The sequence below is a fragment of the Cryobacterium zongtaii genome, assembly GCF_002909375.1.
Lineage (GTDB): Bacteria > Actinomycetota > Actinomycetes > Actinomycetales > Microbacteriaceae > Cryobacterium > Cryobacterium zongtaii.
Genome location: NZ_PPXD01000005.1, coordinates 339,538 through 397,208, shown reverse-complemented (window position 1 = coordinate 397,208; position 57,671 = coordinate 339,538). Strand labels below are relative to the sequence as shown.

The 57,671-nt window shown below is 68.8% G+C and carries 49 protein-coding genes (2 of these 49 only partly in view); 29 read left to right on the top strand and 20 right to left on the bottom strand.

Going from position 1 to position 57,671, the window contains the following annotated elements:
- From C3B61_RS04100 to C3B61_RS04065, 8 genes are all read left to right on the top strand, one after another.
- On the top strand, positions 1 to 200 hold the end of the coding sequence (locus tag C3B61_RS04100; protein ID WP_088455449.1) for a F0F1 ATP synthase subunit B. The gene continues 358 nt to the left of window position 1, outside the view; only the last 200 of its 558 coding nucleotides appear in the window; its start codon lies off the left edge, out of view; its stop codon occupies positions 198 to 200.
- Positions 201 to 205: 5 nt separating this feature from the next.
- Positions 206 to 1,003, top strand: coding sequence for a F0F1 ATP synthase subunit delta (locus C3B61_RS04095; protein ID WP_088455450.1), 798 nt, complete (start codon positions 206 to 208; stop codon positions 1,001 to 1,003).
- Between the two features lie 87 nt (positions 1,004 to 1,090).
- A complete protein-coding gene (atpA, locus tag C3B61_RS04090) occupies positions 1,091 to 2,728 on the top strand; it encodes a F0F1 ATP synthase subunit alpha (protein ID WP_103459663.1) in 1,638 nt (545 codons plus the stop codon).
- Between the two features lie 88 nt (positions 2,729 to 2,816).
- Positions 2,817 to 3,716, top strand: coding sequence for a F0F1 ATP synthase subunit gamma (locus C3B61_RS04085; RefSeq protein WP_088455451.1), 900 nt, complete (start codon positions 2,817 to 2,819; stop codon positions 3,714 to 3,716).
- A gap of 18 nt (positions 3,717 to 3,734) precedes the next feature.
- Positions 3,735 to 5,198: a F0F1 ATP synthase subunit beta gene (gene atpD / locus C3B61_RS04080; RefSeq protein WP_088455452.1), complete on the top strand. Its 1,464-nt coding sequence runs from the start codon at positions 3,735 to 3,737 to the stop codon at positions 5,196 to 5,198.
- A 2-nt stretch (positions 5,199 to 5,200) separates the two neighbouring features.
- Complete coding sequence (locus C3B61_RS04075) at positions 5,201 to 5,467, top strand: F0F1 ATP synthase subunit epsilon (RefSeq protein ID WP_088455453.1); 267 nt, start codon at positions 5,201 to 5,203, stop codon at positions 5,465 to 5,467.
- A gap of 23 nt (positions 5,468 to 5,490) precedes the next feature.
- Positions 5,491 to 6,261 carry a YaaA family protein gene (locus tag C3B61_RS04070; RefSeq protein WP_103459632.1) on the top strand — a complete coding sequence of 257 codons (771 nt, stop codon included), beginning with the start codon at positions 5,491 to 5,493 and terminating at the stop codon, positions 6,259 to 6,261.
- A gap of 9 nt (positions 6,262 to 6,270) precedes the next feature.
- Entirely contained in the window at positions 6,271 to 7,272 is a 1,002-nt protein-coding gene (locus tag C3B61_RS04065; RefSeq protein WP_088455455.1) for a malate dehydrogenase, read from the top strand.
- On the opposite strand, the gene C3B61_RS04060 is transcribed toward C3B61_RS04065, so the two are convergent.
- Entirely contained in the window at positions 7,269 to 7,874 is a 606-nt protein-coding gene (locus C3B61_RS04060; protein ID WP_088455456.1) for a DNA-3-methyladenine glycosylase I, read from the bottom strand. The two genes, C3B61_RS04065 and C3B61_RS04060, sit on opposite strands and share 4 nt — an antisense overlap.
- Positions 7,871 to 8,380, bottom strand: coding sequence for a methylated-DNA--[protein]-cysteine S-methyltransferase (locus C3B61_RS04055; RefSeq protein WP_088455457.1), 510 nt, complete (start codon positions 8,378 to 8,380; stop codon positions 7,871 to 7,873). The genes C3B61_RS04060 and C3B61_RS04055 overlap by 4 nt, the downstream gene beginning before the upstream one ends.
- Before the next feature lie 132 nt (positions 8,381 to 8,512).
- Between C3B61_RS04055 and C3B61_RS04050 the strand changes: the two genes are divergently transcribed.
- From C3B61_RS04050 to C3B61_RS04040, 3 genes are read left to right on the top strand one after another with little or no spacing between them, the layout of a single operon-like run.
- Complete coding sequence (locus tag C3B61_RS04050; protein ID WP_088455458.1) at positions 8,513 to 9,475, top strand: aldo/keto reductase; 963 nt, start codon at positions 8,513 to 8,515, stop codon at positions 9,473 to 9,475.
- Complete coding sequence (locus tag C3B61_RS04045; RefSeq protein WP_103459631.1) at positions 9,475 to 11,208, top strand: ABC transporter ATP-binding protein; 1,734 nt, start codon at positions 9,475 to 9,477, stop codon at positions 11,206 to 11,208. Before C3B61_RS04050 ends, C3B61_RS04045 begins: the two co-directional genes overlap by 1 nt.
- Entirely contained in the window at positions 11,205 to 13,163 is a 1,959-nt protein-coding gene (locus C3B61_RS04040) for an ABC transporter ATP-binding protein (protein ID WP_103459630.1), read from the top strand. The genes C3B61_RS04045 and C3B61_RS04040 overlap by 4 nt, the downstream gene beginning before the upstream one ends.
- 86 nt (positions 13,164 to 13,249) lie before the next feature.
- On the opposite strand, the gene C3B61_RS04035 is transcribed toward C3B61_RS04040, so the two are convergent.
- On the bottom strand, positions 13,250 to 13,894 hold the full coding sequence (locus C3B61_RS04035) for an acetate uptake transporter (protein ID WP_103459629.1): 645 nt from the start codon (positions 13,892 to 13,894) through the stop codon (positions 13,250 to 13,252).
- A 133-nt stretch (positions 13,895 to 14,027) separates the two neighbouring features.
- Between C3B61_RS04035 and C3B61_RS04030 the strand changes: the two genes are divergently transcribed.
- A complete protein-coding gene (locus C3B61_RS04030; protein ID WP_103459628.1) occupies positions 14,028 to 15,257 on the top strand; it encodes a DUF4192 family protein in 1,230 nt (409 codons plus the stop codon).
- Here C3B61_RS04030 and C3B61_RS19400 read toward each other — a convergent pair.
- The 5 genes from C3B61_RS19400 to C3B61_RS04005 form a co-directional block, all read right to left on the bottom strand.
- Positions 15,252 to 16,127, bottom strand: a complete 876-nt coding sequence (locus C3B61_RS19400) for a hypothetical protein (protein WP_133160229.1) — start codon at positions 16,125 to 16,127, stop codon at positions 15,252 to 15,254. The two genes, C3B61_RS04030 and C3B61_RS19400, sit on opposite strands and share 6 nt — an antisense overlap.
- A 73-nt stretch (positions 16,128 to 16,200) precedes the next feature.
- Complete coding sequence (locus C3B61_RS04020) at positions 16,201 to 16,617, bottom strand: VOC family protein (RefSeq protein ID WP_103459626.1); 417 nt, start codon at positions 16,615 to 16,617, stop codon at positions 16,201 to 16,203.
- Between the two features lie 9 nt (positions 16,618 to 16,626).
- Positions 16,627 to 17,085, bottom strand: coding sequence for a helix-turn-helix transcriptional regulator (locus C3B61_RS04015; protein ID WP_103459662.1), 459 nt, complete (start codon positions 17,083 to 17,085; stop codon positions 16,627 to 16,629).
- A gap of 32 nt (positions 17,086 to 17,117) precedes the next feature.
- On the bottom strand, positions 17,118 to 18,542 hold the full coding sequence (locus C3B61_RS04010) for an aspartate aminotransferase family protein (protein WP_103459625.1): 1,425 nt from the start codon (positions 18,540 to 18,542) through the stop codon (positions 17,118 to 17,120).
- Positions 18,543 to 18,547: 5 nt separating this feature from the next.
- Positions 18,548 to 19,030 (bottom strand): Lrp/AsnC family transcriptional regulator, encoded by a 483-nt coding sequence (locus tag C3B61_RS04005; protein ID WP_088455464.1) that lies wholly within the window; start codon positions 19,028 to 19,030, stop codon positions 18,548 to 18,550.
- A gap of 94 nt (positions 19,031 to 19,124) precedes the next feature.
- Here C3B61_RS04005 and C3B61_RS04000 point away from each other — a divergent pair, with 94 nt between their 5' ends.
- From C3B61_RS04000 to C3B61_RS03955, 10 genes are all read left to right on the top strand, one after another.
- Entirely contained in the window at positions 19,125 to 20,552 is a 1,428-nt protein-coding gene (locus tag C3B61_RS04000) for a gamma-aminobutyraldehyde dehydrogenase (protein WP_103459624.1), read from the top strand.
- Positions 20,553 to 20,598: 46 nt separating this feature from the next.
- Positions 20,599 to 21,636, top strand: a complete 1,038-nt coding sequence (locus C3B61_RS03995; protein WP_103459623.1) for an FHA domain-containing protein — start codon at positions 20,599 to 20,601, stop codon at positions 21,634 to 21,636.
- A gap of 48 nt (positions 21,637 to 21,684) precedes the next feature.
- A complete protein-coding gene (locus C3B61_RS03990; protein ID WP_103459622.1) occupies positions 21,685 to 22,560 on the top strand; it encodes a PP2C family protein-serine/threonine phosphatase in 876 nt (291 codons plus the stop codon).
- 130 nt (positions 22,561 to 22,690) lie between these two features.
- Positions 22,691 to 24,136: a serine/threonine-protein kinase gene (locus tag C3B61_RS03985; RefSeq protein ID WP_103459621.1), complete on the top strand. Its 1,446-nt coding sequence runs from the start codon at positions 22,691 to 22,693 to the stop codon at positions 24,134 to 24,136.
- Positions 24,133 to 30,048 (top strand): Ig-like domain-containing protein, encoded by a 5,916-nt coding sequence (locus C3B61_RS03980; protein ID WP_103459620.1) that lies wholly within the window; start codon positions 24,133 to 24,135, stop codon positions 30,046 to 30,048. The genes C3B61_RS03985 and C3B61_RS03980 overlap by 4 nt, the downstream gene beginning before the upstream one ends.
- A 59-nt stretch (positions 30,049 to 30,107) precedes the next feature.
- A complete protein-coding gene (locus C3B61_RS03975; RefSeq protein WP_103459661.1) occupies positions 30,108 to 31,088 on the top strand; it encodes an AAA family ATPase in 981 nt (326 codons plus the stop codon).
- Entirely contained in the window at positions 31,078 to 32,250 is a 1,173-nt protein-coding gene (locus tag C3B61_RS03970) for a DUF58 domain-containing protein (protein ID WP_103459619.1), read from the top strand. Before C3B61_RS03975 ends, C3B61_RS03970 begins: the two co-directional genes overlap by 11 nt.
- Positions 32,247 to 34,577 (top strand): transglutaminase domain-containing protein, encoded by a 2,331-nt coding sequence (locus C3B61_RS03965; RefSeq protein ID WP_103459618.1) that lies wholly within the window; start codon positions 32,247 to 32,249, stop codon positions 34,575 to 34,577. The genes C3B61_RS03970 and C3B61_RS03965 overlap by 4 nt, the downstream gene beginning before the upstream one ends.
- Positions 34,574 to 35,179: an FHA domain-containing protein gene (locus C3B61_RS03960; protein ID WP_103459617.1), complete on the top strand. Its 606-nt coding sequence runs from the start codon at positions 34,574 to 34,576 to the stop codon at positions 35,177 to 35,179. Before C3B61_RS03965 ends, C3B61_RS03960 begins: the two co-directional genes overlap by 4 nt.
- 97 nt (positions 35,180 to 35,276) lie before the next feature.
- Positions 35,277 to 38,237, top strand: a complete 2,961-nt coding sequence (locus C3B61_RS03955) for an FtsK/SpoIIIE domain-containing protein (protein ID WP_103459616.1) — start codon at positions 35,277 to 35,279, stop codon at positions 38,235 to 38,237.
- 18 nt (positions 38,238 to 38,255) lie between these two features.
- Here C3B61_RS03955 and ald read toward each other — a convergent pair whose 3' ends face one another.
- Positions 38,256 to 39,371 carry an alanine dehydrogenase gene (gene ald / locus C3B61_RS03950; RefSeq protein ID WP_103459615.1) on the bottom strand — a complete coding sequence of 372 codons (1,116 nt, stop codon included), beginning with the start codon at positions 39,369 to 39,371 and terminating at the stop codon, positions 38,256 to 38,258.
- Between the two features lie 257 nt (positions 39,372 to 39,628).
- Here ald and C3B61_RS03945 point away from each other — a divergent pair, with 257 nt between their 5' ends.
- Genes C3B61_RS03945 through C3B61_RS03930 form a run of 4 tightly spaced genes read left to right on the top strand, consistent with a single transcriptional unit; the run spans position 39,629 to position 43,773 of the window.
- Entirely contained in the window at positions 39,629 to 40,843 is a 1,215-nt protein-coding gene (locus C3B61_RS03945; RefSeq protein ID WP_103459614.1) for a polyamine ABC transporter substrate-binding protein, read from the top strand.
- A gap of 3 nt (positions 40,844 to 40,846) precedes the next feature.
- Positions 40,847 to 42,049: an ABC transporter ATP-binding protein gene (locus C3B61_RS03940; RefSeq protein WP_088455476.1), complete on the top strand. Its 1,203-nt coding sequence runs from the start codon at positions 40,847 to 40,849 to the stop codon at positions 42,047 to 42,049.
- Positions 42,050 to 42,967 carry an ABC transporter permease gene (locus C3B61_RS03935; RefSeq protein ID WP_103459613.1) on the top strand — a complete coding sequence of 306 codons (918 nt, stop codon included), beginning with the start codon at positions 42,050 to 42,052 and terminating at the stop codon, positions 42,965 to 42,967.
- A complete protein-coding gene (locus C3B61_RS03930) occupies positions 42,964 to 43,773 on the top strand; it encodes an ABC transporter permease (protein WP_240632393.1) in 810 nt (269 codons plus the stop codon). Before C3B61_RS03935 ends, C3B61_RS03930 begins: the two co-directional genes overlap by 4 nt.
- Here C3B61_RS03930 and C3B61_RS03925 read toward each other — a convergent pair.
- On the bottom strand, positions 43,770 to 45,473 hold the full coding sequence (locus tag C3B61_RS03925; protein WP_103459612.1) for a BCCT family transporter: 1,704 nt from the start codon (positions 45,471 to 45,473) through the stop codon (positions 43,770 to 43,772). The two genes, C3B61_RS03930 and C3B61_RS03925, sit on opposite strands and share 4 nt — an antisense overlap.
- A 129-nt stretch (positions 45,474 to 45,602) precedes the next feature.
- On the opposite strand from C3B61_RS03925, the gene C3B61_RS03920 reads away from it, so the two are divergent.
- Positions 45,603 to 46,232 carry a cob(I)yrinic acid a,c-diamide adenosyltransferase gene (locus C3B61_RS03920; RefSeq protein ID WP_103459611.1) on the top strand — a complete coding sequence of 210 codons (630 nt, stop codon included), beginning with the start codon at positions 45,603 to 45,605 and terminating at the stop codon, positions 46,230 to 46,232.
- Here the strand turns inward: C3B61_RS03920 and C3B61_RS03915 are convergent.
- Together C3B61_RS03915 and gabT are read right to left on the bottom strand one after the other, a co-directional pair.
- Positions 46,229 to 47,269 (bottom strand): asparaginase, encoded by a 1,041-nt coding sequence (locus C3B61_RS03915; protein WP_103459610.1) that lies wholly within the window; start codon positions 47,267 to 47,269, stop codon positions 46,229 to 46,231. The genes C3B61_RS03920 and C3B61_RS03915 overlap by 4 nt on opposite strands.
- Before the next feature lie 2 nt (positions 47,270 to 47,271).
- The gene (gene gabT / locus C3B61_RS03910; RefSeq protein ID WP_088455481.1) at positions 47,272 to 48,654 is read right to left on the bottom strand and encodes a 4-aminobutyrate--2-oxoglutarate transaminase; all 1,383 of its coding nucleotides are present in this window, start codon (positions 48,652 to 48,654) and stop codon (positions 47,272 to 47,274) included.
- A gap of 89 nt (positions 48,655 to 48,743) precedes the next feature.
- Between gabT and C3B61_RS03905 the strand changes: the two genes are divergently transcribed.
- Positions 48,744 to 49,232 (top strand): OsmC family protein, encoded by a 489-nt coding sequence (locus C3B61_RS03905; RefSeq protein ID WP_103459609.1) that lies wholly within the window; start codon positions 48,744 to 48,746, stop codon positions 49,230 to 49,232.
- Positions 49,233 to 49,320: 88 nt separating this feature from the next.
- Here C3B61_RS03905 and C3B61_RS03900 read toward each other — a convergent pair whose 3' ends face one another.
- The 5 genes from C3B61_RS03900 to C3B61_RS03880 form a co-directional block, all read right to left on the bottom strand.
- On the bottom strand, positions 49,321 to 50,664 hold the full coding sequence (locus C3B61_RS03900) for an aminotransferase class III-fold pyridoxal phosphate-dependent enzyme (protein WP_088455483.1): 1,344 nt from the start codon (positions 50,662 to 50,664) through the stop codon (positions 49,321 to 49,323).
- A 94-nt stretch (positions 50,665 to 50,758) separates the two neighbouring features.
- Positions 50,759 to 51,418 (bottom strand): hypothetical protein, encoded by a 660-nt coding sequence (locus C3B61_RS03895; RefSeq protein ID WP_103459607.1) that lies wholly within the window; start codon positions 51,416 to 51,418, stop codon positions 50,759 to 50,761.
- 312 nt (positions 51,419 to 51,730) lie between these two features.
- Positions 51,731 to 52,390, bottom strand: a complete 660-nt coding sequence (locus C3B61_RS03890; protein WP_165791121.1) for a Pr6Pr family membrane protein — start codon at positions 52,388 to 52,390, stop codon at positions 51,731 to 51,733.
- A complete protein-coding gene (locus C3B61_RS03885) occupies positions 52,390 to 52,797 on the bottom strand; it encodes a RidA family protein (protein WP_103459606.1) in 408 nt (135 codons plus the stop codon). The genes C3B61_RS03890 and C3B61_RS03885 overlap by 1 nt, the downstream gene beginning before the upstream one ends.
- 105 nt (positions 52,798 to 52,902) lie before the next feature.
- Entirely contained in the window at positions 52,903 to 53,640 is a 738-nt protein-coding gene (locus C3B61_RS03880; protein WP_088457900.1) for a lysophospholipid acyltransferase family protein, read from the bottom strand.
- Between the two features lie 160 nt (positions 53,641 to 53,800).
- Here C3B61_RS03880 and dxr point away from each other — a divergent pair, with 160 nt between their 5' ends.
- Entirely contained in the window at positions 53,801 to 54,889 is a 1,089-nt protein-coding gene (gene dxr / locus C3B61_RS03875; RefSeq protein WP_103459605.1) for a 1-deoxy-D-xylulose-5-phosphate reductoisomerase, read from the top strand.
- Between the two features lie 7 nt (positions 54,890 to 54,896).
- On the opposite strand, the gene C3B61_RS03870 is transcribed toward dxr, so the two are convergent.
- The 3 genes from C3B61_RS03870 to C3B61_RS03860 all read right to left on the bottom strand — a co-directional run.
- Positions 54,897 to 55,811 (bottom strand): NAD-dependent epimerase/dehydratase family protein, encoded by a 915-nt coding sequence (locus tag C3B61_RS03870; protein WP_103459604.1) that lies wholly within the window; start codon positions 55,809 to 55,811, stop codon positions 54,897 to 54,899.
- Positions 55,812 to 55,873: 62 nt separating this feature from the next.
- Positions 55,874 to 56,494 carry a hypothetical protein gene (locus tag C3B61_RS19620; protein WP_165791120.1) on the bottom strand — a complete coding sequence of 207 codons (621 nt, stop codon included), beginning with the start codon at positions 56,492 to 56,494 and terminating at the stop codon, positions 55,874 to 55,876.
- A protein-coding gene (locus C3B61_RS03860; RefSeq protein ID WP_244285823.1) for a serine/threonine-protein kinase crosses the window boundary here: on the bottom strand, positions 56,491 to 57,671 show its 3' portion. The gene runs 19 nt beyond the window's last position; the window shows 1,181 of its 1,200 coding nt (coding positions 20-1,200); its start codon lies beyond the right edge, outside the window; the stop codon is at positions 56,491 to 56,493. Before C3B61_RS03860 ends, C3B61_RS19620 begins: the two co-directional genes overlap by 4 nt.

Here is a 57,671-nt window from a genome sequence, read left to right as displayed (position 1 = left end):
CGAAGGCACAGATCGAGGCCGAGCGTCAGTCCGCTGTCCAGTCGCTGCGCAGTGAAGTCGGATCCCTCGCCATCGACCTCGCCTCCGGCGTGATCGGGGAGAGCCTGAACGACGATGCGCGTGCAAGCGCCATGGTCGAGCGGTTCCTCGCTGACATCGAAGCCACCGAGAACACGGCCCCTTCGGCCGGAAAGAACTAAGACACATGGGAAGCGCCACCAGAGAAGCCTTGGCCACGTCGCGGGCGGCACTCGCCGCCCACGCCGAGTGGGCTGATCTGGCGACGGGTGAGAACCTGTTCGACGCCGGCCGGGTCATCGGTGAGTCGTCTCAGCTTCTCGCCGCTCTCGGCGATTCGTCTGCGGAGGAGTCACACAAGATCGCGCTCGTTCGTGCGGTCTTCGGTGCCACCGTCACGCCCGCCGCTCTCGAATTGCTGCTGAGCGTGGCTGTCGGCCGCTGGTCGAGCCACCAGGATCTGCTGGCCGCGCTCGAAGAGCTGGCGTTGCGGGTGACGGCGGATTCGGCCGAGCCGAACGTGTCGATCCGATCCGAACTGTTCCAGTTCGGTGCGGCGGTGTCCTCGGATGCCGAACTCGAGTTGGCCCTGACCAGCAAGCTGGGTAAGTCCTCAGCCAAGGTCGGACTCATCCAGGCGCTCCTCGCCGACAAGGTGTCGCCCCAGACCCTCGTCATCGTTCGCCACCTGGTGCAGCAGCCTCGCGGCCGCCGTATCGGCGAGCTTCTCACGGATGCGGCCACCATCGTCGCCGATCAGGCCGACAGCATCCTTGCGACGGTCACCGTGGCGGCAGCGCTGCAGCAGGGGCAGTTGGACCGCCTCGCCGCGACGCTCTCGGCCCGGTACGGACGCAACGTCGCCCTCAACCAGGTCATCGACGCATCCGTCATCGGTGGCCTCAAGGTACAGATCGGCGATGACGTCATTGACGGCAGCGTCTCCACCCGTCTCAAGGACTTGAGACTGCAGCTTGCTGGCTAACCTTCGGGTTGCCAGAACACACATATCTCGAGACGGTAACGTGTCGAAAAGACAAAGCCTGTACTGCTGTACAGAAAAGGGAAGATGATGGCAGAACTAACGATCAGCCCCGATGAGATCCGTGACGCTCTCCAGGACTTCGTCAAGTCCTATGAGCCGAACAAGGCCGCAACGACCGAGGTCGGCTACGTCACCACCGCGGGCGATGGCATCGCCCACGTGCAGGGTCTCCCCGGCGTGATGGCCAACGAGCTCATCAAGTTCGCGGACGGCACCCTCGGCCTTGCGCTGAACCTCGACGAAGACGAGATCGGTGTTGTCGTCCTCGGCGAGTTCGCCGGCATCGTCGAAGGCATGGAGGTGTACCGCACCGGCGAGGTCCTCTCCGTTCCCGTCGGCGACGGTTACCTCGGCCGTGTCGTCGACCCGCTCGGCGCCCCGATCGACGGTCTCGGTGAGATCGCCACGGACGGTCGCCGCGCCCTCGAGCTGCAGGCTCCCGGCGTCATGCACCGCAAGAGCGTGCACGAGCCGATGCAGACCGGCATCAAGGCCATCGACGCGATGATCCCGATCGGCCGTGGCCAGCGCCAGCTGATCATCGGTGACCGCCAGACCGGCAAGACCGCCATCGCGGTGGACACCATCATCAACCAGAAGGCGAACTGGGAGTCCGGCGACTCCAACAAGCAGGTTCGCTGCATCTACGTCGCAATCGGCCAGAAGGGCTCCACCATCGCTTCGGTGAAGGGTGCGCTCGAGGATGCCGGAGCGATGGAGTACACGACCATCGTCGCGGCTCCCGCGTCCGACCCGGCCGGCTTCAAGTACCTCGCGCCGTACACCGGCTCGGCCATCGGCCAGCACTGGATGTACGCCGGCAAGCACGTTCTCATCATCTTCGACGACCTGTCCAAGCAGGCCGAGGCCTACCGTGCGGTGTCGCTGCTGCTGCGTCGCCCGCCGGGACGCGAAGCGTACCCCGGCGACGTGTTCTACCTGCACTCCCGTCTGCTCGAGCGTTGTGCCAAGCTCTCCGACGAGCTCGGTGCCGGATCGATGACCGGCCTGCCGATCATCGAGACCAAGGCCAACGACGTTGCCGCCTACATCCCGACCAACGTGATCTCGATCACCGACGGTCAGATCTTCCTGCAGTCCGACCTCTTCAACGCCAACCAGCGCCCCGCGGTCGACGTGGGAATCTCGGTTTCGCGTGTTGGTGGCGACGCCCAGGTCAAGTCGATCAAAAAGGTCTCCGGTACCCTCAAGCTCGAACTGGCCCAGTACCGTTCCCTCGAGGCGTTCTCGATGTTCGCATCTGACCTCGACCCGGCCAGCCGTCGCCAGCTTGCTCGTGGCGCCCGTCTCACCGAGCTGCTCAAGCAGCCGCAGTACTCGCCGTACCCCGTCGAAGACCAGGTCGTTTCGATCTGGGCCGGCACGAACGGCAAGCTGGACGAGGTTCCCCTCGAGGACATCCTGCGCTTCGAACGCGAACTGCTCGACTTCCTCGGCCGCACCACCAGCATCCTCACGACGCTCCGCGACACCAACGTGCTCAGCGACGACACCGTCGCCGAACTGACCACCGCGGTTGACACCTTCAAGCGCGAATTCCAGACCGGTGAGGGCAAGCCCCTTGCTTCCGTCGGCCGCGAAGAGTTCGTCGCAACCAAGGCAGAAGACGTCAACCAGGAAAAGATCGTCAAGCACAAGCGCTAACCGCGCATCCGGTCCGAGCCGCCCCAGGCGGCTCGGACCGGGTACTTGACACTCATCGACACGATATCTAAGCAAGCACAGGAGACACATGGGAGCGCAACTTCGGGTCTACCGGCAGAAGATCAAGTCTGCCCAGACGACCAAGAAGATCACTCGGGCCATGGAGTTGATCTCCGCTTCGCGCATCCAGAAGGCGCAGGCGCGAGTCGCGGCTTCCACCCCGTATTCGCGTGCGATCACGCAGGCGGTGTCGGCCGTCGCCACCTACTCGAACGTCGAGCACGTGCTGACCACCGAACCCGAGGTCATCAACCGTGCCGCGGTCGTCATCTTCGCCTCGGACCGTGGACTCGCGGGCGCGTTCAGCTCGCAGGTACTTCGTGAGGCTGAACAGCTCAGTGAGCTGCTGCGCAACCAGGGCAAGGACGTCGTCTATTACCTCGTCGGCCGCAAGGCCCTGGCGTACTTCAGCTTCCGCCGTCGTGTGTCCGAGCAGTCGTGGACCGGCGGAACCGACCGTCCCGAGTTCGACACCGCCCAGGAGATCGGCGACGCGCTTCTGTCGGCCTTCCTGCGCGAAGCCGATGACGGTGGCGTCGACGAGATTCACATCGTCTACAACCGCTTCGTGAGCATGGTCACCCAGGTTCCCCAGGTTGTGCGCCTTCTGCCCCTGGAGGTCGTCGAGGGTGAAGCCGGCGACGTGCCGGCCACGCTGCCGCTCTACGAATTCGAACCGGACCCCGAGACCGTGCTCGACGCCCTGCTGCCGGTCTACATCGAAAGCCGCATCTTCAACGCCATGTTGCAGTCCGCGGCCTCGGAGCACGCCAGCCGCCAGAAGGCGATGAAGTCGGCCAGCGACAATGCCGACAAGCTCATCAAGGACTTCACGCGGCTGTCGAACAATGCGCGCCAGACCGAGATCACGCAGCAGATTTCCGAGATCGTGGGTGGAGCCGACGCGCTCTCATCCGCCAAGAACTAATCCAGAGAAGAGAGAGCAATGACTGACACCGCAATCGCGCCAGTCCTCGAAGAGGGCACAGCCGGCGCTGTGGGCCGCATCGCACGCGTCACGGGCCCCGTCGTGGACATCGAGTTCCCGCACGACTCGATCCCTGGCATGTACAACGCGCTCAAGACGACCATCGTCATCGGCGACGAGTCGACCGAGATCACCCTCGAGGTCGCCCTGCACCTCGGTGACGACCTGGTTCGCGCCATCGCCCTGAACCCGACCGACGGCCTCGTCCGCGGCCAGGAGGTCCGGGACACCGGCTCGCCCATCATGGTTCCGGTCGGCAACGTCACCAAGGGCCGCGTCTTCAACGTCATCGGCGAGGTCCTCAACGCCAAGCCCGGTGAGAAGATCGAGATCACCGAGCGCTGGCCCATTCACCGCAAGCCGCCGCCCTTCGACCAGCTGGAGTCCAAGACTCAGCTGTTCGAGACCGGCATCAAGGTCATCGACCTGCTCACGCCGTACGTGCTCGGTGGAAAGATCGGCCTCTTCGGTGGTGCCGGTGTCGGCAAGACCGTCCTGATCCAGGAAATGATCCAGCGCGTTGCGCAGGACCACGGTGGTGTGTCGGTGTTCGCCGGCGTCGGAGAGCGTACCCGTGAGGGCAACGACCTTATCGGCGAAATGGAAGAGGCGGGCGTCTTCGACAAGACCGCCCTCGTGTTCGGCCAGATGGACGAGCCGCCGGGAACGCGTCTGCGTGTCGCGCTCTCCGCGCTGACCATGGCCGAGTACTTCCGTGACGTCGCCAAGCAGGACGTGTTGCTCTTCATCGACAACATCTTCCGCTTCACCCAGGCCGGATCCGAGGTGTCGACCCTGCTGGGTCGCATGCCGTCCGCCGTGGGCTACCAGCCGAACCTGGCCGACGAGATGGGCATCCTGCAGGAGCGCATCACGTCGACCCGTGGCCACTCGATCACCTCGCTGCAGGCCATTTACGTGCCTGCCGACGACTACACCGACCCGGCTCCGGCGACCACGTTCGCGCACCTCGACGCCACCACAGAGCTGTCGCGTGAGATCGCGTCGAAGGGCCTGTACCCGGCCGTCGACCCGCTCACCTCGTCCAGCCGTATCCTCGACCCCCGCTACTTGGGCGCCGACCACTACAACACGGCCGTTCGCGTCAAGGCGATCCTGCAGAAGAACAAGGAACTCCAGGAGATCATCGCGATTCTCGGTGTTGACGAGCTCTCTGAAGAGGACAAGGTGACCGTGGCCCGCGCCCGGCGCATCCAGCAGTTCCTGTCGCAGAACACCTACATGGCGAAGAAGTTCACGGGCGTCGAGGGTTCGACGGTGTCGCTCAAGGACACCATCGAGTCGTTCACGGCCATCGCCAACGGTGACTTCGACCACGTGTCGGAGCAGGCATTCTTCAACGTCGGTGGCATCAACGACGTCGAAGAGAAGTGGGCTCAGATCCAGAAGGAGAACGGCTAAGCATGGCTTCGGCTTCGCTCACCGTGACTCTCGTCTCGGCGGACCAGCAGGTCTGGTCCGGCGAGGCGTCGATGGTTGTCGCGCGCACGGTGGAAGGCGAGATCGGTATTCTTGTCGGCCACGAGCCGTTGCTGGCCATCCTGTCCAGCGGCGAGGTTCGCATCACGCTGCTGGACGGAACCAAGGTCGTCGCCGAGGCTGACGACGGGTTCCTGTCCGTGGACAACGACATCATCTCCATTGTCGCCCGCCGGGCCGCACTCGTTTAGGCGCCGCCTGATTTAGGATCCTCGTGTTTGTATTGCTACCGCCGTCGGAGACGAAACGCTCCGGCGGCGTTTGCATGCCCCTGGCGATTGACTCCCTGGCCTTCCCTGCGCTGACCGGTCGCCGCCACGTGCTCACTACCGCCCTGGCCGCGCTGGCCGCCGACCAGGACGCCACCGTGCGCGCCCTCAAGCTCGGCCGCACCCAACTCGCCGAGATCGACCGCAACGCCGCCCTGCTGTCCTCCCCGACTACCCCGGTCATCGACAGGTACACCGGGGTGCTCTATGACGCGTTGGCCGCCGACACCCTGTCGCCGGCGGCTCGCGACTTCGCAGGCCGGCACCTGCTGGTGCACTCCGCGCTACTCGGACCCGTCGGGGGGCTCGACCTCGTGCCCGCCTACAGGCTCTCGCACGACTCCCGGCTGCCGGGCCTGCCCCTCAAGAAGCACTGGGCTGCCGACGTGTCCGCGGCGCTCGAGGCCACCGCGTCCGATGGTTCGGGCGGGCTGCTGCTCGACCTGCGCTCGGAAGGGTACGTGTCGCTGGGACCTGCGGCGGGGCATCCGCGGCGGTTCTACCTGCGGGTGGTGACCGAGAGCGCCGACGGTCGCACCCGCGCCCTCAACCACTTCAACAAAAAGGCCAAGGGCGACTTCACCAGGGCGCTGCTGCAGCACGGCCAGGCCTTCGACACCGTCGACGCGCTCCTCGCCTGGGCGCCGACGGCCGGATTCGCCCTGCGGCCCGGCGCTGCCGGCGAACTCGAACTCGTCGTCGCCGGTCACCTCTAGTATGAATTCGTGCAGAGACAACGAGTAAACGTCACCGTCACCGGCGCCGGAGGCAACATCGGCTATGCGCTGATGTTCCGCATCGCCTCGGGCCAATTGCTCGGACCTGACGTTCCCGTCGCGCTCCGCCTGCTCGAGATCCCCAGCGGTCTCCGGGCCGCGGAGGGCAGCGCCTTCGAACTGCAGGACAGCGCCTTCCCGCTGCTGCGCGAGGTGCTCGTAACGGATGACCCGGTGCAGGCCTTCGACGGCGCCAACGTGGCCATCCTCGTGGGCTCGCGGCCCCGCGGACCCGGCCAGCAGCGTGCGGACCTGCTCGAGGGCAACGCCCGCATCTTCGGCCCGCAGGGCGCCGCCATCAACGCCGGCGCCGCCGACGACATCAGGGTGGTCGTGGTGGGCAACCCGGCCAACACCAATGCCCTGGTCACGGCCAGCCACGCGCCGGATGTACCCGCCGACCGTTTCACCGCCCTGACCAGGCTCGACCACAACCGCGCGGTCGCCCAGCTCGCGGCGCACCTGTCGGTGCCGGTCACCTCGGTGAGGGGCGTGGCTATCTGGGGCAACCACTCGGCTCTGCAGTACCCCGACGTGTCCCACGCCACCATCGACGGACGCCCGGTGCGGGAGCTCGTCGACGAGGCCTGGCTGGTGAACGAGTTCATCCCGCGGGTGGCCAACCGCGGCGCCGAGATCATCGCCGTGCGCGGAGCGTCCTCGATGGGGTCTGCCGCCAGCGCCACGGTCGACCATGTCTACGACTGGGTGAACGGCACCGGTCACGACTGGACCAGCGCCGGAGTGTTCTCCGACGGGTCATACGGCGTGCCGGCCGGCCTGGTGTCGTCCTACCCCGTGCGCTCCCTGGGCGGCCGTTGGGCGATCGAGCCGGGGCTGGCTGTTGACGACTTCTCCCGCGCCCGGATCAACACCTCGGTGGCCGAACTGCAGGCGGAGCGCGCCGCCGTCAGTGCACTGGGGCTGCTCGGCCCGCGAGAATCCGCCTAGGCCGGCGCCGGCGCCAGGTGGCAGCCGAGAACGTGGTCGTTCACGAGCCCGCTCGACTGCATCAGCGCGTACATGGTGGTCGGGCCCACGAACCTGTAGCCGCGGGCTCTGAGTGTCGTGCTGAGCGCGGTGGACTCCGGCGTGATCGCCGGCACCTCGGCCAGATCAGTGAGCGGCGTGCTCCGCGGTGCCGGTGCGAAGCTCCAGATCAGCTCGGTCAGGCTCTCGCCCAGGGCCAGGGTGGTTCGGGCGTTGTCGATGGTGGCGGTGATCTTGCCCCGGTGCCGGATGATGCGCTCATCGGTGAGCAGCCGCTCCACATCCGCCTCGGTGAACGCGGCGACGGCATCGACGTCGAAACCGGCGAACGCGGCCCGGAACGCCGGCCGGCGCCGGAGGATCGTGATCCAGGACAGCCCCGCCTGGAATCCCTCCAGGCACAGCTTCTCGAACAGGCGCTGCTCATCGCGCAGCGGCCGGCCCCACTCCTCGTCGTGGTAGCGCCGGTACTCGGCGTCGTTCGCGGCCCAGCCGCACCGGGCGACTCCGTCGTCACCGACGACGACGGATGGCCGCGGAATCACGGTTTCCTCGGTTGTCATCCGACGTACTCGATGCCCTCGTGCCGCAGCAGCCACTGTTTGGTGGGGATGCCCTCGCCGGCGCTGAAACCGGTGATGCGCCCGTTAGAGGCGAGCACCCGATGGCAGCCCACCAGGATCGGCGCCGGGTTCGCGCCGACGGCGCCGCCGATCGCCCGGCCGGCGCCGCTCCTGCCGATCGAACGGCCCAGCTCACCGTAGGAAAGATGATCGCCGAAGGGGATGGCGGCCAGACCCCGCCAGACGCTCTGCTGGAACTCGGTGCCGCGGTTCAACCGCACCGGCACGTCGAAGGTGACCCTCGCGCCGGCGAAGTACTCGCCGAGTTCAGCGGCGGCGCGTCCAAGCAGCGCGTTGGGAGCCTCCGGCAGGCCTTCCAGGGGGAGGTGGCCGTCCCTGACGATGGCCAGGGACCAGACCTCGGTGTCATCGCCCGTGAGCTCGAGGTCGCCGAGGGGGCTCTGCACGCGGATCAGGTTCGGGGGAGTGGGGGCTGCGCTGGTCATAGTGTGACTGTAGTCGGCGGTCCCGAACGGTTCCGGCGGTTTTCGGACAGGGGAATATCCGGCCGGTCAGGGGCCTGTGGAGGAGGGGCCGTAGGTGGTCACATCATCGCCGCACAGGAATAGTCTGTAGCAATGGCTCAGATCGACTATCGCACTCTCGGCAACTCCGGCCTCGTCGTCTCGACGATCGGTCTGGGCTGCAATAACTTCGGCCGTAACGGCACCAGCACCGAGACCCAGGCGGGTACCTCCCTGGTGATCGATGCGGCCATCGACACCGGTGTGACCCTGTTCGACACCGCGGACATTTACGGCGCGGAACGCGGACTCAGCGAAACCCTGATGGGCAACGCCCTGCGCGGCAAGCGCGACCAGATCGTGCTCGCCACCAAATTCGGCATGGACATGGCCGGCGCGAACGGCCCCGACTGGGACGCCCGCGGCTCCCGCCGCTACATCCGTCTGGCCGTCGAAGCGTCGCTCACCCGGCTGCAGACCGACTGGATCGACCTGTACCAACTGCACCGGCCCGACGCCAACACCCCCATCGAGGAGACCCTCGAGACCCTGGACGACCTCATCCGTGAGGGCAAGATCCGCTACATCGGCCACTCCAACCTGGCCGGCTGGCAGATCGCCGAAGCCGAATTCACCGCCAGGATCAACCATCACCCGGCCTTCATCTCGGCACAGAACGAGTACAGCCTGCTCGTGCGCGACGCCGAAGACGAGGTCCTGCCCGCCGTGAACGCCTACGGCCTGGGCTTCCTGCCGTTCTTTCCGCTCTACAACGGGCTGTTCACCGGCAAGTTCAGTCGTGAGGGCGGCCCGGCGGACAGCCGCATCATGACCATCCGCCGGCACCTGCTCGACGACGCCCCCTGGGACACCATCGAGCGTTACCAGCAGTTCTGCGACGACCGCGGCGTGAGCATGCTGGCCGCGACCCTGGCCTGGCTCCTGGCCCAGCCCGGTCTCACCAGCGTGATCGCCGGCGCCACCAAGCCGGAGCAGATCGTGCAGAACGCCGAGGCCGCCACCACCTGGCGGCCCACGGCTGAAGACGTCGCCTACATCTCCGCCCTCTTCGCCTGATGCTCTGGACACTGCTCGTTCGCTACCTCCGGCCGCACTGGCGCCTGCTGGTGGCCGTCGTCGTCTTCCAGCTGGCGCAGTCGATCGCGTCGCTCTACCTGCCATCGTTGAACGCCGACATCATCGACGAGGGCGTGGCCACCGGCGACACCGGCTACATCCTCCGCGTCGGCGGGATCATGCTGATGATCACCCTCGGCCAGATCATCTGCGCCATCATCGCCGTCTACTTCGGCGCCAAGGCGGCCATGGCCCTCGGCCGTGACCTGCGCGGGGCGGTCTTCACCAGGGTCGGCGAATTCTCCGAGCAGGAGGTCAGCCGATTCGGCGCCCCCTCGCTGATCACCCGCTCCACCAACGACGTGCAACAGGTGCAGATGCTCGTGCTCACCACCTGCACCCTGCTGGTCTCAGCGCCCATCCTCTGCATCGGCGGGGTGATCATGGCGATGCGCCAGGACCTCGAACTGTCCTGGCTGATCGCCGTCAGCGTGCCCGTGCTGCTCGTGGCCGTCGGGCTGATCATCGTGCGCATGGTGCCGCTGTTCAGGGTGATGCAGGTGCGCATCGACACCGTCAACCGGGTGCTGCGCGAACAGCTCACCGGCATCCGGGTCATTCGCGCATTCGTGCGCGAAGACGTGGAGACCCGCCGCTTCGGCCAGGCCAACACCGACGTCACCCACACCGCCCTGCAGGCCGGCCGGCTGATGGCGCTGATGTTCCCCGTGGTGATGCTGGTGCTCAACGTCTCCAGCGTCGCCGTGATTTGGTTCGGCGCGTTCCGCATCGAAGACGGATCGATGCAGGTGGGCACCCTGATCGCGTTCCTCAGCTACCTGATGCAGATCCTGATGGCCGTGATGATGGCGACCTTCATGGCCGTGATGATTCCCCGCGCCACAGTGTCGGCCGACCGGATCGGCGAGGTGCTCGACACCGCCTCCAGCGTGCGTCCGCCAAAGAACCCCGTGAACCAGACGCACGGGCACGGCGAGCTGGAGCTTCGGGGCGTGAGCTTCGCCTACCCCGGCGCCGAACAGCCCGTGCTCAGCGACATCAGCTTCGTGGCCAGACCCGGGTTCACCACCGCCATCATCGGCAGCACAGGTTCGGGCAAGACCACCCTGGTCAACCTGCTGCCGCGCCTGTTCGATGCCACCAGCGGCACCGTGCTGTTCGGCGGTGTCGACGTGCGCGAGCTGAACCCCGACCTGCTCTGGGGCCACATCGGCCTTGTTCCGCAGAAGCCCTACCTGTTCTCCGGCACCGTGCGCAGCAACCTGCTCTACGGCAAGCCGGATGCCACCGAGGCCGAGATCTGGCAGGCGCTGGAGACCGCGCAGGCCCGCGACTTCGTCGAACGGCTCGACGGTGGCCTCGACGCCGCCATCGCCCAGGGCGGCACCAACGTTTCCGGCGGGCAGCGGCAACGCCTCGCAATCGCCCGGGCGCTGGTGAAACGGCCGGAGCTATATATCTTCGATGACTCATTCTCGGCGCTCGACCTCGCCACGGATGCCCGGCTGCGGGCGGCCCTGGCCGCGGACGTCGCCGACGCCACCATGATCATCGTGGCCCAGCGGGTGTCCACGATCCTCGACGCCGACCAGATCCTCGTCGTCGAAGACGGCCGCATCGTCGCGAGCGGCACCCACGAACAGCTGCTCGCGACCTCGTCGACCTACCAGGAAATTGCGGCATCCCAGCTGGCAGCGGAGGCCACCTCATGAGCGACACCGAAACCGCCGACGACAAGGTACCGGCACGCCCACCGCGGGGCGGCGGCCCGTTCGGCGGCATGAACATGCCGGCCGAGAAGGCGATGAACTTCGGGCCGAGCGCCAAACGCCTGATCGGCACGCTCCGCCCCGAGCGGGTGTGGCTGGTGCTGGTGCTGGCGCTCGCCGTGATCAGCGTCACATTCTCGGTGATCGGCCCCCGACTGCTCGGCGAGGGCACCAACCTGATCTTCTCCGGCGTCGTGAGCAAGGCCCTGCCGGCCGGGGCCACTCAGGCCGAGGTGATCGCCGGACTGCGCGCATCCGGCGACACCGCGCAGGCCGACATGCTCAGCGCCATGACCCTCACCCCCGGCCTCGGCATCGACTTCGCGGCCCTGTCTGCCGTGTTGTTCTGGGTGCTGGCGCTCTACATCCTCGCGTCGGTGTTCAGCTGGCTGCAGGCGCTGGTGCTCAACGCCGTCGTGCAGCGCACGGTGTTCAGGCTGCGCGAGGAAATCGAGGCCAAGATCAACCGGCTGCCGTTGGGCTACTTCGACACCGTCAAGCGCGGTGAGCTGCTCAGCCGGGTGACCAACGACGTCGACAACATCTCGCAGAGCCTGCAACAGTCGCTCAGCCAGGTAGTCACGTCACTGCTCACCGTCATCGGCGTGATCGTGATGATGCTGCTTCTCTCGCCGCTGCTCGCCGTGATTGCGCTGGTCACCGTGCCGCTGACCCTGGTCACCACGGTGCTGATCGCCAAGCGGTCGCAGAGGCTCTTCGTGGCGCAGTGGGCCCACACCGGGGAGCTCAACGGCCAGATCGAGGAGACCTTCTCCGGGCACGCCCTGGTCAAGGTCTTCGGCCGGCAGAAGGAGGTGGAGCAGCGCTTCGCCGCGAAGAACGACGAACTCTACGAGGCCAGCTTCGGCGCCCAGTTCGTCAGCGGCATGATCATGCCCGCCATGACCTTCATCGGCAACCTGGTCTACGTGGCCATCGCCGTCGTCGGTGGCCTACAGGTGGCGTCGGGGGCCATGCAGCTCGGTGACGTGCAGGCGTTCATCCAGTACTCCCGGCAGTTCACCCAGCCGCTGGCGCAGCTGGGCTCGATGGCCAACCTGCTGCAGTCCGGCGTCGCCAGCGCCGAGCGGGTCTTCGAGCTGCTGGATGCCGACGAGCAGACCCCGGACGCCGACCCGGCCGAGACGCCCGCGGAGACCCGCGGGCGACTGGTGTTCGAGGACGTGTCGTTCAGCTACAGCGCCGACAAGCCGCTCATCCAGGGCCTGAACCTGGTGGCCGAACCCGGCCAGACCGTGGCGATCGTGGGCCCGACCGGCGCCGGCAAGACCACCCTGGTGAACCTGATGATGCGCTTCTACGAGCTCGACGGGGGCCGGATCACCCTGGACGGTGTGGATATCGCCGGGATGACCCGCAACGACCTGCGCGGCCGGATGGGCATGGTGCTGCAGGACACCTGGCTGTTCGGCGGCAGCATCCGCGACAACATCGCCTACGGCCGGCCGGACGCCACCGAGGAGCAGATCCTCGAGGCCGCGACGGCCACCTACGTGGACAGGTTCGTGCACTCGCTGCCGGACGGCTACGACACCGTGCTCGATGACGAGGGCGGCAACGTCAGCGCCGGGGAGAAGCAGCTGCTCACCATCGCGCGGGCGTTCCTGGCCCGGCCCAGCGTGCTGATCCTCGACGAGGCCACCAGCTCCGTCGACACCCGCACCGAGGTGCTCGTGCAGCACGCCATGAAGGCACTCCGCGCCGATCGCACCAGCTTCGTGATCGCGCACCGACTGTCGACCATCCGCGACGCCGACCTGATCCTGGTGATGGAGGCGGGCCAGATCGTGGAGCAGGGCAGCCACGCCGAGCTGCTCGAAGCCGACGGCGCATACAGGTCCCTCTACGACTCCCAATTCGCAGCAGCCATCGAGTAGCCCCGGCCCCGCGAACTGTGAGAAAAGCCCCAGAAACGTCGAGTTTCTGGGGCTTTTCTCACAGTTCGCGAGGGGGAGGGAGTGGGTTACTTGGCGGGCCAGACGGGGAGGACGGCGCGGCCGGCGGTGGAGTTGTAGACCACGGCGAACGAGCCGTACCAGGCCAGCAGTGCGGTGAGGATGCCGAACCAGCCGCCGAGCTGGTGGATCGCGGTGATCCCGGTGTACGCGCCGATGGCCAGCAGCACGAAGGTGATCGAGAGGGCGACGAAGACGATGAAGATCGAGCCGTTGGTCTTCTTGGCGGCCACGGTCATGTAGAGCGTGAAGATCGCCCAGGCCAGCAGGAAGGTGCCCATGCCGGCGGCGCCGGCCTCGACGTTGCCGCCGGTGCTCTCCAGGTACCAGAACGCCAGCCAGAACGCACCGAACGAGGTGAACGCCGTGGCGCCGAAGGTGTTTCCGTTGCGCAGCTCCCAGATGCCGGCAATGACCTGGGCGATGCCGCCGTAGAACAGCGCGAGGCCGAGGACGGCGACGCTGGAGGGAACGATTCCGGTGTTGGACATGCTGAGCACGAAGGTCGTGAGCGCGAACGCGCCCAGGCCGAGGGCGCCGGGATCGGCGAGGGGGCCGTGGGACGGGGCTGCGGGGGCTGCGGACACGGGTGCGGCGGGTGCTGTCGCGGAGACCGCGGGGGCCTCCGGATACGTCGTATTGATCTGATTCATTTGTTTTGAGATTATCAGCCGCACCCGGCCCCACCCCGCCGACCGAGTAGTGCACAGGCCACCGGCCCGGCAGTTTCTGCACAGGTCAGCCGGCGTCCGGTCGCCCTGGCCGGATCCGGCGCACCGTCGATGCATGCAGAAGACAATCGTGAAGACCCCGACTCCCCAGGATTTCCTCGCCCTCGTGCCCCAACTTGTGGGCTTCCACCCCGCCCAAAGCCTGGTGCTCGTCGCGTTCCGCGGCAACCGCACCTGCGGTGCGCTGCGGTTCAACCTCCCCAGCCCCGACGCCGGTCCGCAGGAACTCCGACGCATCGCCGGCGCCCTGCTCGGCACCCTGTGCAAGATTCCCGGCGTTGACGCCCTCGTACCGGTGAGCTACACCGACGAGTCGATCGGCGACGCCCCGGCGACCGACGTGGCCGACCTGCCGCAGGGCGCGTTCCTGCGGGCGATCCTCACCCGCGCCGGCCAGGCCGGCTTCCTGGTGCGCGACGCCCTGTGCGTGGCCGCGGATGGCTGGGCCTCCTACCTGGACGCCGCACCTGACCGTGGCCGGCCACGCCAGCAACCGCTGCGGCATCCGCTCCGCGAAATCGAGGACTCCAGCGTCAGCGAGGGAATCCCAGGCGACGCCCGCCGTGAACTGGGCCGGTTGCACACCGGCGCCGAGTTGCCCAGGGTGGACCTCGCCACCCGGGAACGCTGCGCCAGGCGCCTGGCCCGCTACCAACGGCTCGGCCCCGACCTGGGGCCGGTCCCTGAGCTGATCGAGATGGTCGGCGACATGCTCGACCCTGTCGGCACCGCGGAATCCGCGCTGGGCGTGAACCCCGCCGAGCTCAGCATCGACGAGGCAGCCGCGCTGCTCTTCCTGATTCAGGGTCCGGCCACCCGCGACCAGATGATGCTGCAGTTCGCCTTCGGCGAGGCCGAGGGCCACCGCAGCCTGGCGCTGAACCGGCACTACGCCAGACGGCAGCGGGAGACGGGCCTGAGCATGGACGACGTCGTCGAGGCCGACATGGCGGCCGGCCGGGCCCTGCAGGAAGACTCGCCGACGACCGGGGACCTGATGCTCGGCCTCAGTCGGGACCGGCCGGACCCGGAACGGGTCAGCCGGGGCATCCGGCTGCTCAAGCTGCTCGTGGCGATGGCACCCCGGTCGGCCAGGCCGGCGCCGCTGTGCATGCTGGCCTGGCTGAGCTGGACGCTGGGCCACGGGTCGGCCGCGGGAATCTACATCGACACGGCCCTGGACATCGACGGCGAGTACGGCATGGCACGGCTGCTGTTGCAGCTGATCGGCAGCGGCCACCTGCCGGAGTGGGCCTTCGAGGTGCCCGACGAGAGAGCTCTATAGGCGTTCTCGGTCTCTCACGATTGTGAGAACTTCAGTGTCGGTGAGACGGCTCAAGTGCTCGGCTGCGGGGAACTCGTCAGCCCATTTTCGCGACAAGGGGTTCTTATAGATCAGGAACCAGCCGCACACGCAGACGTAGAGGCCTTCATTGGACCCGACGTTGTGTAGCGTCTGCTCCTCGGCCGTGCCTGAGCGGAGGAGATGCGCCTGGCGGACACGCCGTTCCGCCTCGAACACCACGGTCAGGTCAGGACGTGTCGCGAGCACATCCCGGCCCGCCTGAGTGATGACAGCCCCGTCCTCTCTCTGCTGCGCGTATCCGCGATCGACGAAGTCGGGAACATAGACGAGCGCTTGGCGCGAGCTCGGTACCCGGTAGCTCTCGTTCTGCAGGTCTCGCGAGACCCCCTGATCGTTCCACGCCGTGTCTCGTCTCCGCACTGCCGGACCGTCCAGATCGAGAAGCCACAATTGGCGGCAATAACTTTCCGCGTGAAACCAATCTCCCGCGATGTGGTGCTCGAGCCAGGCGGGGCTTTGGCGATCGAACAAGGAACGGGTGCTCAGTGGCGCGAGTTGAGGAGGCGGCCGGTGCTCTGCTGCGACGGAGGAGTTCAGAGCGCGCCGTCCTCGGGCCGTGAGAATCACTGGTCGAGCGCCGGGAAAGCGTGAATGTGAGCTTGCTTGGCCGGGCTCGAACGAGGACAACCTCACCATTCCCCCGTTGAGAAGAGCTCCCGCAGCGCTGTTGTTTCCGGGGATCCCGTCCCACTGGCTGTAAAACCAGATGACGGGAGCGCCCTCGATCAGAGTGAAAATCGGCTTGCTTTGTGAAATCTGCCACAAAGTGCGCCACTCCAGACTCGTCATGGGGCAACGTCTCGGGTGTGCTCGAAGTGGCGGCCAGATCATGGTCACCATTCTGGCCGAGTCTCCTCGAGGGCTAGGCAGCCGGGGCCTGCGCGATGCGCACGATGTTTCCGGACGGATCCCGGAAGGCGCAATCGCGTGGGCCCCAGGGCTGGTCGGTGGGCTCCTGGAGCACCTCGGCGCCGGACGCACGCACGGTCTCGAACGTCGCGTCGACGTCGTCCGAGCGGAACACGAGCATCGGCAGGACCCCCTTGGTGAGCAGCTCCTGGAGCGCATCGCCGTCGGCCGGCGACCGGCCGGCGTGCGGCTCCGACAGCACGATCTCGAGACCGGGCTGGGCATCGCTGCCGAGCGTGACCCAGCGGAATTTTCCGGACGGCACGTCGCTGCGCACCTCGAGCCCGAGCGCGTCCCGATAGAACGCGATCGCCTCGTCGACATCGTTGACGGTGATGTTGCAGTACTGGAGTGAGATTGTCGTTGTCATGCGACGAATCTAGGCCGCTACCGTCCCGTGCGCTTCTTGGATCCTGCTCGATTCGCGGGCAGTGCCCGGCGGGCGCCGAACCGGGCGGGTGTGAGTCTGGGCGACACAGGCCGGCATGGCCGTCACGGACGCGTGCGTGCGCGCCCGATAGGCGCTCGGAGCCTCGCCGACGATCTCGGCGAACCGGGTGCTGAACGAGCCCAGCGACGTACAGCCGACCCTCATGCAGGCATCCGTGACGCTCGCGCCACCGCGGAGCAACGCCATCGCCCGCTCGATCCGGCGGGTCATCAGGTAGCTGTACGGCGTCTCGCCGTACGCCGCCCGGAACCGGCGGGAAAAGTGCGCGGGCGACATCAGCGCCCGGCGCGCCATGGTGGGGACGTCGAGCGGGTTCGCGTACTCCCGATCGATCAGGTCCCGGGCCCGGCGCAGGCAGGCGAGAATCTCAAGTTCCTGCGGAGTCACCATTTCACGCTAGCACCGGGCCGAGCGACCGGCTAGAGGTGCTTCGGCGCCTCCGACAGCACGCCGTGCAGAATGTCGCCGATCTCGCGGATCTCGGCCGGGCCGATGGTCAGCGGCGGTGCGAGCTGCACGACCGGGTCGCCCCGGTCATCCGCCCGGCAGTACAGCCCCGCCTCGAACAGCGCACCGGACAGGTATCCGCGCAGCAACCGCTCGGACTCCGCGTCGTTGAAGGTCTCCTTGGTGGCCTTGTCCTTGACCAGCTCGATGCCGAAGAAGTACCCCTCGCCGCGCACATCACCCACGATCGGCAGTTCGAGCAGCTTCTCCAGCTCCGCCCTGAACACCGGCGAATTCTCCCGCACGTTCTCGTTGAGCTTCTCCTCCTCGAAAATGTCGAGGTTGGCCAGCGCCACCGCTGCGGACACCGGATGGCCGCCGAAGGTGTAGCCGTGATAGAACGCCGTGTCGCCGTGCTTGAACGGTTCGTAGATGCGGTCGCTGATGATCGTCGCGCCGATCGGAGAGTACCCGCTGGTCATGCCCTTGGCGCAGGTGATCATGTCCGGTTCGATGCCGAAGGTCGTCGAGGCGAACATGTTGCCGATCCGGCCGAACGCCGTGATGACCTCATCGGCCACCAGCAGCACGTCGTAGGTGTCGCAGATCTCGCGCACCCGCTTGAAGTAGCCCGGCGGCGGTGGGAAACAGCCGCCGGAGTTCTGCACGGGCTCCAGGAACACCGCGGCCACGGTCTCCGGCCCCTCGAACTGGATCATCTCTTCGATACGGTTCGCCGCCCACAGGCCGAACGCTTCCACGTCGTCGCCGTGCCCCGAACCCATCTCATCGGCTCGGTAGAAGTTGGTGTTCGGCACCCTGAACCCGCCGGGGGTGACCGGCTCGAACATCTCCTTGAGCGCCGGGATACCCGTGATCGCCAGGGCACCCTGGGTGGTGCCGTGATAGGCGACCGAACGGGAGATCACCTTGTGCTTGGTGGGCCGGCCCTGCAACTTCCAGTAGTACTTGGCCAGCTTGAACGCGGTTTCGACGGCCTCGCCACCGCCGGTGGAGAAGAACACCCGGTTGAGGTCGCCCGGGGCATGCTCGGCCAGCCTGTCGGCGAGCTCGATGGCGCTCGGGTGCGCGTAGGACCAGAGCGGGAAAAACGCGAGTTCCTCGGCCTGCGTTGCGGCCGCCTGGGCGAGGCGTTTGCGGCCGTGACCGGCGTTCACCACGAACAACCCGCTCAGGCCGTCGATGTAGCGCTTGCCGGTGGAGTCCCAAATGTGGTGGCCGAGCCCCTTGGTGATGACGGGAACACCGGCACCGGATTCCAGCACCGACTGGCGGGCGAAGTGCATCCAGAGGTGGTCCTTCGCCTTCTGCTGCAGGTCGGCGTTCTCGGCGTCGGTGTAGACGCGCGGGCCGATGGTGGGCTCTGTGATGGTCATCGCGGTTACCGTGTTCCCCAGTTGTACAACTGTTTGTGAAGCTTGAGGTAGACGAAGGTCTCGGTCGAGGCGACCCCCTCAAGCGCGCGGATCTGTGAATTGAGCAGGGCGATCAGTTCGTCGTCGTTCTCGCAGACGACCTCGGCCAGGATGTCGAAGGAACCTGCGGTGAGCACGACGTAGTCGACGGCGGCGATCGCGGCGAGCTGATCGGCCAGGACCCGGGTGTCTCCGGTGGCGCGGATGCCGATCATGGCCTGCCGGTAGAAGCCCAGCTGCATGGGGTCGGTCACCGCGACGACCTGCATGACCCCGGCCTCGGTGAGTTTCTGCACACGTTGGCGCACCGCGGCCTCGCTCAGACCGACAGCCTTGCCGATCTCGGCGTAGGACCGCCGGCCGTCCACCTGCAGCTGCTCGATGATCTTCTTGGACACATCGTCCAGTTGCGCGGGCCGACCCGCACTGCCGCGTCCATTGCTGCTCATCACCCGATTGTGACAGTGAAGGGGCTATGCGGCAAGTGAATCAGTCGTGAAACACGACTTTCACAACGGATTCCGGGCGGCTAGGCTGACGCGCATGAGCGCGCTACGCAACTTCATCAACGGCGACCACGTCGAGTCCACCTCAGCGACCACCATCGACCTCATCGACCCTGCCACCGAGCAGAGCTACGGCTCCAGCCCGGTGTCGACCGCCGCCGACGTGGATTCGGCCTACCGGGCCGCCGCGGCCGCATTCGAGGGTTGGGGCGAATCCACCCCCGCCGAACGCCAGCTGGCCCTGTTCCGCATCGCCGATGCCGTCGAGGCGCGCGCAGAGGAATTCGCCGACGCGGAATCCCGGGACACCGGCAAACCGCGCAGCACCCTCGTCGACGACGAAATCCTGGTGTCGGTGGACCAGATCCGGTTCTTCGCCGGTGCCGCCAGGGTGCTCGAGGGCAGAAGCGGCGGCGAGTATATGAAGGACCACACCTCTTTCATCCGCCGGGAGCCGATCGGCGTCGTCGGTCAGGTGACACCGTGGAATTACCCGCTGAACATGGCGGTGTGGAAGTTCGCCCCGGCGCTCGCCGCCGGCAACACCACGGTGCTCAAGCCCTCCGACACCACCCCGAGCGCCACCCTGCTGCTGGCGGAAGTGGCTGCGGAGTTCCTGCCGCCGGGCGTGTTCAACGTGGTGATGGGGGATCGCAGCACCGGAGCGGCGATGATCGACCACAAGATCCCGCAACTGGTCTCGATCACCGGTTCGGTGCGCGCCGGCATGGAGGTGGCCAGGGCCGCCGCCACCGACCTCAAACGGGTGCACCTGGAGCTCGGCGGCAAGGCGCCGGTCGTCGTCTTCGACGACGCCGACATCGCGCAGGCCGTTGAGGGCATCAGCGCGGCAGGCTTCTTCAACGCCGGCCAGGACTGCACGGCAGCCACCCGGGTGCTCGTGCAGGCCGGCATCCACGACGAGTTCGTGGCGGCGCTCGCCGCCCACGCCGCCCAGAACGCCCGCACCGGGCCGCCGAGCGAGGCGGGCTTCCTGTTCGGACCGGTGAACAACCGCAACCAGCTGGACCAGGTGACCGGCTTCATCGACCGGCTGCCCGACCACGCCGTGGTCGAGCTCGGCGGCCACCGGCAGGGCAGCACCGGCTATTTCCACGAGGCCACCGTGGTGAGCGGGCTGCGGCAGACCGACGAGGCGGTGCAGCGGGAGATCTTCGGCCCGGTGATCACCGTGCAGAGCTTCACCGATGAAGCCGAGGCCCTGGCCTGGGCCAACGACGTGCAGTACGGGCTGGCCTCGTCGGTGTGGACCTCCAATCATGGGCGGGCCATGCGGATGGCCAAGCGCCTGGACTTCGGCTGCGTCTGGATCAACACCCACATTCCGATCGTCGCCGAGATGCCGCACGGCGGGTTCAAACACTCCGGCTACGGCAAGGACCTGTCAATGTACGGCTTCGAGGACTACACCCGGATCAAGCACGTGATGAGCTACATCGGCTGAGTCGACTCGGCCGTCGGGTTTAGCATCAAAGGAACGAGGGAGCCTGATGCAACTGGGACGGGTCGGCTGCGAGACCGCGCCGTTGGAGAGCGCCGAATGGACGTTCGTGGTGGGCCGCGGGTTCCTGGCCGTTGTGCCCGCCAGCACCGCCAGCCCCGTCGTGGCCGCCCTGCACGCCCTCGCCGCTGAGACCGCCGTCACACTCGAGGCGCTCGTGTCGCTGATCCCGCTTGGCGGTGCTGGAGAACCGGACGCGTTCGCGGTGATCGTGCCGGGCGTCCGCCGCGCCGGCGACGGGACAAACGGAGACGACCCGACGCAAGACGGCATCCCCGTGCACGCCGTCGTGCGTGGAGCCATCGCCGTGGACGTCTTCTCGATCGGGGGATCCCGCCGGTTCACCGACCGCAACATCAGGCCCTGGCTGCTGGCGGAGTTCCAGTCCGTGACCGGGCTGGTGATCGGCTCGCCCCTGGCCGCCGTCGCTCGGTCCGACCGGCTGGCTGCCGGGCGGATGCTCGGCACGGGCATCGACGCCGGCGACACCCTGTTCTGGTCGGTCGCCGGCGAACCGGACGACACCGCTGACACGGTGCTTCGCCCCAGACGGATCGTGGACGACACGGTCGTGCTCGACCGGCGGATGCGAGACCGCGTTGTCGTCGTGGCCGCCGGTGCACCGGCCGTCGAGCCCTCGGACGAACCGGCCGACCCATCCGCCGACGAACCCGCCGACCGGCCGGGGCCCTACGGGTTCAGGTTGGCCACCGGCGAGGTGGTGCGATTGGGCGCGGTGTACCGGATCGGGCGAAGCCCCCGGCCTCGGCGCATCCAGCCCGGTGAGCGGCTGGAGCTGATCGTGGTGGCCTCAGCGACAGCGCTCGTCTCGGCGAATCACCTCGAAATCCGGCAGGACGGCGACGCCGTCGTCGTCACCGACCTCGGTTCGACGAACGGCACACTGGTTCATTTTCCCCTCGGTCGCACCCAGCGGTTGCGCTTCGGAGCCTCGCTCACGGTGTTGCCCGGTACAACGGTGGACATCGGGGACGGTAACCTGATCGAGATACTGCCAGCGGACTGACCGTCGTTCGCTGCGTTGCCGCACGTTTGTATTCGGAAGGCACCACCCGTGACCCAGATAGGTCAAGGCTCACCCAGCCACACGATCGCGCTCCCCGCGGTGAAGAAATCCGTCACCCTGGCCTGGTCCGCGCTCACCGACGTTGGTCATCGCCGCGAAGTCAATGAAGACAGCCTGGTAACCCGATCACCCATTTTTGCGGTGGCCGACGGCATGGGCGGCCACTCCGCCGGCGATGTCGCCAGCAAGGCCGTGGTGACCCGGCTCGCCGAACTGGGCAGCGACGCTGATACGACGGCAGAGGCCATCAACCGGGCCCTCGCCCTCGCCGTTGACGACATGAAGGCCGGCGAAGGCGTCACCGACCTGGGCACCGGCACCACCGTCACCGGCGTTGCCGTGGCCATCGTCTCGGATGCCCCGCAGTTCATCGCGTACAACATCGGCGACTCGCGGGTCTACCAGCTCAGCTCCGGAGTCCTGGAGCAGGTGACGGTCGACCATTCGGTGGTGCAGGAGCTCGTCGACGCGGGCCGGATCACCCGTGAGGAAGCGGATGTGCATCCGCACGGAAATGTCATCACCCGGGCCGTCGGATTCCACGAACCACCGGTGCCCGACTATCGCATCCTGCCGCTGACGGCGGGCCAGCGCATCCTGGTCTGTTCGGACGGGCTCACCAAGGAGCTGACCGCATACGGCATCCGGCATTTTCTGCTGTCGAACCCGAAGGCCGAGGACGCCGTCGCGGCCCTGGTGACCGCGGCGCTGGAGAACGGCGGCCGCGACAACGTGACCGCGATAGTCCTGGACGTGCTCAGCGTCGACGATCTCGACGGTATTCATGACGAGAGTGTTCATGACGCCGATGTTCATGACGCCGATGTTCATGACGACTCGGCCGACGCCGCTGCCGGGGCCTGAGGACCCGCAGCCGTAGAATTGTGCAAGGTCGTCGATACCCGTGACGACGACCACATCCTGCGATCAGGCAGGGCAAGCAGGCAATCCGGTCGGTTCCTTCGACCGTTCGAGACGATTCACGGGAGGCGCCATGGCGGTAAGACTGCCGTCGACGCCCCCGGCCCTGCCGGGGTTCTCCTACCTGAGGCCGTTGGGTGCCGGTGGCTTCGCCGATGTGTTCCTGTACGAACAGAACCTGCCGCGGCGCCAGGTGGCCGTCAAGGTGCTCCTCGCCGAGGTGGTCAGCGACCCGGTCCGGCGTCTGTTCCAGGCCGAGGCGAACCTGATGGCTCAACTGTCGGCCCACCCGTCGGTGCTCACGGTGTTCCAGGCCGGGGTGTCCGCCGACGGCCGCCCGTTCCTGGTGATGGAGTACTGCTCCAACGCCCTCGACCAGCGCTACCGGTCGGGCCGCCTGCCGGTGTCCGAACTGCTCCGGATCGGGGTGACCATCGCCAGCGCCGTGGAGACCGCCCATCGGGCCGGCGTGCTGCACCGGGACATCAAGCCGTCGAACATCCTGATCACCGCGTACGGGCATCCGGTGCTGTCCGACTTCGGCATTGCGGCCACCCTCGGTGAGGCGGAGGAGAGCGACCAGGTCGGACTCTCGATCCCGTGGTCGGCGCCCGAAGTGCTGTTCGACGAGAGCCCGGGCTCGGTAGCCGCCGAGGTCTGGTCACTCGGGGCGACGCTCTACACGCTGCTGGCCGGCCGGTCGCCGTTCGAACTACCCGGCGATCGCAACGGGCCCGCCCAGCTGATGGCCCGCATCCAGAAGACGGCGCTGCCGCCCATCGGTCGGCCCGACGTGCCGGAGCGCCTGGAGCTGGTGCTGGCCCGGGCCCTCTCCAAACGCCCCGAGCGGCGCCAGGCCAGTGCGCTCGAGCTGATCCGGGAGCTGCAGGCCGTGGAGGCCGAGCTCGGGCTCGCCCAGACTCCGCTCGAGCTCGCGACGGCCGAGTGGGAAGCCCAGGCCGCCGGGGACGCTGACGATCAGACCCGCATCACCGGCCTGGTCTCCGTGGACGCCCAGCCGGCCCGCCGCCAACGTCGGGAGCCGGGCGCCGCCCGCACCGCTGCTGCGTCGACCCGCGCCGAAGCACCCCGCGCCGACCGGCCACGCCCCGCCCAACGGCGGCGCACTCTCGCGGCCGTCATCGCCGGCGGCCTGCTGGTGGTCGGGCTCGGCGTCGTCGCCGGCGCCCTGCTGCTCGGCCCGGTGCTCTCCGGCGCTCCCGCGAGCCCGGGGGACTCCGCGCTGCCGCGGGTCAGCGATGTCACCGGCCGCGCGGGCGATGGCACCATTGTGTTCAGCTGGGCCGACCCGGGCCTGCGCGACAGTGACAGCTACGTGGTCAGCCTGCGGAGCGGCGAGAGCAGCATCCAGCGCGGCACCCAGTTCACGGTCCAGACCGACACCGCGCCGAGCGCTGCCCGGACGCCGGTCTGCGTCACCGTGAGCGTGAACCGCGACGGACGCACCGGCGCCGCCAGCACCGAGAAGTGCGTCGACCCGGCAACGGGAGCGCAATGATCCGCCGTTGGCTGGCCACGCACCGCTCCCTCGCCGCCTCGATCACCGGCGGAACCCTGGTCACCGCCCTGGTGGTCACCGTCGCGGTGGTCTCCGGCGGCTACACCGCGCAGAAAGTCGACCTGGGTGACGCCGCCGTGTGGGTGGCCAGCGAAACCCGGCAGCTGGTGGGCAGAGTCAACACCGAGATCGCCGAACTGAACACCGTGGTTCCCGTCGAATCCGACCGCACCTCCGTGGTGCAGCACGGCGGGACAGTGCTCGTGGTCGACGCCGGCAACGGCACCCTGGACATCCTCGACCCGGCCACCGCGACGGTCACCGACAGTGTGGCGCTGCCGCCGGATGCCCCCGAGGTGCGTCTGGCGGGCGACCTCGCCGCGATCTCGGCCGACGGTGACCTCTGGCGGGCGAACAGCGCCGACCTGGCGACTTTCGACAGCACCACAGATCCCGCCCTCGCGCTGGGCACCGGGACCCTGTTCAGCCTCGACGCCGCCGGAGTCCTGTTCGCGTTCACCCCGGCCACGCAGACCCTCGTGCGGATCGACCCCGACCACCCGGAGGCCGTCGCCGAGACGAGGACGGTGTCGGCCGGGGACCCCTCAGACGTCTACCAGCTCAGCCAGGTGAACGGCAGCTGGGCGCTGCTGAACACGACTACCGGCATCCTGCACCTACCCCAACGCGCCGTCGACCTCACCGGCAGCCTCACTGACCTGCCCAGACTGCAGGAGCCGGCGACGGCCGGCGACAGGGTTCTGATCTCGCACCGCAGCGGTCTGCTCAGCGTGCCGCTCGACCGTGGGGCTGCCACCGAGCTCCTGGCCGACCAGTCTGTCGCCGGCAGCCCGGCCGCGCCCGCCCAGGACGGTCGATGTGCCTACGCGGCGTGGGCGGACGGCACCGCCTGGCAGGCCTGCGGCATCGGTTCGCCGGCTGGAACCACCGCAACCCTGGCCGGCCTCGCGGGCGACGCGCGCCTGGAATACCGGCAGAACGGCACCCGGCTGCTGCTCAACGACGCCCGCAACGGCGCCACCTGGAACGTGCAGCGGGACAACGAACTCATCGACAACTGGGATGACCTCATCGACCCGGTCTCCGACCAGCAGGAGGTGACCAGCGCCACCGAGGACACCCCGCCGGACTACGAGGACACCCAGCTGCCGCCGGTCGCGATCGACGACGCGTTCGGCGCCCGCCCCGGCCGTACGGTCACCCTGCCGGCGCTTCTGAACGACTACGACCCCAACGACGACGTGCTGGTCATCGACGGTGTGGAACCGCCGCCGGCCGATCAGGGCCGCATCGACCTGGTCGCCGGCAATCAGCAGCTGCAGCTCACCCTCACCCCGGAGGCGTCCGGCAGCCTCAGCTTCGACTACACGGTCAGTGACGGACGCGGCGGCACCGCCGACGCCACCGTCACGGTCACGGTCCGCAGCCCGGACGAAAACTCCGCCCCCGCACAGGCCCGCCAGACCCGGGCCACCGTCGCGGCCGGCGGCAGCGTGGAGACCCAGGTGCTCGGCGACTGGATCGACCCGGACGGTGACCCGTTCTACCTCACCGCGGCCACCGCCGCGGCCCCGGACACCGCGACCTCGACGCCGGCCGGCGCCGTGCTGTTCACGGATGCCGGCGACGGCGGCGACGCCGCCCAGGTCGGCCTCGCCGTCTCGGACGGCAGCCTCACCGGCGCGGGGACCCTGGACGTGACGGTGCGTGCGGCCGGGACCGTGCCCATCGTCGCCGACGCGTTCGCCGTGCGCACCACGGCGGGCAGCGAGGTCACCGTCGCTCCGCTGGAGCACGCCCGCGGCGGCAATGGTCCGCTCCGCCTGGGCGCTGTGCCAGACAAGCCCGGTGTCAGCATCACGGCGGATTTCGCCGGCGGAACCTTCAGGTTCGCCAGCGACACCGTCGGCGTGCACTACCTGGACTACGCGGTGACCGACGGCGCGACCACCGTGACCGGGCTGATCCGGGTCGACGTCGACCCCGACCCTGACAGCCCCGGCCGGCCCATCACGGTGCCGCATACCGCCTTCCTGCGCCCGCAGCAGCCCACCGTCATCGACGTGCTCGCAACCGACATCGATCCGGCCGGGGGAGTGCTGCTGGTCACCGGAAGCTCCAACGTGCCCGCCGGCAGCGGACTGACCGTCGAGATCCTCGACCAGCACTTCCTGAGGGTCACCCTGACCCGCCCGCTCGAGTCGGGCACGACCAGCTTCGACTACACGGTGAGCAACGGCCTGGCCTCGGCCACCGGCACCGTCACGGTGATCGAGATCCCCGCGGCGACCACCAGACAGCCGCCCGTCGCGGCGGCAGACTCGGTGTCGGTCCGGGTCGGCGACACCATCGACATCCCCGTGCTCGCCAACGACGAACACCCCGACGGCGACCCTCTTACTCTCGACCCCGTGCTCTCGACCCCGCTGCCCGCCGGCGCCGGGCTGCTCTTCGCCTCCGGCCGGGTGTTGCGCTACCTCGCCCCGGCCAGCACCGGCAACTTCACCGCCGTGTACAGGGTGAGCGCCCCTGACGGGCAGTTCGCCAACGCCGAGGTGCGCATCTCGGTGCGGGAGACCGACGCCGCCACCAACAACCCGCCGCTGCCGCCCACCGTCACCGCCCGGGTACTGGCGGGTGACACCGTGCGCATCCAGATCCCTCGCACCGGGATCGACCCCGACGGTGACTCCGTGCAGCTGCTCGGCCAGGAGACCAACCCCGAGAAGGGCACCGTCACCGCCGTCGACGCCGACTCGCTCAGCTACCGGGCCGGCGACTACTCAGCGGGCACCGACACCTTCAGCTACGCCGTCATCGACGCCCTCGGCGCCCGTGCCACCGGCACCGTGCGGGTGGGCATCAGCCCGCGCCCGGACGGGGCCCGCAACCCGGTCGCCGTGCCGGATGAGGTGACCGTGCGGCCCGGTTCCCGGGTGTCGGTGCGGGTGCTCGGCAACGACTCCGACCCCGACGGCGGCGCACTGAGCATCACCGCGGTCGAGGCGACTGACGGTGCCGCGAGCGGGGCCGCCGGCACCGCCGTCGTCGACGGTGACCTCGTCGTGGTGCGCGCCCCGAACGTCAGCGGCCGGTATGGCTTCGTCTATCAGATCCAGAACGAGCGCGGCGGCACCGGCTCCGCCTTCCTCACCGTCGTCGTGACCCCGGACGCCCCCCGGGCCCACCCCGAGGCCGCCGACACCCGGTTGAGGCTCTCCGATGTGCTGGGCCGGGACACCGTCGACGTCGACGTGCTCGCCAGGGTGTTCTTCGCCGAAGGGCCGGCCAGGGACCTGTTGCTGGCCGTCCTGCCCGGCTACGACGGCGCGGCGACGGTCACCGACACCGCCCAGATCCGCGTGTCCGTCGCCAAGACCAGCCAGATCATCCCGTTCAGCGTCAGCCACCCCCAAGACCCCGAGATCATCGCCTACGCGTTCGTCTGGGTACCGGGAACCGACGACGCCCTCCCGCAGCTGCGGGCCGGGGCCGCCAAACTCGTCGTGGCCAGCGAGGCCACCATCAACATCGACATCAACGACTACGTCGTCGCCGTCGGCGACACGCCCGTGCAACTGACCGACCGCAACACCGTGCGTGCCACGCACGCCAACGGCGCCGAACTCGCAACGGGTGCCCATACCCTCGCGTTCACCAGCGCGGACCAGTATTTCGGGCCCGCCTCCATCTCCTTCGAGGTGACCGACGGCGCCAGCGCGACCGACCCCGCCGGACGCACTGCCACGATAGTGCTGCCGATCACCGTGACACCGCGGGAGAACCAGCCGCCCGCATTCGACGGGGCGGGAATCGACTTCGAACCCGGCCAGAAGAAAGTCATCGACCTGGCCAAGCTCACCTCCTACCCCTACCCGGAGGACCGCGACGAACTCGCCTTCACTGTGCTCGACCCGGTGCCGACCGGCTTCGAGCAGACGCTGAACGGCAGCCTGCTCACCGTGACCGCTCTGGACGGCACCCCGAAGGGCAGCACCAGCGCGGTCACGATCGGGGTGCGCGACGACCTCAGCACCGGAAAGGCCGGGCGCGTCGAACTGAAGGTCGTGGCCTCCACCAGACCCCTCGCGCTGCCGGCCACGGATGCGGCCATCGCGCCCCGCGGGCGCAGCACCGTCATCGATGTGCTCGCCAACGACGGCGCCACCAACCCGTTCCCCGCGGTCCCACTGCGCGTGCTCGCGGTACGCGGGCTGGATGCGGCCGCACTGCCCGCCGGGGTGACGATCACCCCCAGCGCCGACAACAGCAGGCTCACCGTGCGGGTGTCCGCCGACGCGCAGCCCACTGACAGCACCCTGCAGTACCAGGTCGCTGACGCCACCAACGACCCCGACCGGTACACCTGGGGCACCGTGCGGGTATCGGTGCAGGACGTTCCCGACGCCGTCACCGGGCTGCGGGCCACGGGCTTCGCCGACGGGCGCGTCACCGTGGTCTTCAACCCCGGCGCCGCCAACAACTCGCCCATCTCCGGCTACCAGGTGACCACCCTCGACGCCGCCTCCGGCCGCACCCTCGGCAGCACAGTGTGCGCGGCCACTTCCTGCACCCTCGCCACACCCGGCAACGGGCAGGCCAACGCCGTGCGCGTCAGCGTCGCCGCGCAGAACGGCGTCGGCACAGCGACGGCAGTCACCCTCGCCGCCACGGTCTGGTCCGACGTGATCCCGGCCGCACCCACCGGGCTCACCGCCGTGCCCGAAGACGGTGCCCTGCTGCTCGGCTGGGACCTCGTGGCGGCGACGGGCGGCGGCACCGCCATCCGCGGCTACCAGGTCAGTGTCGCCGGGGTCGCCCAACCCGAGGTGAGCGCCACCGGAGCCCGCTGCGCGGCCGCCCGCTGCACCCTGCGCGTAGACGGCCTGGCCAACGGGACCAGCATTGGCTACACCGTCAGTGCCCGCAACGACGCCTACCCCGCCCTGTCGAGCTGGAACACCACCGCCGCCACCGGAACGCCGTACGGTGCGGCGGTCGCCGGCGGGATCACCGCGACGGCGACCGATGTCAGCGGCGCCGTCACCGTGACCTGGGACGGTTTCGCCGATCGCGGCGACGCCGTCGCGGGCTACTTCGTGCAGCGGATCAGCGGCGGCGGGCAGCCCACCGGCGCGCAGGCCTGCTCGGTGTCGAGCCCCGCGCCCGGCACCGTCACGGCACCCCGCGCCGGCGGGGTGGTGCTCGACCAGAAGAGTGTGCCGGCCGGCGGGCGCAGCGCCGTGTTCGACGGCCTGCTCGCCGACGATGGCAGTTACTCATTCGTGGTCTGGGGGTACAACCGGGCCGGTTGCGCGGCGACCGCCGTTGCCACGGTCCTGGTGCGGCCCGCTCCCGGCGCGATCAGCCAGGTGCAGGGTGCGATGGAGCAGCAGGGTGACGCCTGGGACTACCACCTCACCGGGGTGACCCCGTCAGCCGGTGTCGACCACTACAACATCCGAGCCGCGGATGGCTCCGGCTCGGTACAGCGCTTCGGCGGCAGCACCTGGCCGCGCGACCTGCTCGGCCTGCCGTTCGGCTCCGCGGTGGCCTTCCAGCTGCAGGCCTGCACGGTGTGGGGCTCCTGCGGGCCGTGGTCGGGCACCACCACCGCGCCGGAGGCATCCGTCACCTTCACCGTGACCGGACTGGCCTACGACGGCCCGTCCGGCCGGTTCTCCTGGACCGGCGCGCCGCAGAACGGCACCCTCGCGGCGACCTTCGCGTGCGCGGTCGCCGGATCGGCGTCGACTCCGGCCGACAGCGCCACCACCTGCACCCTGCCCGGCCCGCTGCCCGAATCCGGCACAGTGCTGCTCACCGTGACAGTGGACGGCCACACCTTCGACTACTCCCGCCCGATCCCGAAGAAAGCGATCACCCCATGACCCTGACCCCCGATCGTGTGAGCCCAGGCCAGCCGGGCGCCCGCCGCGACGCCGACCTGATGAGCATCGAGGAAGCCGGTCAGTTCGCGACCCTGTTCGACAGGCTGGTGCGCGGCGTCGAGGAGGTCGTGCTGGGCAAGCAGCACGTCATCAGGCTGGCGTTCACCGCCCTGTTCAGTGAGGGCCACCTGCTCCTGGAGGACGTTCCCGGCACCGGGAAGACCTCACTGGCCCGTGCCATCGCGCAGAGCGTGCGCGGCACCAGCAACCGGGTGCAGTTCACTCCCGACCTGCTGCCGGGCGACATCACCGGCGTGAGCATCTTCGACCAGCGAACGGCCACCTTCGAATTCCACCGCGGACCGGTGTTCGCCAACATCGTGCTGGCCGACGAGATCAACCGGGCCAGCCCCAAGACCCAGGCCGCACTGCTCGAGGTGATGGAGGAGGGCCAGGTCACCGTTGACGGTGTCACCCACAGGGTGGCGGGCCCGTTCATGGTGATCGCGACCCAGAACCCCATCGAGCAGGCCGGCACCTACAGGCTTCCGGAGGCCCAGCTGGACAGGTTCCTGATGAAGACCTCGATCGGCTACCCCGACCACGCGGCCACCGTGCGCATTCTGGAAGGCGCCGGCCGGCGCGCCCACGACGGCCGCCTGGCGCCGGTGCTCTCGGCCGAGTCCGTCGTCGAAGTGGCGGCGCTGGCCCGCACCGTGTTCGTCGACGCGACCATCAACGACTACGTCGCCCGACTCGTCGACGCCACCCGCACCAGCCCGGAGGTCCGCCTGGGCGCCAGCGTGCGGGGTGCCCTCGCGCTCATCCGCACCGCCAAGACCTACGCGGCCTCCCAGGGCCGCCACTACGTGACCCCCGACGATGTGAAGGCGCTCGCCGAACCCGTGCTCGCGCACCGGCTGCTGCTGGACGCGGAGGCCGAATTCGACGGGGTCAGCGCGTCGAGCGTGATCGGCCGGATCCTGGTCGAGACGCCGCCGCCGCGCAGCGGGGAGGACCAGAGGCCGGATGTCCTCTAGACGAACCCGGCTGCTCCAGGCCGTCACACCGCTCGGCTGGGGCGTCGCCGGATGCGCGGCGGCACTTCTCGGCGCCGGCTACGGCCTGGGCTGGGCCGAACTCACCGCGATCGGCTGGGCGGCCGCCGTCCTGGTGGTCGGCGCGCTCGCGCACCTGCTCGGCCAGAGCGGCCACCACATCACGTTGACCCTGCCCGTCGAGAGGGTCGTCGCGGGGGAGCGGGTGCCCGGACAGGTCGACGTGCACAACCCGACCGGCCGGCGTCTGGCCGCCGTGACGGTTCAGGTACCGGTGGGCGCCGGGCTGGCCGAATTCCCGATGCCGTCCCTGGCCGCCCGAGCCGGCATCAACGAGGTGTTCGTGGTTCCCGCCGAACGCCGGGGCATCATCCCGATCGGGCCCGTGCACACAGTGCGGGCCGATCCGGTGGGGTTGGTGCGGCTGGAGACGGTGCTCGCCCAGCGGATCGACCTCTACGTGCACCCGCGCACCATCGCCATCCCCAGCATGAGCCAGGGCTTCGTGCGCGACCTCGAGGGTCAACCCACCCGCGACCTCACCGCCAGCGACGTGGCGTTCCACGCGCTGCGCGAGTATCAGAGCGGCGACGAGCGGCGCAGCATCCACTGGAAGAGCACCGCCAAGACCGGCCGGCTCATGGTGCGCCAATACGAGCAGACCCGCCGCAGTCACCTGCTCGTGGCCCTGAGCCTGGCCACGGGCGACTTCGCCGACGACGAGGAATTCGAGCTCGCCGTCAGCGCGGCCGGCTCGCTGGGCATCCGGGCGATCCGTGATGCACGCACGGTGTCGGTGCTGGCCAGCTCGCGCCAGCTCAGCACGCTCACCCCCACCCGGCTGCTCGACGACCTGAGCGGCGTCGACCTGGCGCCAGACGCCGACGGCGTCCGCGCACTGTCCAGGCGGGCCGCCGCCGCGGTCGACGGGCTGTCGGTGGCGTTCCTGCTCTGCGGATCTGCGACGCCGTTGGCCGCACTGCGTGCCTCCGCGGCGGGATTCCCGCTCGGAGTCGAGGTGGTCGCCGTCGTCTGCGAGCCAGGGGCCCGCCCGGGCCTCCGCCGGGCCGGCGGACTGAGCCTGCTCACCATCGGCTTCCTCGACGACCTGCAGCACAGCCTGGCCCGGGGGGCCGCCGCATGAGCGTGCGCTTCATCATCGGCAACACCGTGGCCCTGTTGGCGGCCACCGGTGTGGCCGCCGCCGCCCTGTGGCCGATTTACCAGACCGGCGCCTTCGTGCTGCTCGTCGCCGTCGCCGCGGTGCTCGGCTGCGGCATCGCCCTCGTCGGCACCGCGTTCCGCTGGCCGGCCTGGGTGGTCGGCCTCGCGACCATCGGCGGCTATCTCCTCGTCGGGGTTCCGCTGGCCGTGCCCGGCCGAGCCCTCTACGGGGTGCTGCCGAGCCTGGCCGGCCTCGCCGAGCTGGTGCCGGCCACGGCGCTCGGCTGGAAGCAACTCGTGACCATCGTGCTGCCGGTCGGGTCGTACCAGGCTCTGCTGGTGCCCGCGCTGATCCTGGTGCTACTCAGCAGCGTCACCGGGCTCTCGGTGGCCCTCCGCAGCCGGGCCGCGGAACCGGCCCTGCTGGCGCCGGTGCTGCTGTTCGTGGCCGGCATCGCACTCGGCCCCAGCCAGGCCACGGCGCCCACCCTGCTGGGCCTCACGCTGTTCGCCGTGCTGGTGCTCTGGCTGCTCTGGCTGAACCTGGAACGCCGCCGGGGTCGCCTGCTGGTGTCGGCGACCGCGGCGCGGCTGCCGGCGGCCGACCGGCGGATGGGCGCGGCCCGGTCCGTGGTCGTCGCGGCTCTCGGGCTGACGGTGGCGGTCCTGGCCGGCACCGTCGCCGCCGTCGCCCTGCCGCCCACCGCGGCCAGGGACGTGCTGCGCACCCGGGTGGTGGCGCCTTTCGACGCCCGCGCCTACCCGAGTCCGCTGTCCGCGTTCCGCAACTACCAGCAGCCGGACCTCGCCGACACCGTGCTCTTCGAGGTCGAGGGGCTCCCGGCCGGCGGGCGCATCCGGCTGGCGACCCTCGACGACTACGACGGGGTGGTGTATTCGGTGGGCACCGCGGATGCGGCGGGGCCGGACTCCGGCACCTTCACCAGGCTGCCCTACCGTCTCGACCAGAGTGCCGTGCGCGGCGACGAGGTCTCCCTGTCGGTGTCGATCCGGGAGTACGACGGCGTCTGGGTGCCCGGCGTCGGAGCGTTGGAACAGATCGAGTTCACCGGCGCCACCGCGGCCGCCCGCCAGGAGTCGTTCGTGTACAACGACCTCGGTGGCACCGCCGCCGTGGTCACCGGCCTGGAGGAGGGCGACAGCTACACCAGCACCGCCGTCGTGCCCACTCTCGTCGGTGACCTGGCAGATGCCCGGCCCGGCTCCGCGGTCCTACCGCCCGCCGCGGTGCTGCCCGACGGCCTCGAAGAGACCCTGGCCGGTGTCCTGCGGCCGGGCGACACACCGGGCCAGAGCCTGCAGGCCGTGCTCGACTTCCTGGCCACGACCGGATACGTCAGCCACGGCACCGCCGGGGAACCCGTCAGCCGGTCCGGGCACGGTGTTGACCGCATCGACGAGCTGCTGCAGGACCAGCCGATGCTCGGCGATGGCGAACAATACGCGGTCACGGCGGCTCTGATGGCCCGGCAGATCGGCTTTCCGGCGCGGGTGGTGGTGGGCTTTGTACCCGCCGCGGAGGGAGCTACCGCCCCGGTGACCGGCGCCGACGCCTCGGCGTGGATCGAGGTGCAGACCCAGGCCGACGGCTGGGTGGCGCTGGATCCCAACCCGCCCGTCCGGGAGATCCCGGCCCGCCAACCCGACGACCCCGCTCCGATCTCCCGCCCGCAGACCGTGCTGCCCCCGCCGGTGCCGGAGACCGCCGAACAACCCGAGCCCAGCCAGCCGGAAAGCCAGACCACCGACCCGCCCGCCGCTGCCGACCCGTTCTGGGCTGTGGTCAGGCTGATCGTGAGCATAGCGGCCTGGTCCCTGCTCGGGATCGGCCTTCTCGCTGCACCGTTGCTCGGCATCGTTATCGCCAAGTGGCGGCGTCGCCGACAGCGCCGTCTGGCCCACCGGCCGATCGACCGCATCGTGGGTGGCTGGCGGGAATTCGCCGACAGCGTGACCGATCACGGCCTGTTCGTGCCGCCCCTGGCGACCCGCACCGAGCTGGCCCGATCCGTCGGCGGAGTGCGCGCTCTCTGGCTGGCCCGGGAGGTGGACCGGGCCGTCTTCGCTCCCGACGGGGCGGCGCAGATCGACCCTGACGGCATCTGGGTGTCGGTGCGGGAGCTGCAGAACGGCCTGCGGGCCGGACTCAACCGTCGGGACCGCCTGCGCGCGGTCATCTCGGTGCGGTCATTCGGTCGCTACGCTAAGAGAACTGCCGGGCGGGATGGCCGGCGCAGGCGCAGGCTGTGGGGAGCTCGCGAGAGCACGAAGGGACCGGGTCAGTGAACTGCCAAATTTGCGGGGCGCACCTGCCAGAAGGCGCAATGTTCTGCGGCGGCTGCGGCAGCTCGACCTCGGCGACCCCCATCACCCGCAAGCGCGCCGACCCGCGCCCCAGCGACACCACCATTATCCAGCCGCTCGCACCCCGCACCACGGTGATCTCGGTGCCGTGGTGGCCGGCGGGTGACGGCCCTGCCGATGACCAGCCGGCCGATGGCGGGCCCCCGACCGTTCGCCCCGCCGGCGCTCACGCGGCGGCACCGGCCGAGAAGTCGGAGCCCGCACGGTACACCCTGCAGTTCAGCACCGGCGAAACCGTTTCGGTGCGCGGCAGCGGTCTCATCGGCCGCCGCCCGCTGCCCCAGCCGTCGGAACAGTTCGACCACCTGATCCAAATCACCGACCTGGGCATGTCGGTGTCCAAGAGCCACCTCGAATTCGGCCAGCACGACGGCGAGTTCTGGGTCAACGACAGGTTCTCCGGCAACGGCACCGTCGTGCGGCGGGCGCCGGCGCCGGCGCTGCGCTGCGAGCCGGGCCGGCGGTATCTGGTGGGCCGGGGTGCCAGGGTCGAGATCGGCGACCAGTTCTTCATGGTGCTCTAAGGCCTCGCCCCTCCTCCACACCCCGGTCGGTTCCCGCGTTCTGCACCGGGACCGCCGCATCGGTCGTCCCGGCCGGCCGTTCGGGTGTGCTGGAGACATGACCGTCGCCCCCGAGCCGCCTACCATCGACCCGATCCGGCTGCCGACCCCGCCCGTGCCACCCGGACGCCCCGGCTTTCCGCTCATCGCCTGCGTGGCACCCCTGATTGCCGCCGGACTGATCTGGGCGATCACCGGATCGGCGCTGGTGCTCGTCTTCGCGGTCCTCAGCCCCATCATCGCCGTCGCGGGGCTCGTCGACGGGCGCCGGTCCGGATCTCGGCAACGCCGCAGGGACGCCGCCGGCTACGCGACCCGGATGGCCGAGGCGGAGGATACCGTCGACCAGAGCCTCGCCCGGCTGCGGCGCGATGCCTGGCGTGCCGCACCCGCGGCGCACCGGATGCTCGGCGACGCCCACGACCCGACCCGCTGGGCCGATCCGGCGACGGCCGCTCTGGTGCTCGGGGCCGGACCGGTCCCCAGTGGCCTGCGCCTGGAGGGCGGCGCCAACGCCGAGCAGCGCGAGTTGCGGGCCAGGGCGGCGATCCTGACCGGCGCCCCCATCATCGTGGACCCGGCCGGCAGCATCGGGCTGGTCGGACCCGGCCTGGTCGTCAGGTCGCTGGCCCGCAGCCTGGTGGTGCAACTGGTCGGCCAGCTCAGCCCCCGCGCCCTGGGCATCCGGATTCCGGCCGGCGACGACTGGGCCTGGGCGGCCGGCCTCCCGCACCGGTCGGCGGTGTCCCCGGCCCGGTGGCTCACGATCACCGGGGGCACGCCAGCCGGCCCGGCCCGGCCCGGTCAGTCCGGTCCGTCCGGGGGATCCGACACCGATTTCCGGATCGCGCTCGCCGAAACCGGCGCCGCTCTCCCGCCAGGGTGCGCGACCATCGTGCGGGTGGACGGGGCGAGCGAAGCTGAACTCGTGCGGCTGGGAGGGAGTCCGGCCGCGCTGCACTTCGTGCCGCACCTGGTGGCTGAACAGCAGACCGCTGGATTCGGTGCGATGCTCCGCCGTGCGGCCGAGGCGGCCGGCGTGGTCGACTCGGGGGACGCGCTGCCGGAGACCGTCGCCTTCGCACCGTTATGTTCTCAGTGGGCCACTGACCCCGATGGGGGAGCCGACCACCCCCTCGATACGCCGGCCGGCCTCGCCTGCGTCATCGGGGTGGGGGAGCGGGGACCCCTGAGTGTGGACCTCGTGGCCGATGGGCCGCACGCCCTCGTGGGCGGCACGACGGGCAGCGGCAAGAGCGAACTCCTGGTGACCTGGGTGGCAGCGCTGGCCGCCCGGTATCCGCCGAGCCAGGTCACCTTCCTGCTCGTCGACTTCAAGGGCGGGGCGGCATTCGACTTCGTGCGGGAGCTGCCGCACTGCGTGGGGCTGATCACCGATCTCGACGACCGCAAGGCGCTCAGGGCCCTGGGCAGCCTCGCCGCTGAGCTGCGGCACCGGGAACGGGTGCTCCGTGACGCCGGCGGCCGTGACATCACCGACCCGCGCAGCGCCGGGCGTCTGTCGCGCCTGATCATCGTGATCGACGAATTCGCCACCATGCTGGACGCCTTTCCCACGCTGCACGCCCAGTTCGTGGACATCGCCGCCCGGGGCCGGTCGTTGGGCGTGCACCTGGTGCTGTGCACGCAGCGACCCGTCGGCGTGGCGCGTGACGCCCTGCTGGCCAATTGCAGTCTGCGGCTCTCGCTACGGGTGAACAACGCCGCCGACAGCCTGGCCGTGATCGGGTCGGATGCCGCCGCCCGGATCGACGCCGGCCGGCCTGGCCGATGCGTGGTGCGCAGCGGGTCGGCGCCCGCGCAAACCTGCCAGGTGGCCACGACGACCCACGCCGACATCCAGGCGGTCCTGAACGGCGCACCTGCTTCCGCAGACCCGCCGCGGCGGCCCTGGCTGGACCCGCTCCCTCGGCTGGTCACGCCGGCCCAGGTCGCCGCGCTCGCCGCCGAGGGTCCGCCGCCGCCGTTCGTGCTGGGACTGATCGATGAGCCGGAGCAGCAGCGCTACGCCGTGGCCGGGTACGACCCACGGGCCGACGGGCACCTGCTGGTGGTGGGAGGTGCGGGAACGGGTAAGTCGACACTGCTGGCCGCGATCGCCGCCCAGGCCCCGCATCGGATCGACCTCATCCCGGCCGATGTCGAGGGCACTTGGGACGCCCTGGTGCGGGCGAGGGCCGCACTGGACGGCCCGGCCGGCCTTGCACCGGCGGGTGGCCGGCGACACGACGCCGGGCCGGAAAGCCGGCTGCTGCTCTTCGATGACATCGACGCCGTGCTCGCCCGGTGGGGCGAAGAACACCGTGCGGCAGCCGTCGACCTTCTCACCGGACTCCTTCGTGACGGCGGCCAGGGTGGGCTGCACCTCGTGGTCACCGGGCAACGGCTCACCGGGACGCTGCAGGCCCTGCCCGCCCTGTGCCAGAGCCGCCTGGTGCTGCGGCTGCCCAGCGTGTACGAGCACCAGGCTGTGGGAGAACCGGCAGCGAGCTACGACGAAACCGTGCCGCCAGGGGGCGGGCGCTGGCGGGGTGCGCGCATCCAGCTGATGCTCGCCGAGCCCGCCGGGCACGGTTACGAGCCGGCCGTCGTCCCGTCCGCGCTGGACGACACCAGCGCGTCCACCCGTGTGCTGCTCGTTGTCGCGGGGTCCGCCGCACGAACCGCCGCAGCCATCCGGGCTGCCGCTTCGCCGGCCTTCCCGCACGTCGTTCTGCTCGGCGCGCACCCGTCGGTCGGACCCCGGGAGGATCGCCTGGTGGTCTCCGACGTCGCCGCCGGCACCGTGCTGGTGGGCGACGCAGACACCTGGCAGGCGCACTGGTCGCTGCTGACCGGGTTGCGCGGCGTGGCTCCGCTGGTCTTCGACGGCGCCAGCCTGGCCGACTTCCGCCTGCTGACCCGCCGGCGCGACCTGCCGCCGCCGCTGGCTCCGGCCGGTTCGCGGGGCTGGCTGCTGCGCCCTGACGGCACCGTGCACAGGGTCACGGTGCCGTAGGTCGGGGCAGGCAGCCGCCTACGCGAGCACCTCGGCGAGGGGCCGGAACGGCAACGTGTTGGCGGCGGCGACCGGCGCGTTCGTCAGAACACCGGCGTGGGTGTTCAATCCCAGCGCCAGCGCGGCGTCGAAGCGAAGAGCCTCGAGCCAGCCGAGGTTCGCGATCGCCCGCACGTAGGGCAGGGTGGCGTTGGTGAGGGCGTAGGTTGACGTGCTCGGCACCGCCCCCGGCATGTTGGCCACGCAGTAGAACAGCGACCCGTGCACGGTGAAGGTGGGCTCGGTGTGTGTGGTGGCGTGGGTGTCGGTGAAGCAGCCGCCCTGGTCGACGGCGATGTCCACGAGAACGCTGCCCGGCTTCATCCGCGACACCAGCTCGTTGCTGACCAGTTTGGGCGCCTTGGCGCCCGGGATCAGCACGGACCCGATCACCAGGTCGGACTGCACGAGCGCCGTGTCGATCTCGAACGCGTTCGACGCGATGGTCTTCACCCGCCCGTAGTACAGGGCATCCAGTTCGCGGAGACGGAAGAGGTTGGTGTCCAAAACCGTGACCTCGGCGCCCAGGCCGATTGCCACCTGCATGGCGGCGGTTCCGGCGACCCCGCCGCCGAGAATCGTGACCCTGGCCGGGTGAGTGCCCGGCACACCCGGCACGAGCAGGCCGGGCCCGCCGTTGGGCTTGAGCATGGCGTTCGCGCCGACGATCGGAGCCAGCCGGCCGGCGACCTCGCTCATGGGCGCCAACAGGGGCAGTGCCCGGCTGGGCAGCTGCACGGTCTCGTAGGCGATGCCGGTGACCCCGGCCGTCAGGAGCGCCTGGGTGAGGCCGGCCTCCGCGGCCAGGTGCAGGTAGGTGAAGAGCACGAGATCGGGCCTGAAGTAGCCGTACTCGCTGGGCACGGGCTCCTTCACCTTGAGCAGTAACTCGGCCCCGGCCCAGGTGGATGCGGCGTCAGGCATGATCGTGGCTCCGGCGGAGCGGTACTGCGCGTCCGTGATCGATGAGCCGACGCCCGCACCGGTCTCGACGAGCACCTCGTGCCCGTGGAGCACCAGGTCGTGGACGCCGGCAGGGGTGATCGCGACCCTGAACTCGTTGTTTTTGATCTCGCGGGGGACTGCAACTCGCATGACGCTCCTGAGCCTGGTGGGGACAGTCTGGTGGGGGCCAGCCTGGGAGCAGCCTACTGTGGCTGGATCGTCGATCCCGAACGCAACGACCGAGCGACAGCGACGAAATCGGTTGAAAATTGCAGGAATGTTAACGTTTTGATCATTTTATGGCGCGTTCGGTGTCGACTGTGCCACTATCGGTCCACTCGTCACGCAGCGGGCCGGGGCGTTCCCGACGCCTTTCGACGCCGCTGAAGAATGCAAGGAGACCGTCCATGTCGCCCAGGCCGATGCCCGCAGACCCGATGATCCAGCAGCTCGTCCGCCAGGCCAGGCAGGCCCAGCTGGGCCGGCGCACGCTCCTCACCGGCGCGGGGGCAGGAGCGGCGGCACTGGCGCTCGCCGCGTGTTCGACCGGCAGTGCGGCGCAACCGACAGCGGCGGCCGACGCGTCCGAGAGCGAGAAGACGCTGCGCTGGGACAACTGGGCGCTGTACATCGATGTGGACGACGCCGGGGACTACCCGACCCTGGCTGCCTTCACCGCCGAGACCGGCATCACGGTGAACTACACCGAGGCCGTGGACGACAACAACACCTACTACGGCAAGGTCAAAGACCAACTCGCCCTCGGCAAGGACATCGGCGCCGACACCGTCTGCCTGACCGACTGGATGGTCGGCCGGCTCGCCAGGTTCGGCTACCTGCAGGAACTCGACCACGCGAACATCCCCAACCTGACCAACCTGCTGCCCACCCTCAAGGACGTGGACTTCGACCCCGGCCGGGCGCTGTCGGTGCCGTGGCAGGGCGGCTTCGCGGGCATCTGCTGGAACAAGGAGAAGCTCCCCGGCGGCATCGGCTCGGTCGAGGAGTTGTGGAACACTCCCGAGCTCAAGGGCCGTGTCGGCGTGCTTTCCGAGATGCGCGACACCATGGGCCTGATCATGCTCGATGCGGGCGTCGACATCGCCGGCGACTGGGGCGACGACGAGTTCACCGCCGCGATCGACGTGCTCAAGAAGCAGGTCAGTGACGGCCAGGTGCGCAACATCAAGGGCAACTCCTACAAAGAAGATCTCGTCAACGGCGACAGCCTCGCGGCCATCGTCTGGTCGGGCGACATCGTGCAACTCAATGCCGAGAACGGCGACAAGTGGGGCTTCGTGGTACCGGAGAAGGGCGGCACCATCTGGAACGACAACTTCGTGGTGCCGATCGGTTCAGCGCACAAGGCCAACGCCGAAGCCCTGATCAACTACTACTACGACCCGGCCGTCGCCGCCGAGGTCGCCGCGTACGTGAACTACATCACCCCCGTCGCCGGCGCCAGGGAGGCGGCCATGGAGATCGACCCCGAGCTCGCCGAGAACCCGCTGATCTTCCCCGATGACGCCACCCTCGCCAAGGCCAAGGTGTTCCGCACCCTCACCGGCGCCGAGGAACAAACCTACGGCGCGCAGTTCCAGAGCATCCTGCTGGGAGCCTGAACCGTGCCAAGCGGCGCGTTCGCCGACCGGGGTGCCGACCTCGAGCTGGTCGGCATCCAGAAACGCTTCCCCGGCTTCACCGCCATCGAACACCTGGACCTCGTCATTCCCGCCGGCTCGTTCTTCGCCCTGCTCGGCCCGTCGGGCTGCGGCAAGACCACCACCCTGCGCCTGGTGGCCGGACTGGAAGACCCCACCGGCGGCCGCATCCTGATCGGCGGAACTGACGTCACCGCCCAAAAGGCCTACCAGCGGCCGGTGAACACCGTCTTCCAGAGTTACGCGCTCTTCCCGCACATGACGGTGCTCGAAAACGTGGCCTTCGGGCTGCGACGGCGCCAGATCACGGATGCCCTCGGCAAGGCGCATGAGGCGCTCCGGCTGGTCGAACTGGACCACCTGGCCGCGCGCAAGCCCGTGCAACTCTCCGGCGGCCAGCAACAGCGGGTGGCGCTGGCCCGGGCGATCGTGAATCGGCCCGCGCTGTTGTTGCTCGACGAGCCGCTCGGTGCGCTGGACCTCAAGCTGCGCCGGCAGATGCAACTTGAGCTCAAGACCATCCAGGAGGAGGTCGGTCTCACGTTCCTGCATGTCACCCACGACCAGGAGGAGGCCATGACCATGGCCGACACCATCGCGGTCATGAACAAGGGCCGGATCGAGCAGCTGGGCGCGCCGGAGCAGCTCTACGAGCTACCCCGGACCGCGTTCGTGGCGAACTTCCTCGGCCAGTCCAACCTCTTCACCGGGCCCGTGGTGGGGGAGACCAGCACGTCCATCGCCGTGGACATCGCCGGTCGCAGCATCGTGGTGCCCAAGACCCGCTCGCACCGCCACGCCGGCGACGTCACCATCGGGGTGCGCCCGGAGAAACTCACCCTGCACCGGGACAAACCGGTCCACGACTCCGGCCACAATGTGATGGGCCCGGGCCGGGTGACGGATGTGTCCTTCACCGGTGTGAGCACCCAATACCTCGTGAGCGTGCCCGGCGTCGGTGTCCTGATCGTCTTCGAACAGAACCGTTCCTTCGGGCCGGTCGAGGGCGAAGGGGACGAGGTATGGGTGACCTGGAACGTCGAGCACGGCTTCGGCCTCGACGACGACCCCGTCGCACCGGACCCCAGGTTCGTCGCCGACACCAGCACCAAGAGCATCGCCGCACAGCGTCGCGCCGCTCTCGTCACGGAGCTCGAGGAGGCCTAGATGGCCTTCGCCGCGTTCGCCAGCACGGCCGCCCCGCCAACGGATGCGCCGCCGCGCCGCCGCAGTCCGGTGGCGCTGCTCCTGCTGCTGCCGGGCATCCTCTATCTGGTGTTGTTCTTCCTGGCTCCGCTGGTGGCGCTGATCCTCACCTCGCTGCAGGCGCCGAGCGAGTTCGGTGACATCGGCATGTACAGTTACGCGTTCCGCTGGGAGAACTACGTCGAGGTGATCGGCCAGTACTGGCCGCACATCCTGCGCTCGTTCGGCTATGCGCTCATCGCCACGGTCCTGGCGCTGCTGTTCAGCTACCCGCTGGCGTACTTCATCGGCGTCACGGCCCGGCGCTGGCCGCTGCTGCAGAGCCTGATGCTGGTGCTCGTGATCGCACCGTTCTTCATCAGCTTCCTGCTGCGCACGCTGGCCTGGAAGCAGCTGCTCTCCGACGAATCGTTCCTCGTCACCTCGCTGAAGGCCGTCTCGCTGCTGGCCCCGGACGCCCATCTCACCGGCACCGCGTTCTCGGTGATCTTCGGCCTGACCTACAACTTCATCCCGTTCATGACCCTGCCGCTCTACACCACCCTGGAGCGGCTGGACCTGCGCTACCTCGAGGCCGGCAACGACCTGTACGCCAGCGGGTTCCACACCTTCCGCACCGTCACCATCCCGCTGTCGATGCCCGGCATCGTGGCGGGTACCCTGCTCACCTTCATCCCCGCAGCCGGCGACTACATCAATGCCAGTCGCGACTTCCTCGGCGGGGCGGACACCCAGATGATCGGCAACGTGATCGAGGCCAACTTCCTGGTGCTGCTGAACTATCCCGCGGCGGCATCGCTGTCGATCATCCTGATGACCGTGATCCTCGTGATCGTGGGCGTCTACGTGAAGAGAAGCGGAACCGAGGAGCTCTTGTGAGTCGTCTCTCGCTCGGCAAGTGGCTGCTGCCGCTGTACACGGCGCTCGCGCTGATCTTCCTGATGGTGCCGATCGTGTACACCTTCATCTTTTCGTTTAACGACTCGCTGAAGTCCAACATCACCTGGCGCGGCTTCACCCTCGACAAATGGCTGAACGTCTGCGCGGTGCAGAACGGCGCCGTGTGCCAGGCCTTCGGCAACAGCCTGATCATCGGTCTGGCAGCCACGCTGATCGCCACGACCCTCGGCACCATGATTGCGATCGCCCTGGTGCGCTACAGATTCAGGTTTCGCTCCAGTACCAGCCTGTTGCTGTTCCTGCCGATGGCGACCCCCGAGGTGGTGCTCGGTGCCGGGCTGGCCGCGCAGTTTCTCTCGCTCGGCGTGCCCAAGGACATGCTCACGATCATCCTGGCGCACACGATGTTCTGCATCAGCTTCGTGGTCGTGACGGTGAAGGCCCGCGTCGCCGGCCTGGACCCGGCGCTCGAGGAGGCCGGCCGGGACCTGTACGGCTCGCCAGGCCAGGTGTTCGCCCGGATCACCTTCCCGCTGCTGCTGCCGGGAATCCTCGCCGCCGCGCTGCTGTCGTTCGCGCTGAGCTTCGACGACTTCATCATCACCAATTTCAACTCCGGGGCCGTGACCACCTTCCCGAAGTACATCTACATTTCGGCGTCGCGGGGCATCCCGGCGGAGGCCAACGTGATCGCGTCTGCGGTGTTCATCCTGGCGCTGGTGATTGTCGTGACCGCGCAGGTGTCCGCCGCAGCCCGGGCCAAGCGACAAGCCCGCCTCGGTTAGCCGGACCTGTCGCCGGGTGGCGGCGGCGAGGCATCCGGTGGCGGGCCGTCGCCGTCGGTGGCCGGCCGAGTGAACGGCACCGAACCGAGCACCTCCGACGAGGTGCGCACCGGCCCGAGGGTGCGCTGGCGCAACGGGTCGCGGCGCAGGTCGACATACAGCGATACGCACAGGCCCACGATGATCACCACGAACGGGCTCGCCGCCAGGATCGTGAAGGTCTGCAGAGCGCCCAGCCCGCCCACGAACAACAGCACCGCGGCGACGGCGCCGGTGAGCACCGCCCAGAAGATAACCAGGGGCTTCCAGGGCTCCTTGCGGCCGCGACTCGAGAGCGTCCCGAGCACGAGGGCACCGGCATCCGCCCCGCTGACGAAGAACACCGCGGTGAGCACCATCACCACCAGGGCCGAGCCGATGAAGAACGGGTATTGCTGCAGTGCCGCGAAGAACCCCGCCGCCTCGCTGCCGGTGCCGGCGATGTCGACACCGTTCAGTTGCAAGTGCAGCCCGGCCCCGCCGAAGACCACGAACCAGAGGATACTGACCGCCGTCGGCACCAGGAGCACCCCGAGAACGAACTCGCGAATGGTGCGGCCGCGGGAGATCCTGGCGATGAACGTGCCCACGAACGGGGTCCAGGAGATCCACCAGGCCCAGTAGAAGATCGTCCAACTGGCCAGCCAGTCGCTGCCGCCGAACACCGCCGAGTGGAAGCTCATGGGAACAAGGTCGGCCAGGTATGCACCGATGGCCGACGGCAGCGGATTCAGGATGAACACGGTCGGTCCGACCACGAAGACGAACAGCACGAGCACGGCGGAGAGCACCATGTTCGTGTTGCTGAGCCATTTGATCCCCTTCGCGAGGCCGCTCGCGGCGGAGAACACCACACCCACGGTCAGCACGCAGATGATGATGATCGGCAGGGCGGTGCCCGGGTCGTCGGAGAACGTGCCGGTGCTCAGCAACGAGATCCCAGCGGCGATCTGCAGGGCGCCGAGTCCGAGCGAGGTCGCCGACCCGAACTTGGTGCAGATGATCGCCAGGATGTCGATCGGCTTGCCCCAGCCCTTGGTCTCGATCCGGTCCTTGCCGAAAATGGCCTGGAACGGGGCGCTCATCAGGTTGCCGCGGCCCATCCGGTAGGTCGAGTACGCCAGGGCCAGGCCCACCACCGAGTAAATGGCCCAGGGGTGCAGTCCCCAGTGGAAAAATGTGTACGCCATGGCCGCGTTGGCGGCATCCGGGCTGTTCGGTGCCGCGTCGACGAAGGGCGGCGGCGACGCCAAATGGGTGACCGGTTCAAAGACGCCGTAGAACATCAGGCCGATTCCCATGCCGGCGCTGAACATCATCGACACCCAGGAGAGCGTCGAGAACTCGGTGCCCTGCCCTTCCCGTGAGAGCGGGATGCTGCCGTACCGGCCGAAGGCCAGCACCAGCGCGAAGATGACGAAGCCCGACGCCCCGAGAATGAACAGCCAGCCCAGGTTGCCGGTGACCCAGCCCAGAGCGGATGCGGCGGCGTCGCCCACGGTCTGGGTGAACAGCACCCCGAGCAGGCAGACCACCACGATGATGCCTGCGGAGACGCCGAAGACGGTTTTGTCGACGGTGGCCCAGCCGGTGCGGGCGGGTTCGCTGACCGCGTCGCCGAGCGCGGCCTCGATGCTGTCGTCTGAAGGGTCCTTGGACATGTCCGTCCTCGCTGATCGAACACTCGTCGATCGATGCTCGGTGCGAACAGGTGTGAGAAGCGCAAAAAACCTGCTCGCGACGTCCCTCAACGCTACGCGGATGCGGGGGACATTACTATAGTTGCCGCTATGGCTGATCTCGACGATCTCGAAACTGCCGGACCGGCGCTGTACACCGGGAGGGGGGATTCGGGGCGCACCACCTTCGGGCGGCACGGCGACGTCGCCAAGACCGACGTGCGCGTCGCCGCCTACGAAGACTGCGATGAGGCCAACGCTGCCGTGAGCGTGGTGATGGCCGTGGGTAACCTCCCGATCGAGGTGACGTCCACCCTCGCCAGCGTGCAGAACGACCTGTTCGATCTGGTCGCCGACCTCGCCGTACCGCTGGACGACCCACGTGCCGTGAGCGCACGAATCAGCGAATCGCACCTCACCCGCCTCGAACGCGCCGTCGACCATTTCGAGCAGCAGGCCACCGATCTCAGCGGCTTCGTGCTTCCCGGCGGCACCGTCGCCGCGTCGCTGCTCTATCAGGCGCGGGCCGTCGTGCGCCGCGCCGAACGCACGGTTTGGGCCGCCGTGGAAGCGCACCCCACGACGGTCAACCCGCTGTGCGCGCGCTATCTGAACCGGCTATCGACCCTGATGTTCGTGCTGGCCAGGGGTGCGAACGCCGAGCACGGTGACGTGCAGTGGGTGCCGGGGGCGTCGTCGCTGGCGATGGCGCAGGAAGCCGACGAGACTGAGCGTCCCTAGACGTAGCTGGCGCGGATCTGGCCGATCGGCTGGCCACCACCGTGCACGGCGACCTTCAGTTCGGGGATGATCGCATCGATGTCGGCTCGAGGCACCGCGCCGGCATCCGCCAACAGGCTCAGCGCGACGACGGTGGCCGCGCGCAGGTTGCCGTCGAGGATCTTCAACGCCACCGTGGTGCCGTTCTCGGCCGAGGCCACCATGATGCCCTCTGCCCCGCCCTTGACGAACAGACCCAGGCGCTCGATCGCGATCGAGTCCGGCAATCCGGGTCCGGCGATCACCCAGCCGTTTTCCCGTACCGCCTCGGCCAGGAACCCGGCCTCGCGGTAGATGGCGAACGGTGAGCTGGACTTCGACGTGGCGATACGGGCGATGCCGCGGGCCAGGGCCGTCAATGACAGTGCGTGCACCGGGGCGCCGCAGCCGTCGACGCCTGTCGCGGCCGGACGCTCGCCGGTGAACCGCTCGACGACGTCGAGAATGCGCTTCTGCAGGGGATGTTCGGTGTCCAGGTACCCGGTGACCGGCCAGTGATTCTGCACACAGGCAACGAGCATCGCCGCGTGCTTGCCCGAGCAGTCCGAGTAGATCGGGGCGGGGCCGGCGCCCTGGCGCACCAGGGAGTCGCGGGTACCCGAGTCGCCCGGCCAGGTGGGCGTGCAGCCGAGGTCGGCTTCCGAGAGCCCGGCGCGGGCCAACAGGCCCCGCACGAGGTCGGTGTGCTTCTGGGTGCCGGAGTGGCTGGACGTGGCGATCGCGGCATCCTCACCGCGCAGCACCACGCCGCTGGCCATCACCGCGATGGCCTGGAACGGCTTCATCGACGAGCGCGGGAACACCGGGGCGTTCACGTCGCCGAGGGCGCGCAGAACGGCGCCGTCACTGCCGAGCACGACGGCGGCGCCCGCGTGGCGGGACTCGATGAAGCCGGAGCGTTCCACGACGGCGAGTTCGACGGCGTCGATGACTTCGATGGTGCCTGAGGTGGAGGGCGCTGCGGCACCGAAGGCGGCAGGAGAGGTCGACGTGGTCACGATTACAGCGTCGCCATCGCGTCGTCGATGACCGACAGGGCGTCGGTCAGCAGGGCATCCGTCACGGCCAGGCTGGGCAGGAATCGCAGCACGTTGCCGTAGGTGCCGGCCGTGAGCAGCAGCACGCCGTGCTGCGCCGCGTAGGCGGCGATCGCGGTGACCGCGGCGGCGTTGGGCGCCTTGGTCGTGGTCTGGGTGCCGGGCTGCACGAGCTCGATGGCGATCATGGCGCCACGGCCGCGGATGTCGCCGATGATGTCGTGCTTGTCGGCCAAGGCGGTCAGGCCGGCGCGGAGGGTCTTCTCGATGCGCTGGCCCTCGGCGAGGAGGTTGTTGTTCTCGATCGCCTCGAATACCGCGATCGCGGCGGCGCAGGCGACGGGGTTGCCGCCGAAGGTGCCGCCGAGCCCGCCGGGCTGCGACGCGTCGAGGATCTCGGCGCGGCCGGTCACGGCGGCCAGGGGCATGCCGCCGGCGATGCCCTTGGCGATCAGCACCAGGTCGGGCTCCCAGCCGAAGTGCTCACTGGCGAAGTAGGCGCCGGTGCGAGCCATGCCGCTCTGGATCTCGTCGGCGATCATCACGACGCCGTTCGCGGTGCACCATTCCTGCAGCAGCGGCAGGTAACCCTCGGCGGGAACCATGAAGCCACCCTCACCCTGGATGGGTTCCACGACCAGGCAGGCCAGGTCGCTGGCGCCGATGACCTTCTCCAGGTACGCGATGGTGCGGGCGGCGGCTTCGGCGCCGCTGAGGCCGTCGTGATACGGGTACGAACTGGGGGCGTGGTAGACGTCGCCGGCCAGCGGGCCGTAGCCGGTGGCGTACGGGGCGGCCTTGTAGTTCATCGCCATGGTGAGCACGGTGCGGCCGTGGTACGCGTGGTCGAGCACGGCCACGGCGCGGCGGCCGGTGTACTTGCGGGCGATCTTCACGCCGTTTTCCACGGCTTCGGCGCCCGAGTTGATCAGCACGGTCTTCTTGGCGAAGCTGCCGGGGGTGTGCGCGGCGAGCAGCTCGGCGACGCGCACATACTCTTCGTACGGCGTGATGGTGAACAGGGTGTGCACGAAGTCGTTCAGCTGGCCGGTCGCGGCGGCGACGACGCTGGTTTCCGAGTGGCCGACCGTGGTCACGCCGATGCCGGCGCCCAGATCGATGAACTGGTTGTCGTCGAGGTCGACGATGATCGCGCCGCTGGCCTTCTTGATGTAGACCGGCAGAGCGGAGCTGACGCCGGTGGAGACCGCGGCGAGGCGTCGCTGGTGCATCTCCGTGGATCGCGGGCCGGGGATGGCCGTCACGATCTTGCGTTCCTGGGTCACCGTGTAGACCGGGGACGAGGGGGTGGATGCGGCAGCGGAATCAGTCAGCGTGTCAGTCATGATCGCGCCAGTTTACCGCCCGCACCAGCGAGCAGCCGGGCCATTCCCTGCGAGAATTACCAGTAAGCGTGAAACCCGAAGGAGACGCCATGATCGGTGTACATCACTATGCCGTGCAGATCCACTGGACGGGCAACCGCGGCACAGGCACCAGCAGCTATCGGGCGTACGGCCGCGACCACGTTCTCACCTCGTCGGGCAAGGAACCGATCGCCGGCTCGGCCGACCGCACCTTCCACGGCGATGCCGACCGGTGGAACCCCGAGGAGCTGCTGCTGGGAGCGCTCAGCCAGTGCCACCTGCTCTCGTACCTGCACGTGGCCGCCAGACACGGGGTGGTCGTGGTCGGCTATTCCGACGACGCCATCGGCACCATGGCGCAGACGGCGGATGGCGGTGGCCACTTCACCGCCGCAACCCTGCGTCCCCGGGTCACCATCGCCGACCCGGACCAGGCGGAGCTGGCTCAGTCCCTGCACTCCGAGGCGTCCAAGGCCTGCTTCATCGCGGCGTCGGTCAATTTTCCCGTCGGTCACGAACCAATCATCATCATCGCCGAGCCGGCCTCGCTGCTCTAAGCCCGCCCGCCTAAACCGCGAAAGCGGCCCTGTGGCTGCCTCCGCAAAGCGGAGGTGACCACTGGACCGCTTTCGCGAGGTGCGGCGCTTATTTCTGGGTGGCCGCGAACAGGGTGAGGGCCTCTTCGAGCACCGAGGCGGCGTCGTCGATGAGGGCTTCGGAGATGACCACCGACGGCATGATCCGCAGCACGGAGTCCCAGCTGCCGGCATCCAGCACGATGACGCCATTGGTGGTGGCGTGCTTGAGCACGAACGCGAGAGCCTCGGGGAACGGCTTCTTGGTGCCGGGGTGCACAAGCTCAACGCCGAACATGGCGCCCTTGCCGCGTACATCGCCGACGATGTCGAATTTGTCTGCCCAGTCGCCGATGCGGGCCCAGAGGGCCTTTTCCACGCGCTTGGCCTCGTCGAGCAAGTTGTCGCGCTCGATGATGTCGAACACCGCCAGGGCCGCCGCGGTCGAAACCGGGTTACCGCCGAAGGTTCCGCCGATGCCGCCGGGTTGCACGGCATCCATGATCTCGGCGCGGCCGGTGACGGCGGCGAGCGGGAATCCGCCGGCGATGCCCTTGGCCGTGGTGACCAGGTCGGGGACGACGCCGTGGTGCTCGATGGCGTACCAGGCGCCGGTGCGGGCGATGCCGGCCTGGATCTCGTCGGAGACGAAGACGATGCCGTTCTCGGTGCAGAACTCGCTCAGACGCTTGAAGTAGCCGGGAGCGGGGATGACGATGCCGCCGTCGCCCTGGATCGGCTCGACGAAGAACGCCGCGATTTCCGACGCACCGATGTGGGTCTGGATGTAGTCGATGGTCTTCTCGGCCGCTTCTTCGCCGGACAGGCCGTCCTGGTAGGGGTAGCTGGTGGGCACGCTGTAAATCTCACCGGGGAACGGGCCCATGCCCACGCGCTCCGGCCATGGACGGTAGGTCATCGCCATGGTGAGGTTGGTGCGGCCGTGGAACGCGTGGTCCAGGCTCACGATGGCGCGGCGGCCGGTGTATTTGCGGGCGATCTTCACCGCGTTCTCCACGGCTTCGGCTCCGGTGTTGACCAGGATCGAGTGCTTCTCGAAGTCACCGGGGGTGATCTCGGCGAGCTTCTCGGCGACGCGCACGTAGTTCTCGTACGGGGTGACGGTGAAGAGGGTGTGGGTGAGTTTGCCGGCCTGTGCGGCGGCGGCTGCGGCGACCTCCGGGTTCGCGTGGCCGATGGTGGTCACACCGATGCCGCAACCCAGGTCGATGATCTGGTTGCCGTCCACGTCCACCAGGATCGCTCCCGCGCCGTGGTCCATGTAGATGTTGGCAAGGGTGCCGGCACCGGCAGACACGGCGCGAACGCGTCGTTCCTGCAGCGCGATTGACCGTGGGCCCGGGAGGGCGGTGACGAGCTTGCGCTCCTGGCTGACCGAGAAGGAAGAAGACATGCCCCCCAGCTTACGGAGGTCGGCTGGGTCGGCGCCCCGAACCGCGCTGGCTGGACTGCTGCATCGGTCGTGGCGATGACCGTTTCGGTCACCGCTACGAGGCGACTCCGGGAGTGGCAGACGACAGGTCGACGAGCGGATCCAGCGGGGGAGTGTCGGCGGTCACGGAGACGGGTGCTTCGCCCTCCGTCTGAACGCTGAATTCAACGGAGGAATAGCTGGGATCGGAGGCGAGCGGCTGGATCTCTGCAACGATCGCGTCCCGGGCGGTGTCGTCGGCAACCGTCACCGTGAACATCGTGCACAGTTCCAGGTAAATGCCGATGGCTGTGGGGTCCAGCAGAAGCTGATCAAACTTGGCGACCAGCGCGTCGGGAGCGTCGCACCGTTCTGGGCCGTCGCCGATGTTGAACTGACTTTCACTGCCAGAAGCGGTGACAGTCACCGGGGGGTTGTCCGGCCCGCTGTAGTCGCGGTAGAGCGTCGACAGCTCGGACTTCGGTCCGTAGACGTAGGAATACTCCGGATCAACGGTGACAAATGACACCCTGTCGTCTGTGGCCGCGGTGAGCGCCAGGTCCAGCATCCTGGCGGTCTCGGCCTGGGTGGGCGCGATGGTGAAGCTCACGATGCCGTACTGCAGGCGCATCTCCACCCCGTCGCCCTGGGCCGTGCCCAGGTAGTCCGTCGCCGCCTCAGTGAGACGACGGATCTGGCCCTCGGTAACCGAGTCCCCGATGGTTCCCACCACCATGGGATTGCACGTCGCTCCGCAGCCCCGCATGGAGATGTCCGTGCTCTCGATGATCTGGCTCTTATCGAGCCACTTCTTCGCTTCGTTACCCTCTGTCGAACAGGCCGTGAGTCCGACGGCCGAAAGAGCCGCCGTCACCAACGCGGCCGTGAGTCTGGTGCGATATTGATTGCGGATGATTCCCCCTGGTTGCGGCCCGGTCAGCAATCCACGTTCAGTGGAATACTCCGGGGCGCTCCGTTCAGTCTTCGACCTTTCGCCCGAGTGTTGCCGCGCCACGCCGCCGACCGCACCCGAACCGTCGCTGCCGGTCTAGGTGCGGCTGGGGGAGAGTTCCGCGGTTCGGATGTGGATGCCGCGTAATCTGCTGGCAGTCCAGACGAGCGCGCCGGCGGCGATGATCGCTGCGAGCAGTCCGACGATGTGGACGGTGAGGGAGGCGATGCCGCGTTCGGGCAGGAGGAAGCCGTAGGGAACCCACCCGTCGGTCACGCCGCGGATCAGGACCGTGGTCAGCCACAGGATCGGGTAGGGGAGCAGCAGCCACAGTCGTCGCCAGGGTAAGCGCGGGCGGTCGCCGATGAGTAGCCAGTCGAGCGCGACGAGGAGCGGGAAGACGACGTGGAGGAGGGCGCTCACCCACGGCGGTGCCGACCCCGTTCCCGGGACGAGAAGGTTGTAAATCACGGCGACCACAAGCAAGTACGCCGTAGTGATTCCTCGCACGAGGGTGAGGGTCGGAGGAACGCTTCGGCCGAGAATCATCAGCACCCCGGTAGCGATCAGGATGAGGCTGGCGAGCAGACTCGTCTGATTGGTGAAGTACCCGAAGTAGTCGAACGGGTTGCCGTCGCCGACGGCAATGCGGACGGCGTAGAAGTAAACGAGAACCGCCGTGATCATCAGGCCGCTGCCTGCACGGCCGCATCCGACCAGAACAGCCCTCGGGCGGAGCGCTGCGTCCACATCCATCAGTCGATCACGGCCGCGACGGCTTCGATCTCGACGAGCTGATCCGTGTACCCGAGCACGGTCACTCCCACGAGCGTGCTCGGTGCGTCGTGCTGGCCGAATGCCGCACGGACGACCTCCCACGCTGCGACGAGGTCGTTCTGGTTGGACGATGCCACCAGAACCCGGGTGCTCACGACGTTATCGAGCTCGGCTCCGGCCGCCTTCAGCGCGATGACCAGATTCTCCACCGCTTTGCCGGCCTGCGCTGCATAATCTCCCACTCCGACCGTGCTGCCATCAAGGTTCAACGGGCAGGCGCCGGCCAAGAAGATCAGGCGCGCCTCTGCGGGAGCCGTGGCGGCATAGGCGTACTCTGCAACATCGGATAGGTCAGCGGAGCGGATGAGGGAAACCGGTTCAGACATGCCCTCAACGTATCGAAGACGCATCCGGAATCGTGCCGGCTATCTGCCTTTTTGCGCACTTCGTCCTAATAATCGTGCGTCACACCATGGGGACGCCCGGTGCGGCTAGCGCAGTTCGCGCCACCAGATGGCGCGCTTGACGCGCTGCACCACGGTCGTCGGCGGTGATTCGTTGTAGCTGTGTGCCAGTTCCTGCCCGGTCAGCTCGTGGATCGCGGCCATGATCTCGTCGGTGGCCTTGCGACGGGCGCGTCCCGAGTCGGCGGTGCCGTGCCCGCTCACGTCGATCGGCTCGCCGAACTTCACGCTGATGCGGCGGATGCGCGGCATCTTCGAACCCACCGGCATGATCTCCTGCGTGCCGATCAGGCCCACCGGCACCACGACGGCCCCCGTGGTGAGCGCCAGCCAGCCCACCCCGGTGCGGCCGCGGTAGAGACGACCGTCCAGCGACCGGGTGCCCTCGGGGTAGATGGCGAAGGCGCTGTCGGAGTCGAGGATGTCCTTGCCGGCGTCGAGCGCGTCCTGGGCGGCCTGGCCGGCGCCACGTTCCACGCCGACCGCACCGATCGAGGTGAAGAACTGGCGCGAGACCCAACCCTTGAAGCCGGTGCCGGTGAAGTAGGTTGACTTGGCCAAGAACTGCACGCGCCGCGGTGCGGTGAGCGGGATGACGATGCTGTCGATGAACGACAGGTGGTTGCTGGCCAGGATCACCCGGCCCTCGCGGGGGATGTTCTCCTTACCCGTGATGCGCGGCCGGAAGACCAGGCGTGCGATGGGCGCCATGATGCCGTAACCGAGGAAGTAGACGAACCCGGGCCGCTTGGCCTTGACCGGCATCTCGACGATTTCGTCGGTGGTGGGCACCTGTTCGGCAGGGGCTTCCGGCACGGTTGCGGGTTCGGATGCTGGGTCGTGCTTGGCTCCGGTCACTCAACGACCCTACAGCGCGAGGTAAGTCGCACCGGGCATATATCCGCGGTGCGCCTAGCATGGGGGCGTGCAGCGAATCATCATTCTCGGGTCCACGGGCTCAATCGGAACCCAGGCGCTCGACGTCATCAAAGCCAACCCCACCCGGTTCGAGGTGGTCGGCCTGTCGGCCGGCAGCAACCGAACGTTGTTGGCCGAGCAGGCCGCCGCGTTCAACGTCGACGACACCGCCGTCGGCGCCGACGAGGCCGAGCAGCTGGTGCGGGATGTCGACGCCGACGTCGTGCTCAACGGCATCACCGGGTCGGTCGGGCTGGGCCCGACCCTCGCCGCGCTCAAGGCCGGCCGCACGCTGGCGCTGGCCAACAAGGAATCCCTCATCGTCGGCGGCGACCTGGTCAAGGCGCTCGCCGCCCCCGGCCAGATCGTGCCGGTCGACTCCGAACACTCCGCCATCGCGCAGGCGCTGCGTTCCGGCACCGCCGACGAGGTGCGCCGGTTGGTGCTCACCGCCTCCGGTGGCCCGTTCCGTGGCCGGTCGCGCGCCGAAATGACCGACGTGACCCCGCGCGAGGCCCTCGCGCACCCCACCTGGGACATGGGACTGGTCATCACCACCAACTCGGCCACCCTGGTGAACAAGGGGCTCGAGATCATCGAGGCGCACCTGCTCTTCGACGTGCCGTACGAGAGCATCGACGTTGTCGTACACCCGCAGTCACTCATCCACTCGATGGTCGAGTTCATCGACGGCTCCACCATCGCGCAGGCATCGCCGCCGAACATGCGCTTGCCGATCTCGTTGGGCCTGGACTGGCCGAACCGGGTGGCCGCGGTCGGTGTGCCTATCGACTGGACCACCCCGCACACCTGGACCTTCGAGCCTCTGGACGACGAGGCGTTCCCCGCTGTGGAGCTGGCTAAGCAGGTCGGCCGCGCCGGCGCCACCTACCCGGCGGTGTTCAACGCCTCCAACGAGCAGGCGGTGCTGGCCTTCCACGCCGGCCGGATCGGCTACCTCGACATCGTCGACACCGTGCAGCGGGTGGTGGAGGCCCACGAGGCGCAGGGCGACCTCACCCTCGAGTCCCTCGCCGACGCCGAACGCTGGGCGCGGGCGCAGGCCGACACCATCATCGACACGATCGCCCGCTGACCGGCTGCTACCGGCGGTAGCTGTCGGCCACGGCGACCAGCGCCGCATCCCACGGCGTGGCCGCCACGCCGAGCACCCGCTCGGTCTCGCCGGAGTCGATCACGTACGGCACCTGGAACTGGTAGCTGGACTTGTACACCTCGCGCATCAACGGGCTGGGAATGCCGAGTGAGCGCAGTATCCAGGTGGGGTAGCCCGCCACGGTGCCGTGGCTGCCGTAGCGCGCATTCAGCTGCCCGGCGATGTCGGTGCGGCTGTGGGCGCCGCTCGGCACGTGCCAGAGACGACCCCACGTGCCGGTGTAGTCGGCTGCGGCGATCATCGTTGCGGCGATGTCCGGTACGTAGCTCCAGCTGTGCACCAGATCGGGCCGGCCGACGACTCTGGCCGTCTTAGAGGCCAGGACCGCGCGGAAGAACGCCTGGCCCAAATGCGCGGTCCCGCCCACGCCGGCGCCGAAGTAATCGCTCGCGCGCACCTCCACGGCCCGGATCTCACCCCGCTCGTGCGCATCTCGCACCCGGTGCCAGCCGTCACGGCGAATCAGACCCTTCGATTCGGTCGTGGTCTCGGGGGAATGCTCGGTCATCGGCCCGGCCGGCGACCCGTAGGGGTAGAGGTTGCCCATCACCACCAGGTTGGCGCCCGAGACGGATGCTGCGGCGATTGCCGCCGCGAACACCGGCGGCCACCGGCGGGCCCAATCCGGGTACGGAGGATTGGTGCACAGAAAGATGGTCTGCATCCGCTCGGCCGCGAGGCAGAACGCGACGGGGTCCGACGCGTCGAGCACCCGGGCGATGGCGCCGGGAACTGCGGTGCCGGAGCGGGTGGCGACGGTGACGTCGTCGCCGCGGGCCACGAGCTGGCGAGCCAGTTCACCGCCGATCCAGCCGGCTCCGACGATGAGGTGCTGGGGCATGGGAACCTCCGAGGAGAGTGGGCCGACGGGGACAGGCTACCGGTCGGATGCCCGGTTCTGCCTCAGCCGGCGCCTTGATCGCCCGTGCCGGGCTCGCCCGGTGTCTCACCGGAGTTGTCGGGCACAACGGGCTCGGTTGTTGGCTCTGGTTCGGGGGTCGGCTCCGGGTCGGGCGTTTCCGGTGGCGGTGTCGGCTCGGCCGTCGGCACGGGTTCTGTCGGCGCCGGGCTGGGACTGCCCGTTGGCTCCGGGGTCGGCACGGGCGGCTGGGTGGCCGGGACCTCCGGCTCGGTGCTGGGCTCCGGCGTTTTGGTGGCAGGAGCCGGGGTGCTGGGAACGGTCGGTGTCGCGGGGGTCGCGGCCGTCAGCGCCGCGATCAGGTCAGCGTCGACGAGGGCGATGGCGGCGTTGATCCTCGCGGCCTGAGCCTCGGTGAGCCTGCCGTCTTCGACGGCAGCGGCCAGCGCGGCCTTCAGCCCGGCCACGGCGGACTGCGCGCCCGCATAGTCGCCGGTCGCGGCGGCTGCCGTCACCGAGAGCACGGCGGCCTGCAGCTGCGCTGTCGTGTCGGCCGGCACACCGGGCGTGCTGCTCGTGCACCCCACCAGGGTGCCTGCGACCACGAGACCGGCCGCCACACCGGCGCGGATGCGGCTGCCCAGCGTACGTCGGCGGTGGGTCACGGGTCGACGCTCTCTTGCAGTTGCTCGAGGTGGTCCCCGAGCTGACCGTCGACCGCCGGATACGCCGGCGGCTCCGGCGGCGGGTCCGCGCCGGGAACGACGAACAACACGGCCCCCGCGGTGAGCACCGCCACCAGCACTCCGCTGACGACGAGCGACCACCGGCGTGACTTGCGCGACCGGCGTGGCCGACGCGAGGGGGCCGTGGCCGGCGCCGCTCGCGGATGAAGCGTCGAGGTCGGAACGAAAGGTGCTACTTCACGCTGCAGCGTCGTTGGCAGGTCGAGCGGTCGGGTGGCGCTGTCCTCTTCTCGGACCCCCACAGCTGCCGGCTCGGGGCTGACCGAGGAAACCTCGACCGAAGGAGCGTCGACCGAGGGAACCAGGGCGCGCAGCAGGCCGGCTGCCTCGGCGGGTCGGAGCCGATCCTCGGCCTCACGCGCCGTCATCCCGGTGAGCACCGCTCGCCACTCTGCGCCGACCCAGTCGGGAATCTCCGGTTGCCGTTGCAGCCGGGCCATGGCCGACTCGACAGCGGTGCCAGGGTAGCTGTGTTTTCCGGTGAGGCACTCGAGCAGCACCAACCCCAACGAGTAGACGTCGGCGGCCGGGCCGACCGGCAGGCCGCCGGCCTGTTCCGGGCTGAGGTAGCCGGCCGTGCCCACCACAGCGCCCGTCTCGGTGCGGTGGGCGGCGTCGAACAGCCGGGCGATTCCGAAGTCGGCGAGCTTGGCGCGAACGACCCGGCCCGGAAAATCCGACGGTGCCAGCAGCACGTTCGCGGGCTTGATGTCACGGTGGGTGATGCCCAGTGCGCCCATGCAGTGCAGGGCCTCACAGAGGTCGGCGCCAAGCCTCGCCACCTCGCCGGGATCCATCGGGCCCGCCAGCAGGTGACTACGCAAATCCGTGCCGTCGACGAATTCGGTCACGATGAACGACCGCGGGGCGCCGTCGATCACCTCGACTCCAGCGTCATACAGCGTGACGAGGGCGAAATGATTGAGGTGGGCCAGCACCGCCACCTCGTCGCGGTGCCGCGCGGATCCGGCACCGCCGGCGGCATCGAATCGCATCAGCTTCACGGCGACGGTGCGGCCCAGGGCCAGATCAGAGGCCTGGTAGACCACGGCCATCCCACCCGACCCGATCAATGCGTCGAGGCGGTATCGATTCG

Excerpts from the sequence above, each read along its gene's own strand:
- C3B61_RS04095 (WP_088455450.1), top strand. The coding sequence starts at position 206 with ATGGGAAGCGCCACCAGAGAAGCCTTGGCCACGTCGCGGGCGGCACTC.
- atpA (WP_103459663.1), top strand. The coding sequence starts at position 1,091 with ATGGCAGAACTAACGATCAGCCCCGATGAGATCCGTGACGCTCTCCAG.
- C3B61_RS04085 (WP_088455451.1), top strand. The coding sequence starts at position 2,817 with ATGGGAGCGCAACTTCGGGTCTACCGGCAGAAGATCAAGTCTGCCCAG.
- atpD (WP_088455452.1), top strand. The coding sequence starts at position 3,735 with ATGACTGACACCGCAATCGCGCCAGTCCTCGAAGAGGGCACAGCCGGC.
- C3B61_RS04075 (WP_088455453.1), top strand. The coding sequence starts at position 5,201 with ATGGCTTCGGCTTCGCTCACCGTGACTCTCGTCTCGGCGGACCAGCAG.
- C3B61_RS04060 (WP_088455456.1), bottom strand. The coding sequence starts at position 7,874 with ATGACAACCGAGGAAACCGTGATTCCGCGGCCATCCGTCGTCGTCGGT.
- C3B61_RS04055 (WP_088455457.1), bottom strand. The coding sequence starts at position 8,380 with ATGACCAGCGCAGCCCCCACTCCCCCGAACCTGATCCGCGTGCAGAGC.
- C3B61_RS04050 (WP_088455458.1), top strand. The coding sequence starts at position 8,513 with ATGGCTCAGATCGACTATCGCACTCTCGGCAACTCCGGCCTCGTCGTC.
- C3B61_RS04045 (WP_103459631.1), top strand. The coding sequence starts at position 9,475 with ATGCTCTGGACACTGCTCGTTCGCTACCTCCGGCCGCACTGGCGCCTG.
- C3B61_RS04040 (WP_103459630.1), top strand. The coding sequence starts at position 11,205 with ATGAGCGACACCGAAACCGCCGACGACAAGGTACCGGCACGCCCACCG.
- C3B61_RS04035 (WP_103459629.1), bottom strand. The coding sequence starts at position 13,894 with ATGAATCAGATCAATACGACGTATCCGGAGGCCCCCGCGGTCTCCGCG.
- C3B61_RS04030 (WP_103459628.1), top strand. The coding sequence starts at position 14,028 with ATGCAGAAGACAATCGTGAAGACCCCGACTCCCCAGGATTTCCTCGCC.
- C3B61_RS19400 (WP_133160229.1), bottom strand. The coding sequence starts at position 16,127 with ATGACGAGTCTGGAGTGGCGCACTTTGTGGCAGATTTCACAAAGCAAG.
- C3B61_RS04020 (WP_103459626.1), bottom strand. The coding sequence starts at position 16,617 with ATGACAACGACAATCTCACTCCAGTACTGCAACATCACCGTCAACGAT.
- C3B61_RS04010 (WP_103459625.1), bottom strand. The coding sequence starts at position 18,542 with ATGACCATCACAGAGCCCACCATCGGCCCGCGCGTCTACACCGACGCC.
- C3B61_RS04005 (WP_088455464.1), bottom strand. The coding sequence starts at position 19,030 with ATGAGCAGCAATGGACGCGGCAGTGCGGGTCGGCCCGCGCAACTGGAC.
- C3B61_RS04000 (WP_103459624.1), top strand. The coding sequence starts at position 19,125 with ATGAGCGCGCTACGCAACTTCATCAACGGCGACCACGTCGAGTCCACC.
- C3B61_RS03995 (WP_103459623.1), top strand. The coding sequence starts at position 20,599 with ATGCAACTGGGACGGGTCGGCTGCGAGACCGCGCCGTTGGAGAGCGCC.
- C3B61_RS03985 (WP_103459621.1), top strand. The coding sequence starts at position 22,691 with ATGGCGGTAAGACTGCCGTCGACGCCCCCGGCCCTGCCGGGGTTCTCC.
- C3B61_RS03980 (WP_103459620.1), top strand. The coding sequence starts at position 24,133 with ATGATCCGCCGTTGGCTGGCCACGCACCGCTCCCTCGCCGCCTCGATC.
- C3B61_RS03975 (WP_103459661.1), top strand. The coding sequence starts at position 30,108 with ATGAGCATCGAGGAAGCCGGTCAGTTCGCGACCCTGTTCGACAGGCTG.
- C3B61_RS03970 (WP_103459619.1), top strand. The coding sequence starts at position 31,078 with ATGTCCTCTAGACGAACCCGGCTGCTCCAGGCCGTCACACCGCTCGGC.
- C3B61_RS03965 (WP_103459618.1), top strand. The coding sequence starts at position 32,247 with ATGAGCGTGCGCTTCATCATCGGCAACACCGTGGCCCTGTTGGCGGCC.
- C3B61_RS03955 (WP_103459616.1), top strand. The coding sequence starts at position 35,277 with ATGACCGTCGCCCCCGAGCCGCCTACCATCGACCCGATCCGGCTGCCG.
- ald (WP_103459615.1), bottom strand. The coding sequence starts at position 39,371 with ATGCGAGTTGCAGTCCCCCGCGAGATCAAAAACAACGAGTTCAGGGTC.
- C3B61_RS03945 (WP_103459614.1), top strand. The coding sequence starts at position 39,629 with ATGTCGCCCAGGCCGATGCCCGCAGACCCGATGATCCAGCAGCTCGTC.
- C3B61_RS03935 (WP_103459613.1), top strand. The coding sequence starts at position 42,050 with ATGGCCTTCGCCGCGTTCGCCAGCACGGCCGCCCCGCCAACGGATGCG.
- C3B61_RS03925 (WP_103459612.1), bottom strand. The coding sequence starts at position 45,473 with ATGTCCAAGGACCCTTCAGACGACAGCATCGAGGCCGCGCTCGGCGAC.
- C3B61_RS03920 (WP_103459611.1), top strand. The coding sequence starts at position 45,603 with ATGGCTGATCTCGACGATCTCGAAACTGCCGGACCGGCGCTGTACACC.
- gabT (WP_088455481.1), bottom strand. The coding sequence starts at position 48,654 with ATGACTGACACGCTGACTGATTCCGCTGCCGCATCCACCCCCTCGTCC.
- C3B61_RS03905 (WP_103459609.1), top strand. The coding sequence starts at position 48,744 with ATGATCGGTGTACATCACTATGCCGTGCAGATCCACTGGACGGGCAAC.
- C3B61_RS03900 (WP_088455483.1), bottom strand. The coding sequence starts at position 50,664 with ATGTCTTCTTCCTTCTCGGTCAGCCAGGAGCGCAAGCTCGTCACCGCC.
- C3B61_RS03895 (WP_103459607.1), bottom strand. The coding sequence starts at position 51,418 with ATGGTGGTGGGAACCATCGGGGACTCGGTTACCGAGGGCCAGATCCGT.
- C3B61_RS03890 (WP_165791121.1), bottom strand. The coding sequence starts at position 52,390 with ATGGATGTGGACGCAGCGCTCCGCCCGAGGGCTGTTCTGGTCGGATGC.
- C3B61_RS03885 (WP_103459606.1), bottom strand. The coding sequence starts at position 52,797 with ATGTCTGAACCGGTTTCCCTCATCCGCTCCGCTGACCTATCCGATGTT.
- C3B61_RS03880 (WP_088457900.1), bottom strand. The coding sequence starts at position 53,640 with ATGCCGGTCAAGGCCAAGCGGCCCGGGTTCGTCTACTTCCTCGGTTAC.
- C3B61_RS03870 (WP_103459604.1), bottom strand. The coding sequence starts at position 55,811 with ATGCCCCAGCACCTCATCGTCGGAGCCGGCTGGATCGGCGGTGAACTG.